The following is a 53,389-nucleotide window of genomic DNA, read 5'->3' on the forward strand; positions in this document are numbered from 1 at the left end:
CCGGTGAACTGGCCCGCCTGGGATCCGGCAAAGGCCGAGGGAATCGGCTTCATCGGCTACCTCAACGCCCTGCTGCCGTTCATGCCCACCGTGCCGTCGGAGCAGGGGATGATGACTCGCTTCGCCCGCATCGGCATCGGCCCGGGGCGGCCCTTTGACCCCAAACAACTGACTCCCGCCACCCGCAGCGCCATCGAGGCCGGGGTGGCCGCCGCCGCCGCCAACCTGCGCAGCAAGGCCCTGGCCCAGAGCAGTTCCAAGGGCTTCTTCGGCACCCGCGAGGAACTCGGGAGCGATTACCTCACCTACCGGGCCATGGGGGCGATGCTGGGGATCTACGGCAACAGCAGTTCCGAGGCCTTCTACGCCACTCAGCAGAAAGGCCCCGACGGCAAGGTGCTCGATGGCCGCCGCCAGTGGGTGCTGCGCTTCCCCGCCGGCCAGCTACCGCCGGTGAGTGAGTTCTGGTCGATCACGATGTATTCACTCCCCCAGCGATTGCTGGTGGCCAATCCGATCAACCGCTATTCGATCGGGGATCGCACCGAGGGCCTGAAGCTGGGGGCAGATGGCTCCCTGGAGATCTATCTCCAGCATGAAAACCCAGGCCCAGCCAAGGTCTCCAACTGGCTGCCGGCTCCTGCTGGGCCCTTCTTCTTCGTGGGCCGTCTCTATGGGCCAGGCCCGTCGGCCCTTTCAGGGCAATGGCAGCTACCTGCCCTGCAGGAACGTCCCTAGGGCCGCCCGATCCGCCACTACCTCCAGCCGGGGGTGGTGCTGCAGCCAGCTGGCTGGCACCTCAGGGCAGGGGGGCTCCTGCAAAGCCCGTTTCAAAATGGCCGCCTTGCTGGCCCCGGTGACCACCAGCAGGATCCGCTCTGCCGCCAGGATCTCCGCCAATCCAAGCGTGATCGCCTGGGCCGGCACCGCCTCGGGATCGCCGCCAAAGGCACCAGCGTTCTGGGTCCGGGTGGCGGCGCTGAGGGTCAGGCAGCGGCAGGGGGCTTGAGCTCCGCAGGGGGGCTCGTTGAAGCCCACATGGCCGTTTAAGCCCAAACCAAGCAGCTGCAGCCCCACACCACCAGCAACCGCGAGGGCGGAACCGTAGCGCCTGGCCTCAGCCTGGGGATCGGCCGCCAGGCCATCGGGCAGCAGCACCTGCTCAGGCTGCAACCCCAAGGTGCGCTGCAGCCGGGCAGCCATGAAGGCCGCAAAGGAACGGGTATCGGTGGCCGCCAAGCCCACATATTCATCCAGGTTGAAGCTCAGCCAGCCCTGGCGGATCGCCTGCTGTTGCGCCCCACTGAGCTGCTCAAGCTGCTGGGCTAAAGCCGCGTAGACAGGCTCCATGGTGCGGCCCGTGGCCAGTCCTAGGGGAAGCCGGGGCCGCTGCAGGCGCTCTTCCAGCAAGCGGGACGCCACCGCAGCAGCCACGGCCGGCCCATCAACGAGGCAGCGCAACTCCAACTTCAGGGACTGACGTAGGAGCGCAACTCCGTTCCGCGGTAGTAGTGATGCAGGATCTGCTCGTAGCTCTGGCCCCGGTTGGCCATGCCGTGGGCGCCCCACTGGCTCATACCCACACCATGGCCGAAGCCCCGGCCGATCGCCAGCAGCGAAGGCGGCGGCAGTTGCACGGGCACCTGATCCGGGGTGATGGCAGGCTCGGCTAGCCCACTCTGGTCGGCATCCCGCGGCATCAGCGGCGGCAAGGCCGGCAGGGCCGCCAGCTGTGGGGCCAGCACCTCAAAGCGCACCATGGTGCTCTTGAGCCCCAGGCGGCTGCGCAGCTGGGCGCCGGTGAGCACCAGGGTGCCGGCAGGGCCAGTCACCCGCGCCTGGCGCACCCGACCAGAGCCGGTGGTGGCGAGCACATCGATGCGCTGGGCACCGCCGATCTCGCCAAACGCCTTCTGCAGCTGCTCGGGCTCCAGGCGCAACTGCCAGGCGTGCACCGGGCTGTGCTGATCAAAATCGGGCACGCTCACCAGGTAGGGAAGCTGCTGGCTCCAGAGATCACCGCTGTTTTCGGTGCTGCCACCGGCGCTGCTGTGAAAAACCGCGTTGGCCAAGCTGGGACCAAACATCAACACCTGGCCGCGGGTGCTAACCACCGCCTGACGGGTTGAAGGGGTTTCCGCCTCAACACCCTTGTAAACCTGGCTCGAAACGGTGGCGCTCACGTCAAAAGCGGCAGCTGGCTTGCGCTGGCGCAGGGCATAGGTGCGGGCGGCCACCGCCTGAGCGCGCAAGGCCGCCTGGGGCCAGCTCGCCGGCATCTCGCTAGCCACCACGCTGGGAAGGTAGGCCTCGAGGGGCAAATGGTTCACGGCCTGTAGGGATGAGCTACCCACAAGCACCTGCAGTCGGCCGCGATAGCCCCGCTGCTGTAGCTGAAAATCGGCGCCTTCCTGGGGGCCAAACTGCAAATCCAACGGGTGGCCAGCGGACTGGGCTGCCGGCTCCAGCCAGAGCTCTCTAACTGCAGGCAGTCGCTCCACGCCGGCGGCTCGTTCCAGCACAAGGCTGCCGGCAGCCAGCTGCAACACCACCGGCTCCAGCGGCGCCAGCGACCAGCGCTGGCTACCGGCCCGCAAAACCAAGGGCTGCTGAGGCGCCGCCAGCGTGAGCTTGACCGTTTCGAGCAACAGCACCCGCACCTGCGGGTTGGCCTGCTGGGCCCGCAGCTGTCCCGGAGCAGCACCGGTCAGCACCAGGGCGCTTGCCAGCAAAGACACCAGGGGAAAGCGCAATACGGGCACGGAGGCTGCTTCTCCCGACTCAGGGGGCCCATTGTGCCCGGCGTGGCAACATGCGCCAGAGGCAGCACGACCGTGCAGGTCACCTTTTTAGGCACCAGCTCCGGTGTGCCCACCCGGGGCCGCAATGTCTCGGCCGTGGCGCTGCGTCTGCCCCAGCGCAGCGAGCTGTGGTTGTTCGACTGCGGCGAGGGCACCCAGCACCAGTTTCTGCGCAGCGATCTGCGGGTGAGCCAGCTGCGGCGGATTTTCGTCACCCACATGCACGGCGACCATGTATTTGGCCTGCCCGGCCTGCTGGCCAGCCTCGGCCTGGCGGGCACCTGCACGGGCATCGACCTCTACGGCCCCGATCCCCTGCGCGACTACCTCGAAGGGGTGCTGCGCACCTCCTCCACCCGGATCAGCTACCCCCTTCGCACCCACCGGGTGCGATCCGCTGCCGAGAGCGGTGCCCTGCTCCTCGATGACGACGACCTCACGGTGCGCTGCACGCCGCTGACCCACCGGGTGCCTGCCTACGCCTACCGGGTCGATCAGAAGCCGCGGGCGGGCCGCTTCGACGTGGAGCGAGCCAAGGCCCTCGGCATCCCGCCAGGGCCGATCTACGCCGAACTCAAGGCTGGGCGCGACATCAGCCTCGAAGACGGCCGGATCATCAATGGCGCCAGCCTTTGCGGCCCCGATCGCCCGGGGGTCAGCGTTGTGTATTGCACCGACACCGTGTTCTGCGAAGCGGCGGTGGAGCTGGCCCGCGGCGCTGACCTACTGATCCACGAATCCACCTTTTCCCACGCCGAAGCGGAGCTTGCCTACCAGCGCCAGCACTCCACCAGCACGATGGCGGCCCAAACCGCCCTGGAGGCCGGCGTCAAGCAACTGGTGCTCACCCACCTGAGCCCTCGCTACATGCCAGGCAATCCGATGACCCCCGACGACTTGGTAGCGGAAGCCCAATCCATCTTTGCCAACACCCTGGTGGCCAAGGATTTCCTCAGCATCGACATCACCCCATCCGAACCAGCCACGGCCTAGCCCTGCAACAGTTCGCGTTAATCGGCTGCGGAGGGCCCTTTTCCCGTGATACAAGGTCTCCGATGCGGTCTTTACCGCCTACCCGCCGGCTTTTTCCAATGGCCTCCTCCTTCCCCTCGGCTGCCCTCCGCAAGGCGGTTCGCGTTCTTGCTCGAACCATGCTGGCCCTCCTGCTGTTCATGGGCTTCGGCAGCCCGGCTCTGGCAGCCGCCTGGACCACAGAGCAGCTCACCGTGCCCGCCACGCCAGACGGCACCCTGGTGACCTTCAGCGAGCAGGAGATCAAGGCCGGTCGCAAGGTGTTCAACAGCAGCTGCGGCGAGTGCCACGCCGGTGGCATCACCAAAACCAATCAGAACGTGGGCCTCGACCCTGAGACTCTGGCCTTGGCGACGCCGTCGCGGGACAGCGTTGAGGCCCTAGTGGACTACATGAAGGACCCCACCTCCTACGACGGGGAATACAGCATTGCTGACGTGCACCCCAGCATGCGCAGCAGCGACATCTTCGTGAAAATGCGCGACCTCGACGACGACGACCTGCGCCTGATGGCTGGCTACATCCTGGTGGCCCCCAAGGTTCAGGGCATCCAGTGGGGCGGCGGCAAGATCTACTTCTAGGCTCAGATCAACTTTTAGCCTCAATCCCCCCGTTCAGCCGGTGCAATAGCACCGGCTTTTTTATTGGCCGTAAAAGGCGGTGGCTTGCAGTTGGCCAGGTCTAGGGAGGTGGGCTGCTTGCTGTACCACCACTCCTGCAACTGGGATTCAAGCCGCATCGGGAACAGGGTGATAACCGTGCGGGTGGGGCGGGCGCCGGGCTGCAGCAGCTCAACGGCATAGGACGGGCAGCGGCGGGAGGCCAGATCTGGCACAAAGCGCCGGCCGATGCGCCGCCAGCTTGGCTCCTTGCTACGCCAGGCCAGCCGACAGCAAGGCCAGGGCAACTCCTCGCGATCAAACAGGCGACAGCAGGGGCCCAGCACCCGATAGCTGTAGTGGCCGCCGGGGCTGGTGTGCTCGCTCCCTGGCTCCAGCAGGGCTGCGACGTTGCCCTTGGAGGGGGGTGCCTGGGCTGACACAGAACTGCGGCTCGGGAATGACAGCAAAAAGCCACCCCTAAGGGTGGCAGATAAGTTCAGATTGCTCAAGCGCAGGTCGGGGATTTGCCGAGCCTGCGCAGGCTGATCTGGGGCTCAATAGAGCTCTTCTTCGGCGTGGGTCTTGATGGTGCAGTCGCTGGTGGGGTAGGCCACGCAGGTGAGCACAAAACCAGCTTCGATCTGGTCGTCGTCGAGGAAGCTCTGGTCGCTTTGATCGACGGTGCCGGAAGTCAGCTTGCCTGCGCAGGTGGAGCAAGCGCCGGCGCGGCAGGAGTAGGGCAGATCAACGCCCTGTTCTTCAGCAGCGTCGAGGATGTACTGGTCATCAGGAACCTCGATGGTCTTGTTGAGGCCTTCGCTCTCGCTGATGAGGGTGACCTTGTAGGAAGCCATGAAAAAGATTGGGGCTCACAGGCACCCGGAAGCCGGGCCTGTAGGACTCGCCCTTCATACATCCGCCGGACGCCCTAACTGTCGATTTGGCGGCCAGAACGCTGGAAGGCCAATCAAATTGAAGGCACAGATCAGCGTGCCTTATGCGACACGCCGGATCGTCATCAGGCCCCATTGGCTTTGTTCAGCCGTGAGTTCGGCCTGCCAGCCCTCGTCCCGCAGGGCCAGTTGTAACGCCGGAGCCTGGTCAACGAGCAGGCCACTCAGCAGACCCACGCCGTTAGCAGCCAACACAGTGTTGAAGGCTGGACAAAGGGCCTGAATCACCGGAGCAAGGATGTTGCAGAGCAAAAGATCGGCCGGCTGGCCCTCAAGCAGCTCAGCCAGGGCCTCAACCGAGCCCAGTTGCCCCCGTACTTGAGGCGTGAGTCCGTTGAGGGCGGCATTGTCGGCAGTGGCTTGCACTGCCAGCGAATCTGTATCGACAGCCGCTACCGAGGCCGCGCCCAGCCGCAGGGCAGCCAGGCCCAGCACGCCGCTACCGCAGCCGAGGTCGGCCACCCGCAGGCCAGCCAGCCCCTCTGGCGTCATGGCGGCCAGCAGCTCCAAGGCCTCCAGGCACAGCCTGGTGGTGGGATGGCTGCCGGTGCCGAAGGCACTGCCCGGATCCATGGCAATTAGCTTCCGCTCGGCATGCTCGGGCGGACAGGGCAGCCACGCAGGCAGGATCAGCAGCCCCTTGCCCACAGGATCGGCCTGCCAGTGCTGCTTCCAGCTGAGGCTCCAGTCTTCATCGGCCTGCTGACTCCACAGCAGCGGGGGCAGGGCCAAGCCGAAGGGCTCGGCCAGTGGCGCCAGAGCCAGAGCCAGCTGCTGCCGCTCCGGCTCAGGCCAATCGATCGCCGGCAACCAGGCAATCAGCTGACGCTGGCTGGGGGTTTCGGGGCGGTGCTGAACCGCAACCCGAGGTATGCCCAGGTCAGCGAGCTTCCAGAGCAGGGATTCCTCCAGCTCCGGCAGGGAGGCCAGCTCCAGTCGCCACCAGCCCGGAGCAGCAGCCATCAAAGGGTTACCGGGTGGGCTTCCTGAATGCCGTTGATGGCGTGCACCGAGACCAGCAGGCTGGGGGGGATGGGGTCATCGAGGCTGAGCACCATCACGGCGTCACCACGCACGATGCGGCGGCCCACCTGCATCGAGGCAATGTTGACGTTGTGCTCGCCCAACAGGGAGCCCAACTGGCCGATGATCCCGGGCATGTCCCGGTGGCGAGTGAACAGCATGTGGCGGCTTGGAGCCACGTTCACCGGAAATTCATCGATGGTGGTGATGCGCAGCTCGCCTTCGGCGAACACCGCTCCGGTAACGCTGTGGCTGGCCTGGGAATTGCGGCAGCTGAGCTGCAGCGAACCACCGGCGAAATCGCGACTGGCGTCATCCTTGACTTCAAGCACGTGGATGCCTCGCTCCTTGGCCTCCAAGCTGGCGTTCACGTAGTTGATGCTGTCGCCCAGGGCGGTGGAAAGCAGACCCTTGAGGGCCGCCACCACCAGGGGCTGGGCCGGGTGGGCGGCGAAGTCGCCCTGGAGTCTCACCTCAAGCTCACTGATCGGGCCACCAGCCAGCTGGCTCAGCAGCTGACCCAGGGTTTCGGCCAATTGCAGGTGGGGCTTGAGCTGCTCCATCACCTCGGCATTGAGGCCAGGGATATTCACGGCGCTGCGGGCAGGCAAGCCCAGCAGTACGTCGCGGATCTGCTCTGCGACATCGATCGCAACGTTTTCCTGGGCCTCTTCGGTGGAGGCACCCAAATGGGGCGTGAGGATTAGGCGCTCCTTCACCTGCCGCAAGGGCGAACCCGCCTCTAGAGGCTCTTTGGCGTACACATCAAGGGCAGCACCGCCGATGGTGCCGTTCTCAACTGCCTCAGCGAGGGCCGCTTCGTCAATGATGCCGCCGCGGGCGCAGTTAACGATCCGCGCCGTCGATTTCATTGTCTTGAGCAGCTCCGCGTTCACCAGGTTCTCGGTGTCTGGGGTGCGGGGCAGGTGCAGGCTGACGAAGTCAGCTTCGGCAAATAGGGCGGGCAGGGGCAGCAGTCGGACCTGCATTTGCTGGGCCCGCTCGGCAGACACGTAGGGGTCGTAGGCCATCACGTCCATGCCCATCGCCTTGGCCACTCGAGCCACGTGGGAGCCGATCTTGCCGAGACCCACCACGCCCAGCTTTTTCTTGTAGAGCTCGTTGCCTACATATTTCTTGCGATCCCAGCCGCCGGCCATGGTGCTGGCATGGGCATGGGGCACGTGGCGCGACAGGGCCAGCATCAGGGCTAAGGCCTGCTCAGCGGCGGCGATGGTGTTGCCCTCCGGCGAGTTCACCACAAGCACACCGCGCTTGGTGGCCGCCGGCACATCGACGTTGTCGACACCGACGCCGGCTCGGCCAATGATCCGCAGCTTGTCGGCCGCTTCGATGATTTCGGCAGTCACCGTGGTGCCTGAGCGAATCATCAGGGCGTCGTAGTCGCCGATGATCGCCTTGAGCTCCTCGGGGGGCAGGCCAGTGCGTACATCAACCTGAGCCACCTGGGACAGGATGTCGATCCCCGCCTGGTCGATGGGATCCGAAACGAGAACCTTTGTCATGCCCGGCGGTGCGAAGCGGAGAGCCGGCCGTGCAGTGTAGTGAGCGGCGAGAATCGCCCCAACAACACTGAGTAGGGCGCAGCGTGGGCACAAGTGTGGTGGTAGTTCTGAACGACCGCAAAAGGTTGCATCAGCTTCGGGATCGACTGGCCGAGCTGCAGCCGCCGCTGCTGCAGTTGGAGGCCATCGGCGAGGGAGAGCAGGCCATGGCCGAGGTGGCCCGACTAAACCCTGCGGTGGCACGGCGGGCCCGCCAGCAGGGCATGGCTCGCTGGCTAATTCCCTTTGGCTTTTTGGCTGGCCTCACCTTCACCTACATCACCGATCTGGACACCTTCGCCTTTGCGGGTGCCTGGAGCCAGCACCTGATCGGCGCCCTGCTCGGCATGGGTTCAGGCTGGATGGGCAGCTTTGCAGCCGCCGCGAGCGTGCGCTCCGAAGAGGACGACCGCATCCGCAGCCTGCGCAACCGGGTGGAAGAAGGCAACTGGCTGCTGCTGGCCGAAACAGCTAACGGCGTCGATATGCCCTGGATTTCCCTGCAGCAGGCCAAACCCCTGGCGGTGGTGCGACTGGGCGATGGCTAGGGACCTTGAAGCCGTGATCGCTGCCGCAGACCAGGCCCTGCGCACCTGGGAGCCGGTGTGGACTCCCTTTCTTGATGGGGCGTTGCTTGAGCAGGCCCAAGAGCACCTGGCAGGGCTGGCCGAGCTGGAGATGGCCAGCCGGGGGGGCTACCCAGGAGCTGAACGCCAGCGTCTGCTTTTGCAGCGCTACGACGCAGCCATTGATGCCGATGAAGTTGCCGCCGGCCTGATGGGCCTGGAGCTGGGCGGCAATTTCCTATTTGACCCGGCTGAGCGACAAGACTTCCGCGCGGGCCTGCTAGCCCTCGGCGCTGCGGAGGGAGAGCTGGGCGATCTCTGGCTGCGAGGCGACCGGGGTGCCCAGGCAATTCTCACGGCTGCTCAAGCTGCTGCCCTTGATGGCCGCACCGCTGTGGTGCGCACGGTGGAGGTGGCCCTGGAAGCCCGCCCCCTGCATGAGTTGCAACTTCCGGCGCCGCGCCTGCCCCGCCGCTTTCAAACCGTGGAAGCCTCCCTGCGCCTCGATGCGGTGGCCTCTGCCGGATTCGGGTTATCTCGCAACCGCATGGCCGAGCTGATCCGCCAAGGCAGGGTGAGACTCAACTGGCAGCCAGTCAGCAGTCCCAGCAGGGCGGTGACGGTGGGAGACCGGGTGCAGCTGGAGGGCCGGGGCGAACTGCAGCTTGAGACGGTCACAGCAACCAAGCGGGAGCGCTGGCGAATCGAGCTGGTGCGCTGCTGAGGGATTACCTGAATCAGGCCTACCTGTAACCTGGCAAAGCTTCTGGGGCGATTAGCTCAGAGGTAGAGCACTACCTTGACACGGTAGGAGTCACTGGTTCGAATCCAGTATCGCCCATTTTAAAAATTCAGTATTAGCCCTAAGTTTCGAGATGGCAGATGCAACAAGGGAATTGACCGTTGTTGTTGGACTTGCTCGCTCAGGGATAGGTGCTGCTCGGCTGCTTAACCATCTCGGCCATGCGGTGCTGGTGATTGAGAGCCAATCCAGCCCAGCACTTGAAACCAAAGCGAGCGAGTTGCGCCAGGCAGGCATTGATGTTCTGCTAGGCGTGCCCCTCCACGGCGACGCCTTTGCCGCCCTTGGCACTACTCCCGCAGCGGTGGTGGTGAGTCCAGGCATCCGCTGGGACCATCCCACCCTGGTGGAGCTGCGCAACTCAGGAGTAAGCACCAAAGGCGAAATGGAGCTGGCTTTCCAAGCCAGTGGCTACGTGCCCTGGATCGGCATCACCGGCACCAATGGCAAAACCACCGTTACCCACCTGGTGAGCCACCTGCTTCAGCACGCTGGGCTCGATGCCCCCATGGGCGGCAACGTGGGCTTCTCTGGGGCAGAGCTGGTGCTGGAGCGACTGGAGCGCGGCGATCCCCAACCCAACTGGCTGGTGATGGAGCTCAGCAGCTATCAGATCGAATCGGCCCCTCAAGTAGCTCCACGGGTGGGAATTTGGACCACCTTGACCCCCGACCATCTCGAGCGCCACGGCACCATTGAGGCCTACCGGGCCATCAAACGCAGCCTGTTGGAGCGTTCCACGTCGCCCATACTCAACGCCGATGACGCCGACCTACGCGCCCATGCCGCCGGCTTGCAGCGGGCCATCTGGGTCACCGCCGGCAGCCGGGAGGACCTCCCACCCACGATCCAGCCCAGTCTCTGGATCGAAGCTGGCCAGGTATGGCAAGCCCCCCAGCCCGGCGAGACCGGCCCCGGCAAACTTTTAATGGCTGCCGATTGCCTAGCCATGCCCGGCGCCCACAACCGCCAAAACATGCTGCTGGCCGCTGCGGCCGGGCTCGAAGCCGGCTTGAGCGGCGCCCAGATGGAGCAAGCCTTCCGCTCCTTTACCGGCGTGCCCCACCGGCTTGAGCGCATCCGCGAGCAGCAAGGCATCAGCTTCTACAACGACAGCAAGGCCACCAACTACGACGCCGCCGAGGTGGCGCTGCACGCCCTGGACGGTCCGCTAGTAGTGCTAGCGGGTGGTGAATCGAAGCAGGGCAATCCCGATAGCTGGCTGGCAGCCTTGCAACAGAAAGCCGCAGCGGTGGTGCTCTACGGAGCTGCCCAGGCTGAGTTTGATCAACTACTTAGCCAGGCAGGCTTTAGCGGAGTCGTGCACTGCTGCGACAACCTGGCTGAAGCCGTACCCCTGGCCGACCAATTAGCCCGCAGCCATCGCTGCCTAGCGGTGCTGCTTTCCCCAGCCTGCGCAAGCTTTGACCAATACAGCGATTTTGAGGCCCGTGGTGATGACTTCCGCCAGCTGGTGATGTCGCTGTAAGGGCGTTCAGCTATCTAGCTCCTAACATTCGCGCACCAGGCGACCGCAACGGGCCATGGCCTATTGGTTGATGAAAAGCGAGCCCGATGTCTACGGGATTGACCATCTGCAGCGGGAGGGCAGCACCTTATGGGACGGCATTCGCAACTACCAGGCCCGCAATTTTATGCGGAGCATGCAAATTGGCGATAGGGCTTTTTTCTACCACTCCAATACCAAACCACCGGGCATTGTGGGCTTGATGGAGGTGGTTGAAACCCAGATTGTCGACCCCAGCCAATTTGATCCCAACTCCAAATATTTCGATCCCGCCGCAAGCTTGCAAAAGCCCCGCTGGGACTGTTGCCGGCTGCGCTACTTACGCCACTTCCAGCAGCTGCTCAGCCTGGATGCCCTACGGGAAAACTTCAGCCCCGAGCAGCTGGGGGTGGTGAAGCGGGGCAACCGTCTTTCGATCCTGCCGGTTGAGCCCAGCAGTGCCAAGCGACTGCTGGACCTGCTTGAGTCGCCATGAGCCAACTGGCCCGGATCAGCCCCAAGCCCCCCCTAGCCATCCGCAGCGCCGTCGAGCGAGGCTGGGCTGCCTTCAGCCACTGCCCCTGGGTGCTGATGGGGTTCACCCTGCTGAGCGGCGGCGCCAATTTGGCTGCCCAGCTTCTTTATCGCTACGAAAGCAGCCTGGTGCTGTCGCTGCAGGGCAAGCCCGACCCCGTCGCTATAACCATGGCGGCGGCTGCCTGGATCATCTACGCCCTTACCGGGCTTTGGCTGGTGGTGGGGTTGATGCGGGGGGCCCAACTAGCTCTCAATCAGAGGCGACCCAGGCTGGGAGCACTGATCCGGGTCGATGGCAGAGCGATGTTGCGCTGCTTTGGAACCGTGGTGCTGATCCTGGTGGTGCTGGCACTGATAGTGCGCCTGGCCCAGGCGAGCTCCTGGCTGCTCACGATGATTCAACCTCTGTTAGCCCCCCTACCGCTGGTGGCGGGTTTGGCTGCCGTTATTTATTTGAGCGCCGATCAAATTCTGAGCCTGCCGCTAGCCCTAATCGGAGGGCTTACCCCCCTGGCAGCCTTTCGCAGCGGCCGGGCCGCCACCGATCCCCACTGGCTCCAAGCCCTTGGCCTAACTCTGGTGCTGCTTGCCATGGTGCTGGCCGGCTTCCTGGTGCTGCTCATCGGGCTGGTGGTGGCGTTGCCAGTGGCGGCCTGCACCCTCACGGCCGCCTACCAGCAACTCTTCGGCCAGGAGGACCGGGGCCAGCTCACTGCTGCCTGAAGCTCGCCTGGGCGGGAAAGAGATTTGCCAGGTAGCAGCGGGTGACTTCCCGGTCGCCAAGGCCGTTCTGCACCAGGAAACCAGCCAGGGCAGCTTGAAACAACCGGTATTGATCCCAATTGGGGTGCTGCTCGATAAAGCCACGCATCGAGGCCAGTAAGGCCTCAGGCACCTCTGCGCGAAAGCTCACCGTTAAGCCTTCCCCCTCCACGGGAGCTTGAGCTCGGACGGGAGTCTGCAGATCCATGAGAGATAACGGCCTTGTGTGGCACCAGTTCTCCACATCAGGCCGGGCCCGTCAAATGGCCTGGCGAAGCTGCCCTGGCCAGCCTCCAAAGCTAAGAACCCAGCTCTGCCAGAGCATTTGCCATGGCCCCCTCGCCTTTGGGCCAAGCGGTGAGGCTGGAGCCAGCGCTGTCAAGGGGAAAGGCTCTGGCAGCGAGCTTCTCCCCAGGCCCTAGTGGGCAAGCCCCATCTGAACAACTGACCTGGGGAAAAACTGAGCAAAACTAAGAGTGATCTGGGGGCTGGGCGGGAATACGGCAATGATCAGCAGTGCTAAACAGCTTCAACTGCCGCTGGGTCTCAGCTGCAACCGTGCTGGCTTGCCCACATGCCCCAGCTAGCCGCCAGCCCCCTGTGCCAGGGCCGCCACCAAAGCCGCGCTAGGCCCGGGTAGCCAGCTGCCCTCAACGGCACGGCAATCAGCCCCAGGCGTGAGCACAAACCGCAGCGACCAGGCGTTGCGGTCGCCTTCCAAGGCAATCCACAAAGGGCCGCGCTCTAGCTCAATGCTGATCGACTCTTCAGCCATCAACTGACTGGCCAGATCATGGTGCTCTTGCACCAACTGCACCAGAGCCTGACCCAGCCCCCGGGCCTCCTCCGCTGTGAGCTCAGAGGCCCAGCCTTGGCCACCAATCAAAAAAGAAAAGGGGTGGCGGGCTGAATCTTCCAGCCACCTCCACCCCTCACCTTCTTGAACACGCATCCGCCGAATCAGCCGGGCAGCAAATCGGGCTGGTCCTGCTCATCGCTCATTTCGATGATGGCCCGCTGCACGGGTTTGATCATCGAATCGTCAAGCAGGCCATCGAAATCATCGAAACGACGCTGCTTAGCCCGAAAAGCAATCTTCACCGTGGTGAGGTAACGGTTGCTGGTGTGGCGGATCAGGCTCTCGGCCCGCTGGGCCAGTTCCTTGTGGTTGACATCAATACCGCTCTGCATGGGCAACCTTGCAATCACCTCAACCTAGGTCAACAACGGCAACTCCCCGTTTAGAAGGGTGTAATGCGGGGCACGCTGGCGATTGATCTAGGCAGCAGCACCACGGTGGTGGCCTACCAGGGGCCAGACACCGCGGCCAAGCTGCTGGCCCTGCCGCCGTACAGCACCAGCGAGCCGGTTGCGGTGCCAACCCTGCTATGGCTCAGCGATCCAGCAATGCCACGGCCCCTGATCGGTCGCCAGGTATTGGAGGCGGGCCTGGCCCACAGCGATTGCCCCCAGTTGCATCGGGACTTCAAACGACAAATCGGCGCGCTCCCCTGCCCGGCGCCCGAACCACCCCCAGCCTTGCCACTGCGGCCAGAACAGGCCGGAGCCTTGCTGCTGAGGCAGCTCTGGGCCGCCCTGCCGCCAGGGCTTGCGCCCGAGCGGCTGGTGCTGACCGCTCCTATTGACAGCTACCCCCGCTACCGCCAATGGCTGCAGGAGGTATGCAGCGAGCTAGAGGTGCCTGAGCTGGCCCTGGTGGACGAACCCACCGCCGCAGCCATCGGTGCGGGGTTGCCTGCTGGCAGCACGGTGCTGGTGGTGGACCTGGGAGGCGGCACCATCGACCTATCCCTGGTGGCCCTAGAGGGTGGCGAAGGACGCCCGGCGCCCATGGCCCAGCTGCTGCGCTTCGCCGGCCGGGATCTGAGTTCAAGTCGCCAGGCCCTGCGCTGTGCCCGGGTGATAGGCAAGGCAGGGGTGGCCCTGGGAGGCCGGGATATAGATCGCTGGATCGCAGCCCACCTTTGTCCCGGAGCCCCCCTTGATGGGGCCCTGCTGGAGGCAGCTGAATCGCTCAAATGCCAGCTCAGCAGCGCCGAAGAGGCCCTGGTGTTCTGGAGTCCTGCAGGCCTGCCTCCCCAACCTCTGCGGCTGAGTCGCAGCGGCCTAAACGCCTTGTTGGTGGAGCGGGGCTTGCTGGCCCAACTCGATGATCTGTTGGAGGTCGTGTTGGCGGGAGCCCGACGCGATGGCCTGGCCCCAAACCAGATCACCGCCCTGCTGCCGGTTGGTGGCAGCAGCCGCATGCCCCTGATCCACCAATGGCTGCAGGAGCGCTGCGGCGGCATTCCCCTGCAGGAAAGCCGGCCGGTGGAAGCCGTAGCCCTGGGGGCCCTGGCCCTCACCCCCGGGGTGCGGGTGCGGGATGTTTTGCGCTACGGAATTTGCCTGCGCTGCTGGGATCAGCGCTCCAGCCGCCATCACTGGCAACCGCTGTTTGTGGCGGGACAAACCTGGCCGAGTGAGCGGCCGCTGGAAATCGTGCTCGCCTGCAGCAGCCCCAACCAGCGAAGCCTGGAGCTGGTGCTGGGAGAACCAGACAACGAAAGACGCAGCGAGGTGGTGTTTGAGGCCGGGCTACCGGTGCTGCGTCCGCGACCAGCGGGGCAAGCCCGAGTGATGCCCTGGAGCGAGCAACCCCCAGACCTTGCCCTGGACGTGCCGGGACAGCCTGGCGAGGACTGTCTGCGGTTGTCTTTTTCTGTCAACGACCAGGGCCAGCTGGTGCTGGAGGTCACGGACCTACGCAGTGGTCGCCTCAGCGCCCCCCAACTTCTGGGCCCGGTGCGCTGAGAGTTAGAGGCAAAGTCAAGTGGACGCCGCAAGCGCTGCCCTCCGCTGACGGCATCTCGGCCGCAGCGTCCATAAAACTAAGTTTCATATTTCCGTATTTGCCTTGGCCCTACGCCGCCACAGGCTGCCCCGTTTCTGGCTGGGTCTCACCCTGGGTCTTGTGGCCTGCGGCATTGGGGCGACCTACTGGTGGGAGCAGCAGCTGCCGCAACGGTTGGAGCAGGCGGCAAGGAGCGGCGACTTAGAAGCCTGCCTGCGCTACAGCGAACAGCTCGAAGCCCTGCGCTGGCTGGGGGGGCAGGCCCCTGCCGAACAAGGCAGCTGCCGGCGCCGCAAAGCGGCCCAGCTCTGGCAGCAGGAGCGCTGGGGCGAGGCTCTGCAGTTGCAATTGCAACTGGTGAACTCCCTTACCGGCAGCGAAGCCGACCGCCAGCGGCTGCTGGTGTGGCAGCAAAACCTGCAGCAGCGCGCCATGACCCGCTTCCAGGAGGGCGACCTACCTGCAGCCCTGAAGATCCTGGCTGTGATGGGCGATGACCACCGGGCCGACGGCGACAGCCTGGGCGACAAACTCAGTGAAAACTGGACTCGCAACCGGCTGCAGCTGGAGCGGGCCAAGGGCCTCACAGAGCAAAAGCGCTGGTGGGAGGCCCTCGAGGCCCTCACCCGCATCGACCATCCCTGGTGGAAAACCCAGAGCCGCGGCCTACAAGCCAAGGTGCAGAAGGGCATCGAAGGCCTGTCAGTGCAGGAGCGCGAACACGACGCCCATGGCCAGCTGCCCCACACCGTGCCCGCCGCCCAACTCGATGCCCAGGTGCGCCAACGGATCTCCCAGGGTATGGACGAGTGGTCCGCGTTCCAGGAGGCCTGTCGGGCCTTAGGTGGACAGGTGGTTGAGGCCGGGCCGGAGACGGCCTGTCAGCGCCGATCCAGCAAGCGGTGATTGGCGCGTGACAAGATTGGCCCCGCGATGAAGCTCTGGAGCCATGCAGGCAGGTGATCAGGTTCAGGTCTCCCAAAGCGTGGTCGTATACCACCACCCCCAGCACCGCGGGGTCGCCTTCGATCTCAAAGGCCAACAGGGTGAGGTGGTCACCGTGCTCAACGAGTGGAAGGGCCGGGTGATCAGCCCAACCTTGCCGGTGGTAGTTGCCTTCGGCAAATTTCGGGCCCATTTCCGCTCAGATGAGCTGGCTCCCGCCTGATCGCTTGCCTGAATCTCGTTAGAGCTCCGGCCGCAGCAGGAACACCCCCTCCTCGCCATCGATCTCCTGTAGGCAGAGCTGGATTGATTCTTGGCGACTGGTGGGCACTAGCTTTCCACAGAAATCAGGCTGGATCGGCAGCTCCCGGTGACCGCGATCCACCATGGCCAGCAAGCTGACCCGCTTGGGCCGCCCCCAGGCTTGCAAGGCTTCAAGTGCCGCCCGCACAGTGCGCCCCGTAAAGATCACGTCATCCACCAACACCACCTGGCGCCCATCCAGAGCCACGGGCAAATCGGTGGGCTGGCCCAAACGGGTGCCGACTCGCTCCAGGTCATCTCGATGAAAGGTGGGATCGACACTGCCTTGGTCGATCGGATGGCCGGCTAAGACTGCCAAGCGGGAGGCCAAAACCTCAGCCAACGCCACTCCACGGGTGGGTATGCCGAGAAGCACCAAGGAGCTGCTATCGGCCACGCCTTCCAACACCTGGGAGGCAAGCCGGTCAAGGGTGCGGCCCAAATCCAGGGCCGAGAGCAGTTCGAGCCGATGCATTAGGGAATCAGGCAAGTCGGCTAGGGCTGGTTGGCTGTGTGACCAAAGGCTGACCCCGAGGGAAGCAGTTGGGATCGCAGCACATTTGCACTGTAAGTTGGTTTTGGAAGGCGTTGGTTCAACGTCGCTAGGCGAGACGGGTGACGACTATTCCCTCCCAGCAGCAATCCACCCTGGTGCCAGGCCCAGCATCGGCCTCTAGGGCTTCATCCTCTGTGGCCCCGGTCGTACTCGCCATTTTGGATGGCTGGGGTTACAGCCACGAAGCCGATCACAACGCCATACGTGCTGCCAGCACCCCGGTGATGGATGCCCTCTGGCACGCCTACCCCCACACCCTGATTGAGGCCAGCGGCGCCGCTGTCGGCCTGCCAGATCATCAGATGGGCAATTCTGAGGTGGGCCATCTCACAATCGGCTCCGGTCGAATCATTCGCCAGGAGCTGGTGCGGATCAGCCAAGCTGTCAAGGACGGCAGCTTGGCCGCCAACCCTGCGCTCAATTCCTTAGCCGACCGCCTACTTCTCAAGGGCGGCTGCCTGCACCTGATCGGCCTGTGCTCCGATGGGGGCGTGCACAGTCACATCACCCACCTAGGGGGTTTGTTGCAATGGGCCGCGAGCCGCGGTCTCAAGGATGTCTGCATCCACGTGATCACCGATGGCCGGGACACGGACCCGAGCAGTGCCCCCCGATTCGTCACCCAGGTTCAAGAGCAGATCAGTCGGGCCGGCGTGGGCCGAATCGCTACCCTCTGCGGCCGCTACTGGGCAATGGATCGCGATAACCGCTGGGAGCGCACTGAGAAGGCCTATCGACTCTTAACCGAACCAAGCGAGATATCCGAGCTCAGCCCGGTCAACGCCATCCACGCCTCCTACGCCCAAGAGATCGGCGACGAATTCCTCGAGCCGTTGCGATTGGCGGAGGGATTGATCAAGAGCGGAGACGCTCTGGTGTGTTTCAACTTCCGGCCCGACCGGGTGCGCCAGTTGATCCGCGCCCTGGTTTTGCCGGAATTTGACGACTTCTCGCGGCAGCGCCAAGCCCAACTGGATGTGGTCACCTTCACCCAATACGAAAGGGGCTTGCCCGTAGCGGTGGCTTTTCCGCCCGAATCTCTCGATGGCTTACTGGGCCAAGTGGTTTCGAACTCGGGGCTGCGCCAGTTCCGCACAGCTGAAACCGAAAAATATCCTCACGTCACCTATTTCATGAATGGGGGAATTGAGCAGGCCTTCCCTGGAGAAGATCGCCACCTAGTCCCCTCCCCCCGGGTGGCTACCTACGACCTATCCCCGGAAATGTCCGCCGGCGAGCTCACTGAAAGCTGTATTGCCGCAATCAAAAAGGGCATTTACTCGTTGGTGGTAATCAATTACGCCAATCCGGACATGGTGGGGCACACCGGCAAAATGAAAGCCACCACTGAAGCAATCACCACTGTCGACACCTGTGTAGGAAAGCTGATGGAGGCCACCAACCGCATGGGAGGCACGCTGCTGATCACCGCAGACCACGGCAATGCCGAAGTGATGGAGGGCCCAGATGGTCGCCCTTGGACTGCTCACACCACAAACCCCGTGCCCGTGATTTTGGTGGAGGGCGAGAAACGCAAGCTGCCCGGCCACGGCACCAACGTGTCGCTGCGTGACCATGGCGGCTTAGCCGACATCGCCCCGACCCTGCTCGAGATCTTGCACCTGCCCAAGCCCGCAACCATGAGCGGTGAATCACTGATCCTGGCAACTGGGACCGCAGCCGCATCCAGTCCCATCCCCCAGACCCTGGGCGTTTAATCTGCCTCTATTCAAAGAGGCCCATGATCACTTCAGTTTTGTCATGGGTGTGGATTGGCAGTGGCGTTCTGCTGATCATCAGCGTGCTACTACATAGCCCCAAGGGCGATGGCATGGGCGGGCTGGCCGCTAGCGGCGGTTCGATGTTCACCAGTGCCCGTAGCGCCGAAGCCACCCTCAACCGCATCAGCTGGACCTTGCTAGCAATTTTTCTTGGCCTGGCCGTTGTGCTCAGCGCCGGCTGGCTCGGTTAGGTCTGTGACGCCAATGCCGCGACGCAATCTGCTGGTAGCCCTGGGATCAAGCCTGGGTGCCTTCTTCACTGGCGTCTCCCGCGCCGAAGCAGCTTCCAAGGCCCAAGATCCCGCCTGGCAGCTCAGCGAAGCCAGCTGGAAGAAACGTCTCAACCCTGCCGCTTATAACGTGCTCCGCCAGGAAGGCACCGAAAGGCCCTTCTCCAGCCCCTTGAATAGCGAAAAACGCCCAGGCACTTTCGTTTGTGCTGGCTGCGCCCTGCCCCTCTTTAGCTCCAAGGCCAAATACGAGAGCGGCACCGGCTGGCCCAGCTTCTGGCAACCGCTGCCCAACGGGATCGCCACCAAGGTGGACTTCAAGTTGATCGTGCCCCGCACCGAATACCACTGCCGGCGCTGCGGCGGCCATCAGGGCCACGTGTTTGACGACGGCCCTAAGCCCAGTGGCAAGCGCTACTGCAACAACGGCGCAGCCCTCAATTTCATCACCGGTTAACCGGTGTATTCGCCGTTGTAGGCCTCTTCGCCGTGAGCATTGATATCGAGGCCCTGCTGTTCCTGAATGTCGTTAACACGCAGGGGCATCACCAGGCGAATCAGTAGAAGAATCACATACGTGCCTACTCCAACAAAAAGAATTGTGAATCCTGCGGCCTTGAGCTGAATCCAGAGCTGACCTGGCTGACCGACTAGCAGTCCATCTGCGCCAGCGGGATTGAGGCTTTTCAACGTGAACACGCCAGTTAGCAGAGTGCCGAGCAACCCGGCCACGCCATGCACCGGCAGCACATCGAGGCTGTCATCGAGCCGCCAGCGATTCTTGAGTTGCATGGCATAGCTGCAAACCAGGGCCGCCGCAAAGCCGATCAACACAGCCGCCAGAGGGCTCACATAGCCAGCCGCTGGGGTGATCGCCACTAGGCCGGCCACGGCGCCGGTAGCCACACCCACGGCAGTGGGCTTGCCGCGCTGCCATGTTTCCAGCAGCATCCAGCCCAGGGCAGCGGCAGCGGCAGCGGTATTGGTGGTGAGGCAGGCAAGGGAGGCCAAATTGCCTGCCACCAGGCCGCTACCACCATTGAAGCCAAACCAGCCGAACCAGAGCAGGCCCGCCCCAAACAGGATGAAGGGCACGTTGTGGGGTGGGGCGGCATAGCCCACGCCCCCACTGCGACGCCGGCCCACCACCAAGGCAGCAACGGCGGCGGCCACGCCCGAGGCCAGTTCCACCACCAGGCCACCGGCGAAGTCGATAGCACCGAGGCCGGAGCTACCCAAGAACCCACCGGGGCCCCACACCATGTGGGCCAGGGGTAGATAGATGAAGGTGCTCCAGAGCAGCAGAAACACCATCCAGGCGCGGAAATGCATCCGCTCCACCACCGCACCGGAAATCAGCGCCGGAGTGATGATCGCAAAGGTGACCTGGAACAGGGCAACGGCACCGTGACTGAGTTGCCCATCCCCATAGGGAGCCGACCAATTGCTGAGCCCCGCCCACTGCAACCCGCCGATGAACGGAGCCAGGGGACCGCTGCCGGGAGAGAAGGCCAGGCTGTAGCCGAACAACACCCAGAGCACACTCACCAGGGCCATGGCGGTGAAGCTCATCACCATGGTGTTAAGCACGTTGCGGCTGCGAACAAAGCCCGCATAAAAGAGGGCCAGAGCTGGCGTCATCATCAGCACCAGGGCGGCACTCACCAACACAAAACCATTGTTGGCACTGCGAAGGGCCAGATCGGTTGCAAACAGAAGCGGCACAGCTGAGCCAAAACCAGGCGCCACCCTGAAGACCAACGGATCAGCAGCCAGTAGCAACCGCTACCAAAAGAGCCTTTAAAGGTGGCAACCGATACAGCTGGGATGGATGGGCCCGCTTGGCTGAACGGAAACGAACAAAAAAAGGGCAGAAGGAAAACCCTTCTGCCCTCGCTGACGATGACGGAGAGGGGCCTCGAAGGCACCCATCTCGCTGTCAATAGTCGAAGTCGCCGCCGCCCATGCCGCCACCGGCGGGAGCAGCATCTTTCTTGTCTGGCATATCAGCCACGATGCACTCGGTGGTCAGCACCATGCCGGCGATGGAGGCGGCATTTTGCAGACCGGAGCGGGTCACCTTGGCGGGGTCGACGATACCGGCAGCCAGCATGTCGACGTACTCGCCGGTGGCGGCGTTGTAGCCCTCGTTGAAGGGCTTGTTGCGCACGTTCTCAGCCACGACAGCGCCATTGACGCCAGCGTTTTGAGCGATGCGCATCAAGGGTGCGGTCAGCGCGGAGGCCACGATGTGGGCGCCGATCAGCTCCTCGCCAGAGAGGTTGGCCGCAGCCCACTCCTCGAGGGCGGGGGCCAGGTGGGCCAAGGTGGTGCCACCACCAGGAACGATGCCTTCTTCAACAGCCGCCTTGGTGGCGTTGATGGCGTCTTCCAGGCGCAGCTTCTTGTCCTTCATCTCAGTCTCGGTGGCGGCACCCACCTTGACCACGGCCACACCGCCGCTCAGCTTGGCAAGACGCTCCTGCAGCTTCTCCTTGTCATAGGAGGAGTCGGTTTCGTCCATCTGCTTGCGGATCTGCTCGCAGCGCGCCTTGACGGCCACTTCGTTGCCTTCGGCCACGATGGTGGTGGTGTCCTTGTTGATGGTGATGCGGCGGGCGGTGCCCAGCATCTCCAATTTGGCGTTCTCAAGCTTGAGACCGGCGTCCTCGGTGATCAGCTGACCGTTGGTGAGAACGGCGATGTCCTCGAGCATGGCCTTGCGGCGATCACCGAAACCAGGGGCCTTGACTGCCGCCACGTTGAGCACGCCGCGCAGGCGGTTCACAACGAGGGTGGCTAGGGCTTCCTTCTCGATGTCCTCGGCAATGATCAGCAGGGGCTTGCCTGTACGGGCGATCTGCTCAAGCACGGGCACCAGGTCCTGCACCAAACCGATCTTCTTATCGGTGAGCAGGATGTAGGGCTCTTCGAGCACCGCTTCCATGCGCTCGGTGTCGGTGGCGAAATAGGGCGAGATGTAGCCCTTGTCGAAGCGCATGCCTTCGGTGACCTCCAGCTCGGTGGTCATCGATTTCCCTTCTTCCAGGGAGATCACACCTTCCTTACCGACCTTGTCCATCGCATCGGCGATCATGCGACCTACCTCTTCGTCGTTGCCGGCGGAGATGGTGCCCACTTGGGCGATGGCGCTGGAGTCGGAGATGGGCTTGGCGTGCTCCTTGATCTTGCCTACGAGGAAATCGGAAGCCTTATCGATGCCCTTTTTGAGGGTGATCGCATTGGCGCCTGCAGCCACGTTGCGCAAGCCTGCCTTGACCATGGCATGGGCCAAAACAGTGGCGGTGGTGGTGCCGTCGCCGGCGGCATCGTTGGTTTTGGAGGCGGCCTGACGGATCAGGGCAACACCGGTGTTCTCGATGTGGTCTTCGAGCTCAATTTCCTTGGCGATGGTGACGCCGTCGTTGATGATCTGGGGAGCACCAAACTTTTTCTCCAGGACCACGTTGCGGCCCTTGGGTCCAAGGGTGACAGCAACGGCCTCAGCCAGAATGTCGATACCTCTTTCGAGAGCTCTGCGAGCGTTCTCGTTGTAAATAATGCGCTTAGCCATGGAAGGCGATGTCCTTATGGGGTTAGGTCGGATTCAGTAATCGGCCAGTCGTCAGTTGACGATGGCGAGGATGTCCTTCTCGGAAAGCAACACAAACTCGTCGCTGCCGAGCTTGATGTCGGTGCCGGCGTACTTGCTGTAGAGCACCTTGTCGCCAACGCTGACCTCAGGAGCCTGGCGGCTGCCGTCGTCGTTGCGCTTGCCGGGGCCGATCTGCACCACCTCGCCCACCTGGGGCTTTTCCTTAGCGGTGTCAGGCAGAAGGATGCCGCCGGCGGTTTTCTCCTCCGATTCGGACACCTTGATAAAAATGCGATCTCCGAGGGGCTTAACCGTGGAGACGCTGAGAGAAACAGCAGCCATGGATGGATTGCGGGAGCAATGACATGACGCCTGAGACGCCACAGAACAGTGAACTTGAGTGGGCCTGAGGGGCGATTTAGCACTCGAGCTCTACGAGTGCCAACTTATGCCCAATCAAGTTCCAGTGCCCAGGCCCAGACCGTGCGGGTGACCGAACCACCAGGGCGAACAGTTGCTGAACAGGGTTTACCGCCTGTCGCGGTGGTAAGGTTGCGCCGCTTCAGGCGGGCTGATTCCCCCTGCGCTTCCCCAAGATTTCCTTACCTATGGCAGCTGCTACCGCCACCGGCACCAAAGGCACCGTCCGGCAGGTGATTGGCCCGGTTTTAGACGTTGAATTCCCGGCCGGCAAGCTGCCCAAGATTTACAACGCGCTTCGGATTGAAGCCAAAAATTCGGCCGGCCAGCTAGTCGCCCTAACTGCTGAAGTCCAACAGTTGCTGGGCGATCACCGAGTCCGTGCTGTGGCCATGAGCACCACCGACGGCTTGGTCCGTGGCATGGAGGCAGTTGATACTGGCGCCCCAATTTGCGTACCCGTGGGCGAAGCCACCCTCGGTCGCATCTTCAACGTGCTCGGCGAGCCCGTGGATGAGCAGGGTCCAGTAACCACCAGCGTGACCGCTTCGATCCACCGCGCCGCCCCCAGCCTCACTGAGCTGGAGACCAAGCCCAAGGTTTTTGAGACCGGCATCAAGGTGATCGACCTGCTGGCTCCTTACCGCCAAGGGGGCAAGGTTGGCCTGTTCGGCGGTGCCGGCGTTGGCAAGACCGTGCTGATCCAAGAGCTAATCAACAACATCGCCAAGGAGCACGGCGGCGTTTCCGTGTTCGCTGGCGTTGGCGAGCGCACCCGCGAAGGCAACGACCTTTACGAGGAATTCAAGGAATCGGGTGTGATCAACCCCGACGACCTTTCCAAGTCGAAGGTGGCGCTCTGCTATGGCCAGATGAACGAGCCCCCTGGTGCCCGCATGCGCGTGGGTCTCTCAGCACTCACCATGGCTGAGCACTTCCGCGATACGAACAAGCAAGACGTCTTGCTGTTCGTCGACAACATCTTCCGTTTCGTGCAGGCCGGTTCAGAGGTATCGGCCCTGCTCGGCCGCATGCCTTCAGCTGTGGGCTATCAGCCCACCCTCGGCACCGACGTGGGCATGCTGCAAGAGCGCATCACCTCCACCCTGGAAGGCTCGATCACTTCGATCCAGGCCGTCTACGTACCTGCAGACGACCTGACCGACCCGGCACCTGCCACCACCTTTGCCCACCTAGACGCCACCACCGTGCTGAGCCGCGGCCTGGCTTCCAAGGGCATCTACCCGGCTGTGGATCCTCTGGATTCCACCAGCACCATGCTTCAGCCAGCGGTGGTAGGTGATGAGCACTACCGCACTGCACGCTCCGTGCAAAGCACCCTGCAGCGCTACAAAGAGCTCCAAGACATCATTGCGATTCTTGGTCTCGACGAACTCTCCGAGGACGACCGCCGCACGGTTGACCGGGCCCGCAAGATCGAGAAGTTTCTCTCCCAGCCATTCTTCGTGGCCGAGATCTTCACCGGTCAAAAGGGTGAGTACGTCAAGCTGGACGACACGATCAAGGGCTTCAACATGATTCTGGCCGGCGAGCTTGACGACCTACCTGAAGCTGCCTTCTACCTAGTGGGCAACATCGACCAGGTGAGGGCCAAGGCCGCCAAGATTCTTGCCGAAGCCAAGGGTTGATTCCTGCTTTTCCCTGAGGACCCCTACCCATGAGTCTCACCCTCCGCGTTCTGGCCCCTGATCAGAGCGTTTTTGATGGAACCGCCGAAGAGGTAATCCTGCCAAGCACTACTGGGCAGGTAGGTATCCTTCCTGGCCACGTCACCATGCTGGCAGCACTGGATACAGGCGTAATGCGTCTGCGCTCCGGCGGCGCTTGGTCAACGATCGCCCTAATGGGTGGTTTCGCTGAAGTGGAGGCCGATGAGGTCACCGTTTTGGTGAATGCCGCTGAGCTCGGCAGCTCAATTAATGCTGCATCCGCAGAGGCTGCCTTTGAGGCTGCCCAATCGGCAGCAGCTGCATTCGAGGGCAAGCCAGCTAGCCCAGACAAGGTCAAAGCCCAGCAAGCACTGGCTGCGTCTCGCGCCCGATTCCAAGCAAGCAAAGCCATCTAGATTTCCAAACATTCTAGATTTTCCAAGAATCTAAGTATTCAAAGATTTTAATTCCGGAAGTCAACCCGTACCCAGGGTTGACTTCCGGAATTTTTATGGTTATGTCGTTAATGAGCAAAAAAGATGCACAAAAAAGCACTCCTCGCGGAGCGCTGGTAGATATAATTTTTATCCGGGCAAAAACTAAGCTTCAGAATTCAGCGCCGATCAGGCGGTACCGCAGAAAGTGACATCAGGAAACTTGAGTTTGGCGTCGTCCAGGCTCTTGCCTTTTCCTTCTTCCTGCCAGTAGTTGATCACCTCGGTAGCCTTGTTAAGCACCTCAACGCGCTCGTTATCGGTGATCCAGCTCTTGCCTTCGAGCTCGGTCTTGAGGGTTTCCCAGGCATCTTCCCGGGGCCAGAAGAAGTAAGAAGTAAGAGGGCTCGGACCACCGCCAACAATCTGATCCACCGCTAGGGCGACGTTGTCAGGCAGCCACAGGATCTTGAGCAGGAAACGACCTTCGTCAGCCTTGGGGGTATAGCCAGAAGGAACGCCATCCTCATCAATGATGGCGGTCGCCAGAGCCGCACTGCCGCCACGCATCACCGGACGCCCCTGGGTGGTGGTGTCTTCGGCAGCCGCGGCCACTTCGGCCAATTCGGTTACTGCTGCGTCAGGAGCGCTCTCGAAGGCTGTCATGGGGTCAGTGCTCAAGGCAACAGAGCAAAGAACTAACCTACCAGCCGCCTGGCCGCCCTCGGCCCCCGCCTGCGGCTATGGCCCTGCGCCTGTTCCTCGATTCTGCAGATCCCAAAGCCTGGCAGCAGTGGCTGGCCAGCGGCCTATTTCACGGCGTAACCACCAACCCCACCCTGCTGCGCCGGGCCGCCCAGCCCTGCACCCTCGACAGCCTGGCAGCCCTCAGCCGCACGGCCCTGGCCCATGGCATCGCCGAACTCCACCTGCAGGCATGGGGCGCCACCACGGCAGACATGCTGCGCTGCGGCCAGAAACTAGCGGCCCTGGCCCCCGGCCGCATCGCTGTGAAGCTGCCGGTGACCAAGCAGGGAGCAGCGGTTGCCCGGGAGCTGGTTGGCGCCGGCGTTGCCGTCACCTTCACCGCCTGCTACGAGCCCCACCAGGTGCTGATCGCCGCGGCCCTGGGAGTCGAATACATCGCCCCCTACCTGGGCCGCATCCAGGATCAGGGGCGCAATGGGGTAGCTGAAGTGGTCACCATGCAGCGATGCCTTGCGGGGCTCGGCTCCAGCGTGCGGCTGCTGGTGGCCAGCTTGCGCCAGCCCAGCGAACTCAGCCACCTGGCCGCTGAAGGGCTGAACACCTTCACGATCAGCCCGGCACTGGCAGCTGAACTATTCGGCAGTGAGGCCACCGCTGCAGCCAGCGTCCAGTTTGAAAGCGATGCCCGTTCCTGAAAGCCAATCTTGATGCCCATGTTCGCCTCTTCGCCCCGGGCCGTAGTGCTGTTCGACATCGATGGCGTAATCCGCGATGTGAGCGCCAGCTACCGCCGGGCAATCGTCGAAACGGTGCACCACTTCCATGGCCAGCGTCCCGAGCCCGCCGCCATCGACCGCCTCAAAAGCGAAGGAAGCTGGAACAACGATTGGCAGGCCTCGATGGAGCTGCTGCGCCGCACCGGCCATAACCCGCTACCGGCGTTTGAGGAGCTGGTGGCGGTGTTCGAAGGCTTCTATTTCGGCGGCGATCCCGCCGGCGATCCGGGCCATTGGCGGGGCTTCATCCGCGACGAGCCTCTACAGGTGCAGCAAGCTTTTTTTGCCGCTCTGGAGGCTGCAGGTCTGGCCTACGGCTTCGTGAGTGGCTCCGAGCCCCCCTCCTGCCGCTACGTGCTGGAAACCCGCCTGGAGCTGGCCAATCCGCCCTTGATTGCCATGGGCGATGCGCCAGATAAGCCCGATCCCACCGGCCTGCTGCAGCTAGCCAGCCGGTTGGCCGGCGAGAGCCTGGGGGCTGGCGCAGCGCCGGTGATTTACCTGGGCGACACGGTGGCCGATGTGCTCACCGTGCAGCGCGCCCGCGCCCAGTGCCCCGGGCAGCGCTTCTTGAGCTTTGCGGTAGCGCCACCCCATCTGCACAGCCAGCCCGAAGCGCGAGCCGCCTACGAGGCGCGCCTGCGGGAGGCCGGCGCCGATGTGGTGATTCCCAGCACGGCGGCACTTTTGAGCAGCGTCAAGGGTCTGGATGCCATAGACCTGCACTAGCTTGCAATCAGCTAGTGATATCAGTGATGCCAGCCATCAGTGTTCGCGGCCTGGATGAGTCCCAGCTGGACCAATTGAAGGAGCAGGCCCGCCAGCAAGGCATCAGCCTGAATCGCCTCGTACTGCGTCGCTTAACAGGAGAGTCATCCGCACCGCACAACCAGCATCACGACCTGGACGACCTGGCTGGCACGTGGTCTGAGGAAGAGAGCAATGCCTTCAGCTCGGCCATCGCCCCCCTCGAACAGATCGACCAGGAACTCTGGGCCTGAGCCATGCGGCCCATTGCCCTGGATACCAATGCCTATGCCGGGTTTAAGAGGGGCCTCCTCCCCTGCATGGAGCTGGTCCAACGTGCCGACAGGCTGCTGATCAGCAGCACCGTGATTGGAGAACTTCTGGCAGGCTTCGCCTGCGGCACACGCGAAGCCCGCAACCGAGAGGAACTCAGCCAGTTTCTGGCCTCACCACGGGTCCAGCACTGCCCCTGCGGCTTGGCCACAGCGGACACCTATGCACTGATTTACCGAGACCTGCGCCGCAAGGGTCGGCCCATTCCCACCAATGACATCTGGATCGCCGCCAGTGCAGTTGAGATGGGATCGGTTCTGTTCAGCTTCGACGAGCATTTCCAGCAGATCGATGGGCTGCGGATCATCCAGAGCTGGGCTGATGCCCTGCCCTAAACCTCAGCGCTCAAGCGCCGCCGGAGACTTCAGGGCGGCGGCGGTGAGATTTTCATGGCCATGGGCCGTTACCGCCACATCGTCTTCGATGCGAATGCCGATGCCCTTCCAGCGAGCTTCGATCTCCGGCTGGCCATCTGGCACCGGCAGCCGATCGCTCACGTAGAGGCCCGGCTCCACGGTGAGCACCATGCCCGGCTCCAGCTCCACGTGGTGCTCACCGAGGCGATAGGCCCCCACATCGTGTACATCAAGGCCAAGCCAGTGGCCGGTGCGGTGCATGTAGAGGTGGCGGTAGGCCCCCTGCTCGATCACCCCGTCAAGGGATCCTGCCAGCAGCCCTAGGTCCAGCAGGCCCGCCACCAGCACCCGCAGGGCGGTCTCGTGCACCCCTTCAGCGCTGAAGCCCGGGGCCACCGAATCCACCGCCGCCTCCTGGGCCGCCAGCACCAGCTCGTAGAGGGCGCGCTGCTCAGCACTGAAGCGACCGTTGATCGGAAAGCTGCGGGTGATATCGCCGTTGTAGTAGTCGGCCAAGGAGCAACCGGCATCGATCAACAGAAGATCGCCGTCGTTTAGCGGGGCGTTGTTGGCGATGTAGTGCAACACGCAGGCGTTATCGCCGCCGGCAACGATCGTGCCGTAGGCCGGGCCACGGGCACCCTGCTCCAGGAAGTGCTGCTCAATCACAGCCTGCACCTGCCGCTCATTGAGGCCAGGCCGCACCACCTGGCGGGCCAGCTCATGGGCCTCGGCCGAGATTCGCGCCGCCTCGCGCATGCGCTCCAGCTCCTCGGGGCCCTTGCGCAGCCGCAGCTCATGCAGGAGCGGACAGGGGGCCACCAGCCCCAGGGCGGCCCGGCCGCTGCGGGGGGCTCGGTCGAGCTGAGCGGCCCAAGCCGCCAGCACCAGCGGCTCCACCTTCGGGTGCTTGCCAACGCGAAAGGCGATGCCCTCAGCGCCCCTGAGGTAGTCGGGCAGGCGCTGCTCTAGCTCGCTGCGCGGGTGGGCCAGGTCAGCGCCAAACTCGGCCACGGCGCCTTCAGTACCCCAACGGAAACCATTCCAAACCTCGGCGCTGGCCTCGCGGGGCTGCACAAACAGCACGTAGCGCTCACCCTCGGGCCGGTGGGGCAAGAACAGGGCCACCGCCTCGGGTTCATCAAAACCGGTGAGGTACCAAAAGTCGCTGTTTTGGCGGAAGGGCCACTCGCAGTCGGCGTGATGGGTCACCAGGGTTGCCGCCGGAATCACGGCAGCAGCTTCCCCGAGCTGAGCGAAGAAACGCTGACGCCGCTGGGCGAAGGTCGACGGATCGATCATGAAAAAGCGGCCGGCGGGCCCTGCAGAAGCCCAGTTTGGAGCAGGCAGCGGGACAGACGCTGGCGGAGCCGATTTAATAGGTAGATGGTGAGCGGCGAAATGGCGGAATGAACGACCTGCTCATCCTGGCGCTGCTGGTGGTGCTGGTGATCGCAGGTTCGGCCCTGTGCTCTGGAGTTGAGGCAGCTCTGCTCACCGTGAACCCGGTGCGGGTGCACGAACTTGCCTCCCGCAGCAAGCCCGTGCGCGGAGCGCGGCGCCTGGAGCAGCTGCGCCAGCGCCTGGGCCGCACCCTGTCGGTACTGGTGATCGCCAATAACGGCTTCAACATTTTTGGCAGCTTGATGCTGGGCGGCTACGCCGCCATCGTTTTCAAACGCCAGGGCATCGAGGGGGTCGCCCTGCCCCTGTTTTCCGTAGGGCTCACCGTGCTGGTGATCCTGCTGGGGGAAATCCTGCCCAAGGCCCTCGGCAGCCGCCTGGCCCTGCCGGTGGCCCTGGCCAGCGCCCCTGCCCTGGCGATCGTGGCCGGCCTGATGTTGCCCCTAGTGCTGCTACTGGAGCGGCTCCTGCCGGCGATCACCGCCGAAAACGAGATCAGTACCGACGAAGAAGAGATTCGTCTGCTGGCTCGGCTGGGCTCCCAGAAGGGCCAAATCGAGGCCGATGAGGCGGCCATGATCGCCAAGGTGTTCCAGCTAAACGATCTCACCGCCCGCGATCTGATGACACCACGGGTGGCGGCTCCCACCCTCGATGGGGCGACCAGCCTGGAGCAGTTGCGCGAAGATCTACTGGCGAACAACGCCGAATGGTGGGTGGTGCTCGGCGAAGAGGTGGATGAGGTGCTGGGCGTGGCCGGCCGGGAGCGACTTTTGGCAGCCCTGCTCCAAGGCGAAGGCAATCGCACTGCCGCCTCCCTAAGCGAGCCGGTCGATTACGTGCCGGAAATGATCCGGGCCGACCGGTTGCTCACGGGCTTCCGCCGCAACAGCAGCGGCGTTCGCGTCGTTGTGGACGAATTCGGCGGCTTCGTGGGCGTGATTGGCGCTGAAGCGGTGCTTGCGGTGCTGGCCGGCTGGTGGCGCCGTCCCCAACCGGCGGGCGAAGGGATGCGGCCATGAGGCCCGAACCGTGCGCCAAACCGTTCCCCGATCAGGCGCCCGCCATCCCGGAGCGCTGCCAATCCCTGCTCGACCAGTGGCGCCGCCAGCTCCAGCTCAGCGGCCGCGAGCAAAGCCAGCTGGCCGGCCAGCTGCTGGCCCTAGATCGCCAGCTAGGGCGCCTGCAGCAGCGCAGTCTGCGGGTGGCCGTGTTCGGCCGTGTGGGGGTGGGCAAGTCGAGCCTGCTCAACGCCTTGCTGGGGGAGGCGGCTTTCGCCACCGACGTGGCCCACGGCTGCACCCGACACCAGCAGGCCCAAGCGTGGGCGCAACCCATGGCGGGGCTAAACCGGGTGGAGCTGGTGGACACCCCTGGCATCGATGAGATCGCGGCCGCCGCCAGGGCCCGACTGGCGGCCCGAGTAGCCCTCGGCTCAGATCTGGTGCTGCTGGTGCTAGACGGCGACCTCACCAGCGTCGAGCACGACGCCCTGGCGCCACTGCTGGCCAGCGGCAAGCCGGTACTGCTGGTGCTAAACCGCTGCGACTGCTGGAGCGAGGCCGAGCAGGCCGAGCTGATCGCCAGCATCAAGCGGCGGCTGCCGGCAGCGGCCCGGCACCTGGAGCTGATCCCGGTGGCCGCCGCGCCACGCCAACCCCAGCTGCTGGCCGATGGCCGGGTGCGCAGCGTTGTTCAAGCTCCGCAGGTGGAGCCGCTGCGGCAGTCGCTGCAGCTGTTGCTGGAGCAGCACGGCTGCCTGTTGCTCGCCCTTAATGCCCTGGGCAGCGCGGAGCGCTTTCACCAGTCCCTGCAACGCTGGCGCCTGGGGACCAGCCGCCAGGCCGCCCAGAGCCTGATCGGCCGCTTCGCCGCCCTCAAGGCCACCGGCGTGGCCGCCAACCCCCTGGTACTGCTGGATCTAGCCGGCGGCCTGGCCTGCGACACCGCCCTGGTGCTGCAGCTCTGCCAGCTCTACGGCCTGCAGATGCATGGCGCCGGCGCCCGCCAGCTGCTGCGGCGGCTCTCCGGCCACAACGCCCTGCTGGGCGGCGCCCAGATCGGCATCCAGCTAGCCCTGGGCGCCCTACGCCAACTGCTGCTGCTGGCGGCACCGCTCACCGGCGGACTCAGCCTCGCTCCAGCCGCCCCGGTAGCCCTGGCCCAGGCAGCCCTGGCCGTGCACACCACCAGGCTCACCGGCCGGCTCGCCGCCGCCGAACTACTGCGGAGCGCCCAGCGGGGCGGCCAACCCGGCGCCCTGCTGCGGCGCCTGTCTATCAGCGATCCCCAGGTGCGCCTCTGGCTGGGCGAGCGAAGCGAGCCGGCCCCCAACCTCCAGGCCCTGCTGCCATGAGCAACGGGGTCGTCAAAGCCGCAGAGGGGCCGGTAGCCCTGTTTGGCACCAGCGCCGACCCGCCGACCCGCGGCCACCAGGCCCTGCTGGAGGGCCTGGTGCAGCTCTATCCCCAGGTCGCCACTTGGGCAAGCGACAACCCCCAAAAACTCCACGGCGCCCCCCTGGAGCAACGATCCACCCTGCTGGGCGAGCTGGTGGCAGCCATCGGCGATCCAAGGCTGAGCCACCGGCAGGAGCTCAGCAGCCCCTGGGCAATCACCACCCTGGAGCAGGCAGCGGCCCAGTGGCCTGGTAGCGAGCTGGTGTTTGTGGTGGGCAGTGATCTGGCTGCCCAGATCCCCAGCTGGAAACAGGCCGAAGCCGTGCTGAAGGCCTGCGTGCTGGCAATCGCCCCCCGGGCCGGCTGGCCCCTGCAGCCCAAACAACTGGAGCAGCTCACCCAGCTGGGGGGCCGGGTGGTGATCCTGCCCCTGCAGGTTCCCGCCACCGCCAGCTCGGCGCTGCGCCAAACCCCCGACCCCGCCCAGCTACCTGCGGCCCTGTTGCCGCTACTGCTCGAGCACAATCTCTACGGATTAGGCGAACCGAACCTCAGCCAGCCCCTCAAACGCCCCTAATGCGCCTCGCCCTGGCCCAACTAAATCCGCTAGTTGGCGACCTGGCGGGCAACGGTGAGCTGATTCTGGCGGCCAGCCGTCAGGCCGCTGCCCAGGGGGCTGATCTGGTGCTCACCCCCGAGCTGTCCCTTTGGGGCTACCCACCGCGCGACCTGCTGCTGCGCCCCAGCCTGATCGCGAAGCAAGGCGCCGTGCTCAACCAGCTGGCCGCGTCCCTAGCCCAAGAGCTGCCCCAGCTGGCCGTGCTGGTGGGCATGGCCGAACCATCAGGCGCCGCGCCGTTGCCCAACCTGTTCAACGCTGTGGCCTTAGTGGAGGCCGGCAGCTGGCGCGTGGTGGCCCGTAAGCGGCTGCTACCCACCTACGACGTCTTCGACGAGCAGCGCTACTTCTGCGCCGCCACAGGGCCGAGTGTGCTGGAGCTTGAGCTGGGCGGCCGGACCTGGCGCCTAGGGCTAACGATCTGCGAAGACCTCTGGGTTGAGGAGGAGCTGCAGGGCCACCGCCTGGCTGGTGCCGATCCCGTCGCCGAGCTGCTCTCAAGCCGCATCGACCTGCTGCTCAACCTCTCGGCATCACCGTTTGGCCAGGCCAAAGTGGCCCTGCGTCAGAGCCTGGCCCGCCGGGCCGCCAGCCGGCTCGCTTGCCCGGTGGTCTACGTCAATCAGGTGGGCGGCAACGACGAGCTGGTATTCGACGGTGCCAGCTTCGTGGTGGATGCCGGCAGCGGAGTAGGTGCCAGCGGCGGAGTAGACGCCAGCAGCGCAGTGGTGAGCCAGCTGGCCAGTTGCAAGGAGCAGGTGAGCTGCTGGGAAGTCAACAGCGCAGCGCCAGCGACATCTTTGCCAGCGGCATCTTTGCCTACTGAAAACGAGCAGTTGTTTCGGGTCCTGGTGCTAGGCGTGGCCGACTACGCCCGCAAATGCGGCTTCAGCAGCGCCGTGCTGGGACTGAGCGGCGGTATCGATTCAGCCCTGGTGGCCGTGATCGCCGCCGCTGCCCTGGGGGGTGAGCGGGTGCAGGCACTGATGATGCCCTCCCCCTGGAGCTCGGATGGCTCCCTACGCGATGCCCAGGCCCTAGCTGGGCGCCTGGGCCTGGGCTGCCGCACCGCTGAGATCGCGGCGCTGATGGCCAGCTTCGACACCGCCCTAACACCGGTGCTGGCTGGCCCACCCAGCGGTCTGAGCGCCGAAAACCTGCAGTCGCGCATCCGCGGCACCATGCTGATGGCTGTGGCCAACCAGCAGGGCCAGCTGCTGCTCTCCACCGGCAACAAAAGCGAGCTGGCCGTCGGTTATTGCACCCTCTACGGCGACATGAACGGCGGCCTGGCCGTGATCGGTGACCTCTACAAAACCAGCGTGTTCGAGCTCTGCGCCTGGCTCGATTCGACCGCCGCCGGCCCCTGCCGGCGTGAGCTGGGGCTGCCAGGCGACGGCGAGCTGGTGGGGCGGACGATCCGCGATAAACCCCCCAGCGCCGAGCTGCGCCCCGACCAGCTCGATAGCGATTCCCTGCCCGACTACGCCGTGCTCGACCCGATCTTGAAGGCCTACATCGAGGAGTTGGCCAGTCCGGAGCAGCTGATCGCCAGCGGCACCCCAGCGGAGCTGGCCGAACGGGTGATGCAGCTGCTGCGCCGGGCCGAGTTCAAGCGTCGCCAGGCACCGCCCCTGCTCAAGATCGGCGACCGGGCCTTCGGCAGCGGCTGGCGCATGCCGATCGCCGCCCGCTAAATCCTGCATGGCGCCGATCGCCAGCCGCAGCCAATCTGGAACCACAAACAGCAGCACATCCATGGCACCCCCCAGCTCCAGCGGCGCCAGCCTGACGGCCCCGATGGCAAGCATCGGCGTGCCCGCAGAGATCAAGCGCGATGAACAGCGCGTGGCCCTCACCCCTGACGGGGTGGCCGATCTGGTGAACCAGGGCATGGAGGTGCGCATCCAGGCGGGAGCAGGTTTAGGGGCTGGCTTCAGCGATGCCGCCTTCGCCGCCGCCGGGGCCCGGCTGGTGAGCGCCGCAGAAGCCTGGGGCGCTCATTTGGTGGTGAAGGTCAAGGAGCCCCAGCCCGAGGAGTTCGGCTTTCTGCGCTCCGATCTGGTGCTGTTCACCTACCTGCACCTGGCCGCCTACCCGGAGGTGGGCCGGGCCCTGCTGGAAGCGGGCACCACTGCCGTGGCCTACGAAACCGTGCAGCTCGAAGACGGCAGCCTGCCCCTGCTGGCGCCGATGAGCGAAATCGCCGGTCGGCTGGCAGCCCAGGTGGGAGCCCATCTGCTGGAGCGCCCCCACGGCGGTCGCGGCATCCTGATGGGTGGTTGCACCGGGGTGCGGCCGGCGCGGGTGGTGGTGCTGGGTGCAGGCAGTGTGGGCTGGAATGCGGCCCGGATCGCCGCCGCCATGGATGCGGAGGTATTCCTGCTGGATCGCTCGCCCGAGCGGCTGCGCAGCCTCGAGGCCCACCGCCGCGGTCGACTGGTGAGCCTGGTGAGCAGCAGCAGCCTGATCGAGCGCCTAGTGCCGGGTGCCGATCTACTGATTGGTGCCGTGCTCACCGCCGGTGGCCGGGCCCCCACCCTGGTGGCGGAGGCGCTGGTGCAGCAAATGCAACCCGGCTCCGTGGTGGTGGATGTGGCGATCGACCAGGGGGGCTGCATTGCCACCAGCCGCGAGACCACGCACACCGATCCGGTGCACACGCTCCACGGCGTGCAGCACTATGCCGTCGGCAACATGCCAGGGGCCGTGCCCTTCACCTCCACCGAAGCGCTGGTGAGTGTCACCCTGCCCTACATCCTCGTAATGGCGGGGCGGGGCCTGGTCGAAGCCGTCACCGACCGGCCCGAACTACTCTCCGGCCTCAACACTGTGCATGGGGCGGTGTGCCATCCCGGCGTTGCCCGGGCCCTGGATGTGACGCCCCGCCACCCGATGGCCTGTCTGCGCTGACACGGTCTTGCACTGACCCGTCTTGCACTGACCCGGCTTGCGCCGATGAACCAGGGTCAGGCCAGTTCCAGCGCCTCCAGGTAGAGCCAGCCGCCGTCGAGGCTGTGGCCCTCGCGGCCGAACAGCGAGCATTCCCGCATCACACCCCGCTGGCCGGCAGCGAAGTAGTGGGCCTCAAAGGTCACCGTGCCGCTGAGGTCGTGCGGGGCTCCGGCCGTCACGGCGAGGATCTGTAGCCGCTGCCAATGGAGCTGACCAAGGCTGGCCAGCAGCTCCCGACGCCGGCGCGCCAGGGGCACCGGGGAGGGCTGGCTGGGTCTGCAGCAGGTACTCCACCTCCCCCAGGGCATAGGCGCTGTAGCGCGAGCGCATCAGCTGCTCGGCCGTGGCCGCCTGGCGTTCGCCGCGGTGCAGCGGCGCGCAGCAGCTGCCATAGCGATCTCCACCACAGGGGCAAGGGTCCTGCATGGCTCAGGCTGACCCAGCCAGCGGGCGGTTCAGAGCCGCCGGATCGATCCCCTCGCGCAGGGCCACCAGCAACCCGGCGGCTTCGGCGTAGGAGCTGGCCGGGATCGCCGCCAGCCCCAGCGCCTCGGCGGTCACCTCCAGCAGGCAGGGATTGGCGACGCTGATCAGGGGGATGCCCCGCTCGGCACAGGCCAGCACCGCCGCTCCGCCCAGGGCACCGGCGGGGGCCACCACCGCACCCAGCTGCGCGACGTGCAGCAGCGGAGCCGTTCCGCGCGTTGCTGAGTCCACCAGGGGCACCAGATCCGGCGCCCGGCTCAATCCCACCAACACGCAAGGCAGAAAGGTGTGGCCCAGCTCTTCAGCCGCGGCGCGGGGATCTAGCGCGGGATCGAGAGGCAGGGGCAGCAGCGCCGGGGCATGGGCACAGGGAATCCCCAGATGGCGCACCAGCAGGTGGCTGATCACCGCTTCGGCGCCCGCCAGGGCATCGACGCCCGATCCAGCCCGGTAGGCCGCTAGGGCTTCGCTTTCGGGATCCTCAGGGAAGCGGGCCACCACGGCGATGGCGGTGGCGCCGGCCGCCACCAGCTGCTCGCCGGCGCGCAGCAGGACATCGGGGCGGGCGATCGTGCCCCAGCTGCTGCCGCTGGCCCCCAACTGCAGGCTCACCCCAAGGGGCACCTCGCTTGTTAGCACCGGCCCGATCGGCAGGCCGAGGCTGGCTTTGCAGGCGTCGATCACCTGGCGGTGGCGCAGCAGCAGCTCCGGTTCGATGCCGGCGTCGAGCAGCACGCCCACCCGCTGGGACGCCCGCGGCGCCAGGGCTAGCTCGCCAGCTGCGAAGCGATCCAGGGCCCAGCCCTCCACGTAGTGGATGCGCCGATCGCTCCAGTACAACGAGGCCCCATTCATCACGTTGGGATGGGTGATCAGGCAGCCACTGGCGGCCGCCAGCAGGCGGGCGGCGGGCAGGCCATCGCCCGCATAACCACCGAGCTCACATCCAATCCCGGTGGGAATCACCAGCAAGGTGGGCAGAGGCAGGCTCGCCGTCATGCCAGCACCACCGCTTCAAGCGTCAGCAATGGGCACGATCCAGCCAGACCAGGCTCCACCGCGGTGATCGCCCAGCGCAGCGGTTGGCCGTGCGGGGCCAACGCGGCCTCGATCTGGGCCAACAACGGCCCTGGAGCACGGCGTAACTGCAGAGTTATGGGCTGCAGGCGCACCGCCGCAGCACTCATTTCTGGTATTTACCGAACTGGGCTTCGTAGAGGGCGTCCTCCATCCCCGCCTGGAGCTTGAGATCAGCCAGGGGGAAGGAAACGCAGAGCAGGGCATAGCCCTTTAGTTGCAGGTCCGCCTTGACCCCCATGGCATCGGGCTGGTGCACGCTGCCCTCACTGATCAGAGCCGCGCAAGTGGTGCAGACCCCCGAACAGCATGAACTGGGCAAGGGGACCCCAGCGGCCTCGGCTGCAGACAGCACGGTTTGGTCGCTGCGGCAGGAAAAAGTGTGTTGGGTGCCTTGAAACTCGGCGGTGATTGTGAAGGTCTGGGTTTCGGTCACAGGAGGGTGCCGGAGTGGGCAGCTAGAGGCCATTGTTCCAGCCCACCCGCAACAGCCGCGGCGATCAAAGCTCCTGCCACTGGCTGGGGTGGGGCGCCAGATATTCCGGTGGCGAGGACCCATCCCTAGCCACGGGTGCTGTTAGGGCGAAATCAATGCTGAGGGAGCACCGCAAATCATCCGGATCCTCGTTGGGAAGCACGGCGTGATCCAGACAACTGGGAAACAGCAGCAGCAGGCCTGCCTGGGGAGCCACATCCAGCCAAGGTGCGCTCCAAGGCGATGCAGCCAACGGACCTTCATGGCCAACTGCCATCCCAGGCACCAGCTCATTCACCTGCCGCTGCGGCCAAAGGCGCAGACAGCCGCTGCGACCGCTGCCATCACCATTGAGGTAATAAATGGCGCTGAGGTGAGCGTTGGGGTGGTGGTGGCGGCCTACCACCTGCCCCTCCTCGCTGAGCACGGGCCAGCAGCGCTGCAGGTGCAAGGCCACTCGGCTGAGATCGAAACCCAATTGCTGCAGAAAAGCTTCTGCATGGCCTGTCAAGCCAGCAATCAGTGGCGCAAAGGCCGGCTGACGCTGCAACTGCCAGACACCATTAAGGTCACCGGTCCAGGCACAACCAGGGTCGGGGTTGGAGCTGGCTTGGCCCCGCAGCTCGTGCAGGGCCTGAAGTTGCAGTGCCGTATCCAGGGGATCAGGCGATAGCTGCACCCTGCCAAGAGCCACCGGAAACAGAGGCTCGATCTGCAAACCAGCCCCCAGACTCAGGACATACCGGCAGAACCGCCAACCACTTCCAGAATTTCCTGGGTAATGGCGGCCTGGCGGGCCTTGTTGTAGTCGAGCGTGAGGCTCTTAGCGAGAGCCTTGGCGTTATCGCTGGCGTTGTTCATTGCCGTCATCCGACTGGCCAACTCCGAAGCTGCTGACTCCTGCAGAGAACGCAGAAGCTGGTTTTCCAGGTAAAGGGGCAGCAGGGCATTGAGCAGCTGATCTGGGCTCTGATCAAACACGATGTCGGAGGGCAGCTTGGGCTGCAAGTTGGAAGTCGTACCCACTTCAACTCCCAGCCGTCCGTCCCGGGTAGTGAGGCGGAAGATCTCGTCTTCAGGGATAGCAATGCCCTGGGGATCAAGGGGCAGCAGGGTCTGAATCACGGGCTTGGAGCTCACCAGGTTGATGAACTTGGTGAAGATGATCTCGACACGATCGGTGCTGCCGGAGAGAAATTCCGCAAGCACTTCGTTGGCGATACCCATCGCTTCACTGGCCTTGGGCACCTGGTCAAGACCGGTAAAGGTGGCGCGAATCGTGTACTGATTAGCGCGATTCTGGAAGTAGGTGATCGCCTTACGACCGATCAATACCAGATCCACCTTGTAGCCCTGGCCAACCAATTCAGCGGTGCGCAGTTCGGTGCGCTTGATGATGTTGGCGTTGTAGCCACCGCACAATCCCCGATCACCGGTAATGGCAAGCAGAGTGATGGTGCCAACCTCGCGCTGCGCGAGCAGGGGAGCGTCGGCATCTTCAAAGCGCATGCGTGACTGAAGATTTTCCAGCACGCGGGCGAGCCGGTCAGCAAAAGGACGGCTGCGCAGCACCTGCTCCTGGGCGCGGCGCACCTTGGCGGCTGCCACCAGGCGCATGGCCTCAGTGATCTTGCGAGTGTTCTTGACCGAACCAATCCGGTCGCGGATATCTTTGAGGTTTGCCATTAGTTATGCCCCTCCTCAAACGGAGGCGAGCATGGTCGACTTCACCTCGTTGATGGCATCCTTGAGCATGGCTTCAGCTTCGTCGCTGAGCTGCTTCTCGGTCTGCACCTTGGAGATGAACTCGGCCTTGTTGCTCTTGAGGTATTCGCGCAGCTCGCGGCAGAACTGCACCACAGACTCGACAGGAACCTCGTCGATCAGGCCCTTGACGCCGGCATAAACCACAGCCACCTGCTCAGCCAGGATTAGGGGGCTGAACTGGGGCTGCTTGAGAATCTCGCGCAGGCGCTTACCCCTGCCGAGCTGCTGCTGGGTTGCAGCATCGAGGTCGGAGGCGAACTGGGAGAAGGCAGCCAGTTCATCGAACTGGGCCAGCTCGAGCTTCAAGGTGCCGGCAATCTTCTTGATCGCCTTGGTCTGGGCGGCACCGCCCACCCGACTCACGGAAATACCAACGTTGATGGCGGGGCGTAGACCGGAGTTGAACAAGTCGGAGCTCAGGAACACCTGGCCATCGGTGATCGAGATCACGTTGGTAGGAATGTAAGCGGATACGTCACCGGCCTGAGTTTCGATAATCGGCAGCGCGGTCATCGAGCCCTTGCCCATGGCATCGCTGAGTTTGGCGGCACGCTCAAGCAAACGGCTGTGGCAATAGAAGACGTCGCCGGGATAGGCCTCACGACCGGGGGGGCGACGCAGCAGCAGGGACATCTGGCGGTAGGCCTGGGCCTGCTTGGTGAGGTCGTCGTAAATCACCAAGGTGGCCTTGCCCTTGTACATGAAAGATTCGGCAAGCGCCGCGCCGGTGTAGGGAGCCAGGTATTGAAGAGCTGCAGCCTCGGAAGCACTCGCAGCAACCACGATGGTGTAATCGAGGGCTCCCTTCTCCCGCAGCACTTCAACCACGTTGGCTACGGATGCGGCCTTCTGACCAATGGCCACATAAACGCAGACGACGTCTTCGCCCTTCTGGTTAATAATCGTGTCGATGGCAATAGCGGTTTTGCCCGTCTGACGGTCGCCAATAATCAGCTCGCGCTGGCCCCGACCGATCGGAATCATGGCGTCGATAGCGGTGATGCCCGTTTGCATGGGCTCGTGCACCGACTTGCGCTGGATGATCCCAGGCGCCATCGATTCGATCAGGCGGGTTTCGGTAGTGGCGATGTCACCCTTACCGTCAATGGGCTGGCCCAGCGAATTAACAACCCGGCCAAGCATGGCGTCGCCAACGGGCACGGCGGCGATCTTGCCGGTTGCCTTGACGGTGCTGCCCTCCTGGATGCCGCGACCTTCGCCCATCAACACCACGCCGACGTTGTCGTCTTCGAGATTGAGGGCGATGCCTTCGGTGCCGTCCTCGAACTGCACCAGTTCACCGGCCATCACCTGCTGCAGGCCATACACGCGGGCGATGCCATCGCCGATCTGCAGAACGGTGCCAACGTTGCTAACCGAAACCGACTTGTCGTAGTCCTCAATCTGCTGCTTGAGGATGGCGCTGATCTCGTCGGGGCGGATGGAAACCATGGGAGGAAGTCCCCACAGGGGGGCTGATGGAGGGGAAGACGGGGAAGCGGGGAGAGGGCTACCGGAGCAAGAAGGTTCCGGAAGTTTGGGCGGACAGAGGAGCTAGCTCACCTGGGCCAGCGCCAGTCCGAGACGGCGCACCTGACCAGAAAGGCTGGCGTCAATGACTTGGGAGCCCATGCTGACGATGAAGCCTCCTATCAAGGAGGGGTCAACCACGAGGTCGAACTCCACCGATTTAGAGCCTGCAATCTCTTGAACCTTGCGGTTGAGCTCAGCCTGCTGCTCCTCGCTGAGGGCAGCAGCAGATGTCACCTTGGCCAAAGTGATGTTGCGCAGCTCCCGATAAAGCTCCAGGAAACGCATCAAAACAGCCTCCATCATGGGCAGGCGCTGGCGGTCGGCCAAGAGCTTGAGCAGGTTTTGCACCGAAGGGGTGACCTGATCGTCGAAAAGCTTTGCCAAAGCAGCCTTCTTGGCTTCCGGCTCAAGGACGGGCGACGCAAGAGCAGCTTTTAGCTCGGGGCTCGAACTCAATACGGCCAGAAGGGATTTTGCCTGTTCGGCAACAGCATCAGTCTCCTTACGAGATTCAGCTACCTGCAGCAACGCATCGGCGTATGGAGTTGCAATCGAGTTGAGGAGTGGCATCAGGCTTTACCCAGGGTTGAAATGGACTGATCGATCAGTCGTGCCTGGGCATCTGCATTGAGCTTGCCGGGGAGGGTGGCAAGTGCTTGGGCAATAGCCCGATTGGCGGCTTCGCGGCGCAACTGGTCGGTGACTCGAGCTGCCTCGGCATTCAAGTCGGCCATGGCTCCCTGCTTAAGCCGAGCCATTTCATCGATCGTGCGCTTTTCGCTTTCCAGCCGCAAAGTTTGGGCACGGGCCAAACCATCAGCGCGAATCTGCTCAGCCTTTTGTTGTGCTGCCGACAAATCCTGCTGGGCTTGAGCTAACGAAGATGTTGCTGCGAGAAGACGCTGCTCAGCATCTTGCAGATCGTTGAGGATGGCTGCACGACGGCGCTCCAGGATGCTGCCGAGGAAACCTGGCAAAAACTTCCAAAGGCCGGCGATCACAATCGCCAAGTTGATGATGTTGGTCTCAAACGGATTGAGGTTGAAACCAAATCCGCCGTGACTTGCTAGCAAAGAGGGGAGCAGGAAAGTCATGAGGCAGCCAGCAAGCGGGTCACGATCAGATCACCGAGCTTGTCGGCGTCCTTATTAAGCCGGTCCATCGCTTGGTCTCGCTGAGAATCAATCTCACGGCGGGCCTGCTCCCGGGAAGCATTGGCATCGGCCGTAGCCGCGGCAAGGGCATCGCGGTAGAGACGATCCATGTCCTGCTCGGCCTCGAGGATCAGCTTTTGGGACTGCTGACGCGCGTCCTTGAGCTGTTCCTTGAGATCGGCTTCCAGCCGCTCGGCTTGAGCCAGCTTCTGCTTGGCGTCGGCGCGGCTAGTGGAGATAAAGCTCTCACGCTCCTCCACGGCCCGTCCTACGGGGCGGAAGAACAGCGAATTCAGAATGAAAGTGAGGAGAACAACCTGAACCGCCATCAGCGGCAGGGTGGCATCGAGGTCAAAAAGACCTCCCTCAGGGACACCTGCTTCGGCGAGCAGAAGCCAGCTGGTCATTTGGGCGAGGGCGCTGGAACGATCGGTCGGGATTGAGGTTTGTGAGCCTGGGAGGGCAGGAGCAACAAGCCCCAGCCCTCCTTCCACTCACAACAACGCTCAACCAGCGAAGGGGTTGGCAAACAACAGCACTAGGGCGACCACAAGGCCGTAGATGGTGAGCGCTTCCATGAAGGCCAGGGAGAGCAGCAAGGTGCCGCGAATCTTGCCTTCGGCTTCAGGCTGACGTGCAATGCCTTCAACGGCGCCGCCAGCTGCGGTGCCCTGACCGATGCCGGGGCCGATGGCACCGAGGCCTACAGCCAGACCAGCGGCCAGAACAGACGCAGCGGAGGTGATGGAATCCATGGTGGAGTGGGGGATTGGGGTCGCGGTTGTGGCGCGTTATGGACCGGGAATAAAACCCTGCGCTGAGGACATCCTTTCAAGGATGGGCCCGGGATGCTACCGGACCTGCGCGAGGGAGATTTAGCAGACCGCCGGAGCGGAGCTGCTGGTGAAGAGCTATTAGTGGTGCTCTTCGTGCACCGCCTCGCCGATGTAGTAGGCAGCGAGGGTGGCAAAAATCAGAGCCTGAATAGCACTGGTGAAAAGACCAAGGAACATTGCAGGCAGGGGCACAATCAATGGCACCAAAAATGCCAGAACTGCGACCACCAGTTCATCCGCCAAGATGTTGCCAAAAAGACGGAAGGAAAGGGAAAGGGGCTTTGTGAAATCTTCAACGATCTTGAATGGAAGCATGATCGGTGTCGGCTCCACGTAGTACTCGAAGTACCTCAGTCCCTTACGGCTCAAGCCGGCATAGAAGTAGGCAAGAGATACCAACAAAGCCAAAGCAATGGTTGTGTTGATATCTGCCGTTGGTGCACCAAGCTCGCCACTGGGCAGGTGGATCAGCTTCCAGGGCACCAGAGCTCCGCCCCAGTTGCTCACAAAAATGAACAGGAACAGGGTGCCGATGAAGGGCATCCAATCGCGGTAAGCCTTCTCACCAATCTGTTCACGGGAGAGATCGCGTATGTAATCCCACAGGAACTCCAGCAGGTTCTGGGTGCCTCGGGGATCACGCTCCAGCTTGCGGGTGCCAACCACTACAAGGGCAAGCAAGGCACCGATAACCACCCAGGAGCTCAGGAAGACCTGGCCGTGAATCTTGAGGTTGCCAAGTTGCCAGTAGAGGTGTTTACCAACCTCCAGTTCAGCAAAGGGGAGAAGGAGAGGCATCGGAGCCAGCGAAGGGGAGTTCGGGGTCGCCAGGGCGACGGAACGGAAACGGGGTCAGGTGTCGAAGACTGCCTGGAGGATCACGGCCGGCTTATAGAGCAAAAAGCCCAGAAGAGCCGGCAGGATCGAAAGTTGGGGGATCCGGGCTGCGATAAGCACCAGGACGACCGGCACCAGCAGCTGAACCTTGCTAACCCGCCGGGCATTTTCTCCCAGCTTGGTGACACTGCGGCTGAGCAGCCACAGGTAAAGAAGGCCAGCTAGAGCACCCACCAACAGGCTGGAAGCCGTGGAGATGGAGCCCAAAACGGCTGTTACTGCCACCGCCACTGCCGAAAGCAGCAAGGTTGCTAGCAAAAGCCGGCGTTGGAGCCGGAAATAACCATCCATGCCATTGCTGACATCGACGGTTAGCGCTGGCAGGGTTGATGCACCGGTGGCATCATCCAGCTGCACGACCGCTCCACCAGCCTGAACTGCCGTTGAAACGGTGGGTTCAGGGTCGGGAAGTAGGGGGCAGGGGAGGGATACCGACAAGCGCGCTCAAATCCCTGAAAAGGCGCGCGGAATCTATCACGGTGCTGATCCCCGCCCCCTCAGAGCACCGGCAGCAAAACCCTCTGGTTCAGCAGTTGGCGGGCCACGGCAAGCCGTTGCGCTGCAGGCCAATCCAAAGGCAGCTGGCCGATCGCCACACCCGGTGCGCTCTCAAGGGCAGCCATCAAATTGAGCCCCGCCTCGCTGACGTCAAGGGGCGTTAGGTCTGGCCCCATCAAGCGGGTGGCTGGCCAACCCCAAAGGCAGCGGTTTATTTCACCCCGCGCTGCCAGCAAAACTTCGTCGTCGCTCCAATCGGGTGCCCTCACCGCACCATGGCTGAGAAAAAATTCGAAATGGCTGATATCGGGATCAAGCTCCTCCACCAGGCTCCACTGCTCAAGCTGACTAAGGCCCTGGGCCCGCTCCAGCAGCTCACCACTAAGCAAGCGCGCGGGCGACCACACCTCCGGATTGGAAAACCCGGCAAACTCCAAACCGGCTGAGGCGACAAAAGCCAGCAGACGTTCGAGGTTGTAGCTGGTCTCTTGGGGGTGCAGATACATATCCGCAAAATTGGCATCGGCTGCCGTGTCGACGATCCAGCGCCGCTCGTGATGCTGGCGCAGTCGGTTTCCCTCAGGCAACTCAGCCAGCAGCTGGCGACCCAGCCTTAGCCCCTCCGCTCCTGAACCGACGGCCAGCCGCGTCAAGGCGCGCTGGGTGCGGTGAATTTCCCAGCGGCCGCCATCCGCATACAGAAAGAGATGCAGTAGCCCGCCTGGCCGCAGCAAGCCAGCCAATGACTGCAAACCAGCCTCTGGCTCGCGCAGGTGGTGCAGAACGCCAACGGAATTGATGTAGTCGAAGGGTCCCTCCCCCGCCAGATCCAGCAGGCTGCGCTGTTCGATACGCAACTCCCGCACTGCTTTTGCAGCCCCTGAACGTCGGGTGCGCTCCCGTGCCACCTCAAGCGCTCCGCCGCTGATATCTACCGCCAGCACCGAGGAACCGGGGTTGAGGTGGCAGAGGTAATCGGTGCTGACGCCGGTGCCGCAGCCGGCGTCGAGAATCCGCCAAGGCCGTTCACCTTGGTCGGAGCGCAGCGGTAGGGCTCCAGTAGCAGCAGCCCAGGCGCTATCGACGCACCAGCGCCAGTTGTATCCAGGGGGTGGGCCGTCTTGGAGGGGGTCTCCCGGGTAGGGGAAACGGTCGTAAAAGGCGCTCACCATCGGCGTGGCGGCATCACTGGCAGGCAAGGACGGATCAGCGGCAACCGGCTGAGCTTTTCACGTCCAGCGGCCACTGGAACGAGTCAAAACGGGTCAATTGGCATCAGCAAGCCAGCGAAGCTGCAAACATTTGTTCATGGCTGGGCAAAGGCCCCGAGGGCCCGCCGTAACGTGGCCCAGCCCGGTTCGCTCTCGTCAATGACCGTGACCGCCAGCAGCGGCAGCACCAGGGTTTCACCCCAGCGCTACGACACCCTGCCGCTCTCCAGCGTCCGTCAGGCGGAGCAACAGGATCGCTTCCCCGACGGCGGCGAGCTTGAAACCCTGGTGGCGTTTTTCCAGAGTGGCCAGCAGCGCTTAGAAGCTGCACGCCGCATCTCAGAAAACGCTGATTTCATCGTGGCCAAGGCGGCCAACCGGATCTTCTCCGGCGGCACGCCCCTCTCCTACCTAGATGCTCCTTTGAGCGTCGTCAGCGGTAGGTCCAGCGACGCCACCCCCTTGGCCGCTGACCAGGCCGCCTTCCAGCGTTCGGTGCAGACCTTCGCCCAGGGCACCGGCAACTCCAGCGGCAACCTGATCACTCGCTTGCTCGAAAGCACAGGTGGCGACGCCGATGTAAGGGTTGTGCTGCCCACCGGCTTCAGCCCGATTGCCGTGGGCCGTTACGGCACCGATCGGATGCGCAAGTCGCTGCGCGACATGGGCTGGTTCCTCCGCTATGTGGGCTACGCCCTGGTGGCAGGAGACCCCAGCATCCTGGCCGTGAACACCCGCGGCCTGCGCGACATATTGGAGAAGGCCTGCTCCCTGGCGGCTACCAATGTGGCCCTGCAGGAAATGCGCGCCGCAGCCGCCGGCCTCTGCAAAGACAATCCCCAGGCCCGCGAGCTGGTGATCCAGTACTTCAACGTGCTGCTCGCCGAACTGCAGGTGGCCACACCAAGCACCCGGCAGCGCCTCGGCAGCCCTGAAAGTCAGGGCCTCCAACTGCCTGCCACCTATGCCCTAGCCGCAGACGGCAAGCAGCGCTTCATCATGAGGCCGCGCCTAAGTGGTGCCCAAAAGGCCGAAGTGATTCGGGCCGCCTACCGCCAGGTTTTTGAACGGGACATCGCCAAGGCATACAGCCAGACGCCCTGCCCGGCTGAAGCCAGCCAGGTGCGCCAGGGCCAGCTTTCCATGCGGGAATTCATCCGCTCCCTCGGCCACAGCAAGGAATATCGCCAACAGTTTTTCGGCCGCTTCTCCAATAGCCGGGCGGTTGAGCTGGCCTTCCGCCACTTCCTCGGTCGCGGCATCAGCTCCCGTGAGGAATTCACCCGCTACTTCGACATCGTCAGCGTCCAAGGCCTGAATGGCCTAGTGGATTCCCTGATCAATACCCTTGAATACGCGCGGGTGTTCGGCGAGGAAACCGTGCCCTACCTGCGGGATCTCGGTGAAGAAGCCCAGGAGAGTGCCGGCTGGGGATCAAACCGCAAGCTATTCCGCTTCAGCGCTCCTTTTGAAGGCGCACCCCAATACGTCACCCTCTACGCCTCCTATCGCCAACCCTTCGCCGATCAGCACGTCTACGGCGGCGGCAACGATCCACTGGCCCTCAACTTCGGCGCGATTTTCCCTTCCGGCACCGCCTCAGTGGCCACCCGGCCAGCGCCCTACGGCTACGACAGCCGCCGCATCCTGATCGGCAATGGCATGGCCCAGCCTGGCCAGATGGACAGCGCCCAGTTCCGTAAGGCCAAGCCCCGCCGGGTGGGGCCCAAGGTTGTACGCCTCCAGCAGATTGCTACCGGCGGCAGCTCCGTGCCACGCCGCGGCGGCCAACCCAGCATCCGTGGCACTGAAGCCAGCACCCAGGCCGTTATTAATGCGGTCTATGTGCAAGTTTTAGGCACTTCTGGCTATGCCGGAGAGCGCAATAAGGTTGAAGAAATCAAGCTCGAGAACGGCGATATCAGCCTGCGGGAATTCATCCGCCAGGTCGCCCGCTCCAAGGCCTTCCGCCGCCGTTATTGGAGCGGCCTTTACATCACCAAGGCCATCGAGGTGATCCATCGCCGGCTGCTAGGTCGCCCAACCTTCGGGAGATGGGAAATTGACGCCTACTTCGATACTGCTGCCCGCACCGGCTTCTACGGCGTCGTCGACAGGATCCTGAACAGCGTCGAATACAACGAAACCTACGGCGAAGACACAGTCCCCTACGAGCGTTTTGTCACCGCTACTGATCGCAATGCGCGTAAGGTGCCCGGCCTGAACCGCCCCTTCGATGCATCTGCCTATGCCAATGAATTTACCCAGGACAAACGTCCAAACGTGCCCGTTGATCAGACCGTACGCACTACCGGGGATATAACCAATCGAAATCTGTCGGGGCGCCGGCAGATTGTCGTGGGGAGCTGGACAGCTCAGACCGTAGGGGGAGAAACCATGACGGCATCTCAGCCCGAAGACAACTTCATCGCAGGGCCGGGCAGCATCCGCCAAGCACCTGCCCCAACTCGCCGCTGGAAGTAGGCCCCTACGTCCAGCAACGCCTCAACCGCATGCCACCCCTGCGCGCCGCTTCAGCGACTTCGAGCCTCCCGGAGACACATCGGGGGCTTTTTTATGATCAAGATAATAATTGTCGCAAAAGTTGAGCCGCAAGCCGAAACAAGTGGAGCGATTAGCGAAGCAAAATGATGAATAATTGCTGCGCCAAGCCGCTATTAATAATATCGCTCAAAGCCATTGCGCCGCAAGGGGTTTTTCAGCCACAAACGCCATGAAGAACTGTTACCACCAGGGGAGCAGCGAGGGGCTTTGCCGCAGAATGATTTGGCGATCGGCGCAAGTCGATCCTTTCCCTTACCCACCGGATATCGGTCTCCGTCAAGGCGGCCGCTTGTTTCGAGGCAGAACTGCATGAGCATCGTCTCCAACTCGATCATCAACGCGGACGCGGAAGCCCGCTATCTCAGCCCTGGCGAACTCGACCAGATCAAGTCCTTCGTGGGCGCTGGTCAACGTCGTATCCGCGTCGCCCAGGTTCTCGGAGAAAGCCGCGAGCGCATCGTCAAGACCGCTGGTGGCGCCCTGTTCCAGCGGCGTCCCGACGTGATTTCCCCCGGCGGCAACGCCTACGGCGAGGAGATGACCGCTTCGTGTCTCCGCGACATGGACTACTACCTGCGTTTGGTGACCTACGGGATCATCGCTGGCGATGTGACCCCCATCGAAGAGGTTGGCATCATCGGAGCAAAGGAGATGTATCGCTCCCTCGGCACTCCCCTCGATGCCATGGCTGAGTCCGTGCGGGAAATGAAGAACGCCGCCATGGGCCTACTCACCGGCTCTGACGCTGAAGAAGCCGGCTTCTACTTCGACTACGTCATTGGCGCCCTCTCCTGAGGCAGCGTTCTTTTACTACTCCCCGCCACCACAGCTGGATTCATGCAAGACGCGATCACAAACGTCATTAACCAAGCCGACGTTCAGGGCCTATACCTGGACGACTCCGCCATGGGCCGCCTGGAGCAGTACTTCACCAGTGGTGAACTGCGCGTCCGCGCCGCTGCCACCATCAGCGCCAATGGTTCGGCGATCATCAGAGAGGCCGTAGCTAAGTCGCTGCTGTATTCGGATGTCACCCGTCCGGGCGGCAACATGTACACCACCCGTCGCTATGCAGCCTGCATCCGCGATCTGGACTACTACCTACGTTACGCCACCTACGCCATGCTAGCTGGGGACACCTCCATCCTCGATGAGCGGGTGCTGAATGGTCTCAAGGAGACCTATAACTCCCTGGGTGTACCCATTGGTGCCACCGTGCAATCCATCCAGGCCATGAAGGAAACCACCGCTGCACTGGTGGGTCCTGATGCTGGTCGTGAAATGGCCGTCTACTTCGACTACATCTGCTCCGGCTTGGGCAACTGATCCCTGCCATCGGCACACCCGAGGATCATCTCCATGCGTCTGTTCAAGATCACGGCTTGCATTCCTTGCCCGGAAAAGAGCCGCTCCCAGCGTGAGCTTCAAAACACCTATTTCACCAAATGGGTGCCCTACGACAGCTGGTTCGCTGAGCAGCAGCGGATCATGAAACAGGGCGGCAAGATCCTCAAAGTAGAACTAGCCGCTGGGCGTCGCCAACAGAACGTCGGCAACTGAATAGTCAGTACCTTTCGTTTCTCCCCAAGCTCGGCAGATGCCGGGCTTTTTTATTGTTTGACTCTGGTTGCCAGGGGTCGACACCCCCCCCCCGAGCACGGCTCAATGGGTTGACGATGGCCCCACCTCTGCACTCCCAAATTCCAGCCTTGGCCCGCACCGCAACTCACACCCCCCACCGCGACGCAGTCAGCGGATCTCAGAAGGCTGGGGCGCTGCTGCCGTTGCCCTGGTCCCAATGGCCAGCAGAGGCCAGATTGCTTCTGGGCATGGTGGCGCTCTGGAGCGTGATCGGACTACTGGTGCTCACCTCCGCCAGTTGGTGGGTAGCTGAAAGGGAGATGGGTGACGGCGCCTTCTATCTCAAGCGCCAGTTGATTTGGATGGCTGCTAGCTGGGGGCTGCTCTGGCTCGGCCTGCGCACCAGCCTGCGACGCTGGCTGCACCTGGCTCCGCTGGGGTTGTGGGTTGGGATCGTTCTGGTCGCAGCCACCCTGGTAATGGGCAGCACTGTCAACGGCGCCAGTCGCTGGCTGGTGCTTGGACCGGTACAGCTGCAGCCATCGGAATTGGTCAAGCCTTTTGTGGTGTTGCAGGGCGCTGCCCTGTTTGCCCACTGGAAGCGAATCGGCAACGACCAGAAACTGCTCTGGCTAGGGGCATTTGGGGCCCTGATCCTGCTGATCCTCAAGCAACCAAACCTCAGCACCGCCGCCCTATCCGGGCTGCTGCTCTGGCTGATGGCCCTGGCTGGGGGCCTTTCCCTGCCCATGCTGCTCGGGGCAGCCGGAGCGGGAGGGCTGCTTGGCAGCGCCAGCATCATGATCAACGAATACCAGCGTTTGCGGGTGGTGTCCTTCCTGGATCCCTGGCGGGATGCCCAGGGGGATGGTTACCAACTGGTGCAGAGCTTGATGGCGATCGGCTCAGGAGGCTTCCTAGGCGAAGGGTTTGGCCTTTCCACCCAGAAACTGCAATACCTGCCGATCCAAAGCACAGATTTCATTTTTGCTGTGTTTGCTGAGGAATTTGGCTTCGTGGGCTCGCTGGTGCTGTTGCTGTTTTTGCTGCTGTTTGGCTTTGTGGGCCTGAGGGTTGCCCTCAGCTGCCGCAGCAACCAGCAGCGCCTAATCGCCATCGGCTGCACCACCTTGCTGGTGGGCCAATCCATCCTCAATATCGCCGTAGCCAGCGGTGCCATGCCCACCACCGGCCTGCCTTTGCCACTGATCAGCTACGGCGGCAACTCCTTGATGGCCAGCCTGCTTATTTGCGGCCTGCTGATCCGCTGCTCGCTGGAGGCAGGCGGTCTTGCCCCTACCCCTAGGCGCCGGCGCACCGCAGCTGCCCGATAGGCTGATTGAATGATCAGTTTTGGGCCCCAACTGGCCGATTGGGCCCGCAGCAGCGAGACGCTGCTGCAGCACTCCCTGGCCAGCCCCACCCCCACCACCGTTGGGGTTGTATTTGCTGGCGGCCTGCTAACGAGCCTGGGGCCCTGCTCCCTGTCGCTTTTGCCGGTCACCCTTGCCTATCTGGCCGGCTTTGGCGGCACGCCCGGCGTTAAACCCAGCCAGGCTCCCTGGCAGCGCAGCCTCAGCTTTGCGGCCGGCATCGTGGCCTCCCTGGTGCTGCTGGGCCTGGTTAGCGGCCTACTGGGCCGGATCTACGGCCAAATCCCCGGGCTGATTCCCACGGTGGTGGCTGTGCTTGCCCTGCTGATGGGCCTAAACCTGCTGGGCCTGCTGAAGCTGCCCCTGCCCGCCGGACCCGATCCTGAAGTCTGGCGTCGCCGGGTGCCAGCCCCCCTAGCTCCTTTGGCAGCAGGGTTGGCTTTCGGATTAGCCGCAACCCCATGCACAACGCCAGTGCTGGCTGTGCTGCTGGCCTGGATGGCCCAGAACGGCAAACCACTGGTCGGCATGTTGCTGCTCACCAGCTTCGGGGCCGGTCAGGTGGTGCCGCTGCTGCTGGCAGGCACGGCGGCCGCCAGCCTGCCGGGCTTGCTGAGCCTGAGGCGGCTGGGCCAATGGGTTCCCCCGATCAGCGGCGTGGTGCTGGTGACCACCGGCGCCCTCACCCTGGTGGCCAACTGGCGATGAAAGCCTTGCTGCGGGTGGTGGGCTGGATTTCCGATCTGCGGGTAGCGATCGTGCTGCTTTTAGTGATTGCCATCACCAGTGGCGTCGGCACGGCCATCCCCCAGCGGGAACCAGCCGACCTTTACCACCGGCTCTACGACCCCCAGCCCTGGCTTGGACTGCTGAACGGTGATGGGGTGCTGGCCCTCCAGCTCGACCACGTGTATTCCAGCGGCTGGTTCCTGGGGCTGCTGGCCTGGCTGGCCCTAGCCCTGCTGCTCTGCAGCTGGCGCCGCCAGTGGCCCGCCCTGCAAGCCGCCCTGCGCTGGATCGACTACAGCACCCCCCGCCAGCTCAGCAAGCTGAGCGTGGCCGAAACCTTCACTACCGACACCCCCAAGGCGAGCCTCGAACAGCTGGCCGGACTGCTGCAGCGCCAGGGCTGGCAAATTCAGCGCCACGACGACCGCCTAGCCGCCCGCAAGGGGCTGCTGGGCCGGGTTGGGCCCCTGCTGGTGCACGCTGGGATGGTGGTGCTGATGCTCGGAGCCGCTTGGGGGGCACTTGGGGGGCAACGGGCTGAGCAATACCTCGCCCCCGGCCGCAGCCTCGAGCTGATGGACAGCCGGGGCAGCAGCCAACTCACCCTCGCCCTCGACCACTTTTCAATCCAGCGCGATCCCGCCGGACGACCTGAGCAATTCACCTCCCAGTTGCGCATCTTGGAGGGCGATGGCAGCGGCGGCAGCCTGCTGAAGCAGGCTGAGATCAGCGTCAACCATCCGCTGCGCTTCCAGGGAGTCACCCTTTATCAAGCCGACTGGGCCCTGGCCACTATCAGCCTGCAACTGGGCAAAAGCCCCCTACTGGAGCTACCGCTGCAGAGCTTTCCTCAACTAGGCGAACAGATTTGGGGAATCGTGCTGCCCACCCGTCCCGATGGCAGCGAGCCGGTGCTGCTCAGCCTGGGCAGCGAACAAGGGCCTGTGGAGATCTATGGCGCCGACGGAATCTCCTTAGCCCGCCTAGCCCCAGGCGGCGCAGCTGTGGAAGTGAAAGGGCTACCGATACGGGTTGAAAGCGTGCTCCCCGCCAGTGGCATCCTGCTGAAGCGTGATCCGGGGGTTCCACTGGTTTATGCAGGATTTGCGATCGCCCTAGCCGGCGGTGGTCTCAGCTTGCTTGCTACGCGTCAGCTTTGGGCCATAGCTGAGCAGCCGGCCGGCCAAGCGGGTCAGCTGCACGTTGCGGGCCTCTGCAACCGCAATCTCACCGGCTTCGCTGCCGAGCTGCCCCAGATACTCGCCCAGCTCTAACAAGCCAGCCGCGTGCCGTGGCTGACGCGCACCACGGTGTGAACGTTGCCGCGGGGGTGAAAATCAGCCTCCAGCTGCATCCACTGGGGATCGGTGGCAGCAACCAGATCATCCAAGATGCGATTGGTCACCTCTTCATGGGAAATGGAGCGGTCGCGGTAGCTATTCACGTAGAGCTTGATCGCCTTCAGCTCCACCACCCGGGGGCCGGGCTGGTAGATCAGGCGCAACACCGCAAAATCGGGGTAGCCGGAAAATGGGCACTTACAGGTGAACTCCGGTAGCTCGATCGAAATCTCGTAGGCGCGGCCAGGCCTGGGATTGTCAAAACAGATCAGCTCCGCTTCAGCGATGGCGCGCTCGCCATACATGGGCGTCTGGGTGAGGGAGGACGCGCTGGCAGAAGCGGGGCTGGAAGACATCGGAGCAAGGAAAGGGAAAGGGCCAGTGCCACTAGGTGATCTTAAGGAAAGTGGCCGCAGCCAACGGCTGCCCGAGCCGGTAGCAATCGCTACGACGACCCCCGCAAAGCTCGGGCGTAATGGCTTTACTCCCTACCATCGGCAGGGATTTCCTGAGAGACTTCCTACCAAGCCCGAGCTGTTCCTATGAAAAAAATTGAGGCCATCATTCGTCCCTTCAAGCTCGAGGACGTCAAGGTCGCCCTGGTCAATGCGGGGATCGTGGGCATGACCGTG

62 protein-coding genes, 1 tRNA gene and 2 pseudogenes (2 of these 65 cut by a window edge) are annotated in these 53,389 nt (G+C 63.6%); 34 read left to right on the plus strand and 31 right to left on the minus strand.

Annotated features, from left to right (window positions below; all coding sequences use genetic code 11):
• Positions 1-738, plus strand: the 3' portion of a protein-coding gene (locus KBZ22_RS08160; RefSeq protein WP_255021669.1) for a DUF1254 domain-containing protein. Its footprint begins 678 nt before the window's first position; 738 of the gene's 1,416 nt are visible here — the last part of the coding sequence; the start codon falls outside the window, past its left edge; its stop codon occupies positions 736-738.
• Here KBZ22_RS08160 and KBZ22_RS08165 read toward each other — a convergent pair.
• On the minus strand, positions 712-1,467 hold the full coding sequence (locus tag KBZ22_RS08165; protein WP_255021670.1) for a glucosamine-6-phosphate deaminase: 756 nt from the start codon (positions 1,465-1,467) through the stop codon (positions 712-714). The genes KBZ22_RS08160 and KBZ22_RS08165 overlap by 27 nt on opposite strands.
• Before the next feature lie 2 nt (positions 1,468-1,469).
• Positions 1,470-2,762 (minus strand): SpoIID/LytB domain-containing protein, encoded by a 1,293-nt coding sequence (locus KBZ22_RS08170; protein ID WP_255021671.1) that lies wholly within the window; start codon positions 2,760-2,762, stop codon positions 1,470-1,472.
• 72 nt (positions 2,763-2,834) lie between these two features.
• Between KBZ22_RS08170 and rnz the strand changes: the two genes are divergently transcribed.
• Positions 2,835-3,794, plus strand: a complete 960-nt coding sequence (gene rnz / locus KBZ22_RS08175) for a ribonuclease Z (RefSeq protein WP_254959892.1) — start codon at positions 2,835-2,837, stop codon at positions 3,792-3,794.
• 98 nt (positions 3,795-3,892) lie between these two features.
• Positions 3,893-4,414 (plus strand): photosystem II cytochrome c-550, encoded by a 522-nt coding sequence (gene psbV / locus KBZ22_RS08180; RefSeq protein WP_106502299.1) that lies wholly within the window; start codon positions 3,893-3,895, stop codon positions 4,412-4,414.
• A gap of 20 nt (positions 4,415-4,434) precedes the next feature.
• On the opposite strand, the gene KBZ22_RS08185 is transcribed toward psbV, so the two are convergent.
• The 4 genes from KBZ22_RS08185 to serA form a co-directional block, all read right to left on the minus strand.
• Complete coding sequence (locus tag KBZ22_RS08185; RefSeq protein WP_255021705.1) at positions 4,435-4,875, minus strand: hypothetical protein; 441 nt, start codon at positions 4,873-4,875, stop codon at positions 4,435-4,437.
• Positions 4,876-4,989: 114 nt separating this feature from the next.
• Positions 4,990-5,289 carry a ferredoxin gene (locus KBZ22_RS08190; protein ID WP_106502300.1) on the minus strand — a complete coding sequence of 100 codons (300 nt, stop codon included), beginning with the start codon at positions 5,287-5,289 and terminating at the stop codon, positions 4,990-4,992.
• Positions 5,290-5,430: 141 nt separating this feature from the next.
• A complete protein-coding gene (prmA, locus tag KBZ22_RS08195) occupies positions 5,431-6,351 on the minus strand; it encodes a 50S ribosomal protein L11 methyltransferase (protein WP_255021672.1) in 921 nt (306 codons plus the stop codon).
• A complete protein-coding gene (gene serA, locus KBZ22_RS08200) occupies positions 6,351-7,937 on the minus strand; it encodes a phosphoglycerate dehydrogenase (RefSeq protein WP_106502302.1) in 1,587 nt (528 codons plus the stop codon). The genes prmA and serA overlap by 1 nt, the downstream gene beginning before the upstream one ends.
• A 95-nt stretch (positions 7,938-8,032) precedes the next feature.
• Between serA and KBZ22_RS08205 the strand changes: the two genes are divergently transcribed.
• From KBZ22_RS08205 to KBZ22_RS08230, 6 genes are all read left to right on the plus strand, one after another.
• A complete protein-coding gene (locus tag KBZ22_RS08205; RefSeq protein WP_255021673.1) occupies positions 8,033-8,524 on the plus strand; it encodes a hypothetical protein in 492 nt (163 codons plus the stop codon).
• On the plus strand, positions 8,517-9,266 hold the full coding sequence (locus KBZ22_RS08210; protein WP_261353991.1) for a photosystem II S4 domain protein: 750 nt from the start codon (positions 8,517-8,519) through the stop codon (positions 9,264-9,266). The genes KBZ22_RS08205 and KBZ22_RS08210 overlap by 8 nt, the downstream gene beginning before the upstream one ends.
• 45 nt (positions 9,267-9,311) lie before the next feature.
• Positions 9,312-9,383: transfer RNA gene (locus KBZ22_RS08215), tRNA-Val, on the plus strand.
• Positions 9,384-9,417: 34 nt separating this feature from the next.
• Positions 9,418-10,833, plus strand: a complete 1,416-nt coding sequence (murD, locus tag KBZ22_RS08220) for a UDP-N-acetylmuramoyl-L-alanine--D-glutamate ligase (RefSeq protein WP_255021675.1) — start codon at positions 9,418-9,420, stop codon at positions 10,831-10,833.
• Between the two features lie 55 nt (positions 10,834-10,888).
• Positions 10,889-11,347 carry an EVE domain-containing protein gene (locus KBZ22_RS08225; RefSeq protein WP_254959823.1) on the plus strand — a complete coding sequence of 153 codons (459 nt, stop codon included), beginning with the start codon at positions 10,889-10,891 and terminating at the stop codon, positions 11,345-11,347.
• Positions 11,344-12,111 carry a hypothetical protein gene (locus KBZ22_RS08230; RefSeq protein ID WP_255021676.1) on the plus strand — a complete coding sequence of 256 codons (768 nt, stop codon included), beginning with the start codon at positions 11,344-11,346 and terminating at the stop codon, positions 12,109-12,111. Before KBZ22_RS08225 ends, KBZ22_RS08230 begins: the two co-directional genes overlap by 4 nt.
• Here the strand turns inward: KBZ22_RS08230 and KBZ22_RS08235 are convergent.
• From KBZ22_RS08235 to KBZ22_RS08245, 3 genes are all read right to left on the minus strand, one after another.
• On the minus strand, positions 12,098-12,358 hold the full coding sequence (locus KBZ22_RS08235) for a DUF2811 domain-containing protein (RefSeq protein ID WP_106502308.1): 261 nt from the start codon (positions 12,356-12,358) through the stop codon (positions 12,098-12,100). The two genes, KBZ22_RS08230 and KBZ22_RS08235, sit on opposite strands and share 14 nt — an antisense overlap.
• 375 nt (positions 12,359-12,733) lie before the next feature.
• Positions 12,734-13,102 carry a DUF1818 family protein gene (locus tag KBZ22_RS08240; RefSeq protein ID WP_106502310.1) on the minus strand — a complete coding sequence of 123 codons (369 nt, stop codon included), beginning with the start codon at positions 13,100-13,102 and terminating at the stop codon, positions 12,734-12,736.
• Between the two features lie 8 nt (positions 13,103-13,110).
• On the minus strand, positions 13,111-13,341 hold the full coding sequence (locus tag KBZ22_RS08245; protein WP_106502311.1) for a DNA-directed RNA polymerase subunit omega: 231 nt from the start codon (positions 13,339-13,341) through the stop codon (positions 13,111-13,113).
• A 63-nt stretch (positions 13,342-13,404) separates the two neighbouring features.
• Here KBZ22_RS08245 and KBZ22_RS08250 point away from each other — a divergent pair, with 63 nt between their 5' ends.
• The 3 genes from KBZ22_RS08250 (at position 13,405) to KBZ22_RS08260 (ending at position 16,172) form a co-directional block, all read left to right on the plus strand.
• A complete protein-coding gene (locus KBZ22_RS08250) occupies positions 13,405-14,964 on the plus strand; it encodes an Hsp70 family protein (RefSeq protein WP_254940994.1) in 1,560 nt (519 codons plus the stop codon).
• A 103-nt stretch (positions 14,965-15,067) separates the two neighbouring features.
• Entirely contained in the window at positions 15,068-15,910 is an 843-nt protein-coding gene (locus KBZ22_RS08255) for a hypothetical protein (RefSeq protein ID WP_255021677.1), read from the plus strand.
• Between the two features lie 43 nt (positions 15,911-15,953).
• Positions 15,954-16,172, plus strand: coding sequence for a ferredoxin-thioredoxin reductase variable chain (locus KBZ22_RS08260; RefSeq protein ID WP_255021678.1), 219 nt, complete (start codon positions 15,954-15,956; stop codon positions 16,170-16,172).
• A gap of 18 nt (positions 16,173-16,190) precedes the next feature.
• Here the strand turns inward: KBZ22_RS08260 and pyrR are convergent, their stop codons facing one another.
• The gene (pyrR, locus tag KBZ22_RS08265; protein ID WP_255019000.1) at positions 16,191-16,727 is read right to left on the minus strand and encodes a bifunctional pyr operon transcriptional regulator/uracil phosphoribosyltransferase PyrR; all 537 of its coding nucleotides are present in this window, start codon (positions 16,725-16,727) and stop codon (positions 16,191-16,193) included.
• Positions 16,728-16,942: 215 nt separating this feature from the next.
• Here pyrR and gpmI point away from each other — a divergent pair, with 215 nt between their 5' ends.
• Genes gpmI through msrB form a run of 3 tightly spaced genes read left to right on the plus strand, consistent with a single transcriptional unit; the run spans position 16,943 to position 19,276 of the window.
• Positions 16,943-18,526 (plus strand): 2,3-bisphosphoglycerate-independent phosphoglycerate mutase, encoded by a 1,584-nt coding sequence (gpmI, locus tag KBZ22_RS08270; protein ID WP_255021679.1) that lies wholly within the window; start codon positions 16,943-16,945, stop codon positions 18,524-18,526.
• Between the two features lie 23 nt (positions 18,527-18,549).
• Positions 18,550-18,780, plus strand: coding sequence for a preprotein translocase subunit SecG (gene secG, locus KBZ22_RS08275; protein ID WP_254937435.1), 231 nt, complete (start codon positions 18,550-18,552; stop codon positions 18,778-18,780).
• A 13-nt stretch (positions 18,781-18,793) separates the two neighbouring features.
• Positions 18,794-19,276: a peptide-methionine (R)-S-oxide reductase MsrB gene (msrB, locus tag KBZ22_RS08280; RefSeq protein ID WP_254940990.1), complete on the plus strand. Its 483-nt coding sequence runs from the start codon at positions 18,794-18,796 to the stop codon at positions 19,274-19,276.
• On the opposite strand, the gene KBZ22_RS08285 is transcribed toward msrB, so the two are convergent.
• The 3 genes from KBZ22_RS08285 to groES form a co-directional block, all read right to left on the minus strand.
• Positions 19,273-20,544, minus strand: coding sequence for an ammonium transporter (locus tag KBZ22_RS08285; RefSeq protein WP_254940989.1), 1,272 nt, complete (start codon positions 20,542-20,544; stop codon positions 19,273-19,275). The genes msrB and KBZ22_RS08285 overlap by 4 nt on opposite strands.
• 214 nt (positions 20,545-20,758) lie before the next feature.
• Positions 20,759-22,393, minus strand: a complete 1,635-nt coding sequence (gene groL / locus KBZ22_RS08290; protein WP_106502318.1) for a chaperonin GroEL — start codon at positions 22,391-22,393, stop codon at positions 20,759-20,761.
• 51 nt (positions 22,394-22,444) lie between these two features.
• The gene (groES, locus tag KBZ22_RS08295; RefSeq protein WP_094561335.1) at positions 22,445-22,756 is read right to left on the minus strand and encodes a co-chaperone GroES; all 312 of its coding nucleotides are present in this window, start codon (positions 22,754-22,756) and stop codon (positions 22,445-22,447) included.
• 266 nt (positions 22,757-23,022) lie between these two features.
• Here groES and atpD point away from each other — a divergent pair, with 266 nt between their 5' ends.
• On the plus strand, positions 23,023-24,483 hold the full coding sequence (gene atpD / locus KBZ22_RS08300; protein WP_254940988.1) for a F0F1 ATP synthase subunit beta: 1,461 nt from the start codon (positions 23,023-23,025) through the stop codon (positions 24,481-24,483).
• Between the two features lie 29 nt (positions 24,484-24,512).
• On the plus strand, positions 24,513-24,920 hold the full coding sequence (gene atpC, locus KBZ22_RS08305; RefSeq protein WP_254940987.1) for an ATP synthase F1 subunit epsilon: 408 nt from the start codon (positions 24,513-24,515) through the stop codon (positions 24,918-24,920).
• Positions 24,921-25,127: 207 nt separating this feature from the next.
• Here the strand turns inward: atpC and KBZ22_RS08310 are convergent, their stop codons facing one another.
• The gene (locus tag KBZ22_RS08310) at positions 25,128-25,604 is read right to left on the minus strand and encodes a 30S ribosomal protein PSRP-3 (RefSeq protein ID WP_396094819.1); all 477 of its coding nucleotides are present in this window, start codon (positions 25,602-25,604) and stop codon (positions 25,128-25,130) included.
• 77 nt (positions 25,605-25,681) lie between these two features.
• On the opposite strand from KBZ22_RS08310, the gene KBZ22_RS08315 reads away from it, so the two are divergent.
• From KBZ22_RS08315 to KBZ22_RS08330, 4 genes are read left to right on the plus strand one after another with little or no spacing between them, the layout of a single operon-like run.
• Positions 25,682-26,341, plus strand: a complete 660-nt coding sequence (locus KBZ22_RS08315) for a transaldolase family protein (protein WP_254940986.1) — start codon at positions 25,682-25,684, stop codon at positions 26,339-26,341.
• A gap of 18 nt (positions 26,342-26,359) precedes the next feature.
• On the plus strand, positions 26,360-27,151 hold the full coding sequence (locus tag KBZ22_RS08320) for a TIGR01548 family HAD-type hydrolase (RefSeq protein ID WP_254940985.1): 792 nt from the start codon (positions 26,360-26,362) through the stop codon (positions 27,149-27,151).
• A gap of 26 nt (positions 27,152-27,177) precedes the next feature.
• Positions 27,178-27,423, plus strand: a complete 246-nt coding sequence (locus tag KBZ22_RS08325) for a hypothetical protein (protein ID WP_254940984.1) — start codon at positions 27,178-27,180, stop codon at positions 27,421-27,423.
• A gap of 3 nt (positions 27,424-27,426) precedes the next feature.
• Positions 27,427-27,837: a type II toxin-antitoxin system VapC family toxin gene (locus KBZ22_RS08330; RefSeq protein WP_254940983.1), complete on the plus strand. Its 411-nt coding sequence runs from the start codon at positions 27,427-27,429 to the stop codon at positions 27,835-27,837.
• A gap of 3 nt (positions 27,838-27,840) precedes the next feature.
• Here the strand turns inward: KBZ22_RS08330 and KBZ22_RS08335 are convergent, their stop codons facing one another.
• On the minus strand, positions 27,841-29,160 hold the full coding sequence (locus tag KBZ22_RS08335) for an aminopeptidase P N-terminal domain-containing protein (protein ID WP_254940982.1): 1,320 nt from the start codon (positions 29,158-29,160) through the stop codon (positions 27,841-27,843).
• Positions 29,161-29,267: 107 nt separating this feature from the next.
• On the opposite strand from KBZ22_RS08335, the gene KBZ22_RS08340 reads away from it, so the two are divergent.
• From KBZ22_RS08340 to ald, 5 genes are all read left to right on the plus strand, one after another.
• Complete coding sequence (locus KBZ22_RS08340) at positions 29,268-30,284, plus strand: CNNM domain-containing protein (RefSeq protein WP_254940981.1); 1,017 nt, start codon at positions 29,268-29,270, stop codon at positions 30,282-30,284.
• Positions 30,281-31,618, plus strand: a complete 1,338-nt coding sequence (locus KBZ22_RS08345) for a DUF697 domain-containing protein (RefSeq protein ID WP_255021680.1) — start codon at positions 30,281-30,283, stop codon at positions 31,616-31,618. The genes KBZ22_RS08340 and KBZ22_RS08345 overlap by 4 nt, the downstream gene beginning before the upstream one ends.
• The gene (locus KBZ22_RS08350) at positions 31,615-32,238 is read left to right on the plus strand and encodes a nicotinate-nucleotide adenylyltransferase (RefSeq protein ID WP_255021681.1); all 624 of its coding nucleotides are present in this window, start codon (positions 31,615-31,617) and stop codon (positions 32,236-32,238) included. Before KBZ22_RS08345 ends, KBZ22_RS08350 begins: the two co-directional genes overlap by 4 nt.
• Positions 32,238-33,977 (plus strand): NAD+ synthase, encoded by a 1,740-nt coding sequence (locus tag KBZ22_RS08355; protein ID WP_255021682.1) that lies wholly within the window; start codon positions 32,238-32,240, stop codon positions 33,975-33,977. The genes KBZ22_RS08350 and KBZ22_RS08355 overlap by 1 nt, the downstream gene beginning before the upstream one ends.
• Positions 33,978-34,080: 103 nt before the next feature.
• Positions 34,081-35,193: an alanine dehydrogenase gene (ald, locus tag KBZ22_RS08360; RefSeq protein WP_255021706.1), complete on the plus strand. Its 1,113-nt coding sequence runs from the start codon at positions 34,081-34,083 to the stop codon at positions 35,191-35,193.
• Positions 35,194-35,249: 56 nt separating this feature from the next.
• Here the strand turns inward: ald and KBZ22_RS14400 are convergent, their stop codons facing one another.
• The 15 genes and pseudogenes from KBZ22_RS14400 to KBZ22_RS08430 form a co-directional block, all read right to left on the minus strand.
• Positions 35,250-35,492 (minus strand): YchJ family metal-binding protein, encoded by a 243-nt coding sequence (locus KBZ22_RS14400; RefSeq protein ID WP_396111850.1) that lies wholly within the window; start codon positions 35,490-35,492, stop codon positions 35,250-35,252.
• Positions 35,493-35,538: 46 nt separating this feature from the next.
• A pseudogene (locus KBZ22_RS14405) lies at positions 35,539-35,661 on the minus strand (hypothetical protein); the annotation flags it as partial.
• 3 nt (positions 35,662-35,664) lie between these two features.
• Positions 35,665-36,720 carry a DUF3326 domain-containing protein gene (locus tag KBZ22_RS08370; RefSeq protein ID WP_255021683.1) on the minus strand — a complete coding sequence of 352 codons (1,056 nt, stop codon included), beginning with the start codon at positions 36,718-36,720 and terminating at the stop codon, positions 35,665-35,667.
• Positions 36,717-36,908 (minus strand): hypothetical protein, encoded by a 192-nt coding sequence (locus tag KBZ22_RS08375; protein ID WP_254940975.1) that lies wholly within the window; start codon positions 36,906-36,908, stop codon positions 36,717-36,719. Before KBZ22_RS08375 ends, KBZ22_RS08370 begins: the two co-directional genes overlap by 4 nt.
• Positions 36,905-37,267 carry a 2Fe-2S iron-sulfur cluster-binding protein gene (locus KBZ22_RS08380; protein ID WP_261353992.1) on the minus strand — a complete coding sequence of 121 codons (363 nt, stop codon included), beginning with the start codon at positions 37,265-37,267 and terminating at the stop codon, positions 36,905-36,907. Before KBZ22_RS08380 ends, KBZ22_RS08375 begins: the two co-directional genes overlap by 4 nt.
• Before the next feature lie 31 nt (positions 37,268-37,298).
• Complete coding sequence (locus tag KBZ22_RS08385) at positions 37,299-37,991, minus strand: TIGR02466 family protein (RefSeq protein ID WP_254940973.1); 693 nt, start codon at positions 37,989-37,991, stop codon at positions 37,299-37,301.
• Between the two features lie 14 nt (positions 37,992-38,005).
• The gene (locus KBZ22_RS08390; protein ID WP_255021684.1) at positions 38,006-38,959 is read right to left on the minus strand and encodes a F0F1 ATP synthase subunit gamma; all 954 of its coding nucleotides are present in this window, start codon (positions 38,957-38,959) and stop codon (positions 38,006-38,008) included.
• Positions 38,960-38,974: 15 nt separating this feature from the next.
• Complete coding sequence (gene atpA, locus KBZ22_RS08395) at positions 38,975-40,492, minus strand: F0F1 ATP synthase subunit alpha (protein WP_254937417.1); 1,518 nt, start codon at positions 40,490-40,492, stop codon at positions 38,975-38,977.
• A gap of 102 nt (positions 40,493-40,594) precedes the next feature.
• Entirely contained in the window at positions 40,595-41,143 is a 549-nt protein-coding gene (gene atpH / locus KBZ22_RS08400) for an ATP synthase F1 subunit delta (protein ID WP_254940971.1), read from the minus strand.
• Complete coding sequence (locus KBZ22_RS08405; protein ID WP_254940970.1) at positions 41,143-41,667, minus strand: F0F1 ATP synthase subunit B; 525 nt, start codon at positions 41,665-41,667, stop codon at positions 41,143-41,145. Before KBZ22_RS08405 ends, atpH begins: the two co-directional genes overlap by 1 nt.
• Complete coding sequence (locus tag KBZ22_RS08410; RefSeq protein ID WP_254940969.1) at positions 41,664-42,134, minus strand: F0F1 ATP synthase subunit B'; 471 nt, start codon at positions 42,132-42,134, stop codon at positions 41,664-41,666. Before KBZ22_RS08410 ends, KBZ22_RS08405 begins: the two co-directional genes overlap by 4 nt.
• Positions 42,135-42,233: 99 nt before the next feature.
• Complete coding sequence (gene atpE, locus KBZ22_RS08415; RefSeq protein WP_106502337.1) at positions 42,234-42,482, minus strand: ATP synthase F0 subunit C; 249 nt, start codon at positions 42,480-42,482, stop codon at positions 42,234-42,236.
• 159 nt (positions 42,483-42,641) lie between these two features.
• Positions 42,642-43,361: a F0F1 ATP synthase subunit A gene (gene atpB, locus KBZ22_RS08420; RefSeq protein ID WP_396093617.1), complete on the minus strand. Its 720-nt coding sequence runs from the start codon at positions 43,359-43,361 to the stop codon at positions 42,642-42,644.
• 54 nt (positions 43,362-43,415) lie between these two features.
• Entirely contained in the window at positions 43,416-43,898 is a 483-nt protein-coding gene (locus KBZ22_RS08425; protein ID WP_255021685.1) for an ATP synthase subunit I, read from the minus strand.
• A gap of 59 nt (positions 43,899-43,957) precedes the next feature.
• The gene (locus KBZ22_RS08430) at positions 43,958-45,130 is read right to left on the minus strand and encodes a methyltransferase (protein ID WP_255021707.1); all 1,173 of its coding nucleotides are present in this window, start codon (positions 45,128-45,130) and stop codon (positions 43,958-43,960) included.
• A 198-nt stretch (positions 45,131-45,328) separates the two neighbouring features.
• On the opposite strand from KBZ22_RS08430, the pseudogene KBZ22_RS08435 reads away from it, so the two are divergent.
• The 7 genes and pseudogenes from KBZ22_RS08435 to KBZ22_RS08465 form a co-directional block, all read left to right on the plus strand.
• A pseudogene (locus tag KBZ22_RS08435) lies at positions 45,329-47,650 on the plus strand (phycobilisome rod-core linker polypeptide); the annotation flags it as partial.
• A gap of 393 nt (positions 47,651-48,043) precedes the next feature.
• Positions 48,044-48,529 (plus strand): allophycocyanin, encoded by a 486-nt coding sequence (locus KBZ22_RS08440; RefSeq protein WP_106502340.1) that lies wholly within the window; start codon positions 48,044-48,046, stop codon positions 48,527-48,529.
• Between the two features lie 42 nt (positions 48,530-48,571).
• Positions 48,572-49,060, plus strand: coding sequence for an allophycocyanin subunit beta (gene apcB, locus KBZ22_RS08445; RefSeq protein ID WP_106502341.1), 489 nt, complete (start codon positions 48,572-48,574; stop codon positions 49,058-49,060).
• A gap of 33 nt (positions 49,061-49,093) precedes the next feature.
• Positions 49,094-49,294, plus strand: a complete 201-nt coding sequence (locus KBZ22_RS08450) for a phycobilisome linker polypeptide (RefSeq protein WP_106502342.1) — start codon at positions 49,094-49,096, stop codon at positions 49,292-49,294.
• 149 nt (positions 49,295-49,443) lie between these two features.
• The gene (locus tag KBZ22_RS08455) at positions 49,444-50,649 is read left to right on the plus strand and encodes an FtsW/RodA/SpoVE family cell cycle protein (RefSeq protein WP_396111854.1); all 1,206 of its coding nucleotides are present in this window, start codon (positions 49,444-49,446) and stop codon (positions 50,647-50,649) included.
• A 9-nt stretch (positions 50,650-50,658) separates the two neighbouring features.
• A complete protein-coding gene (locus tag KBZ22_RS08460; RefSeq protein ID WP_254940966.1) occupies positions 50,659-51,396 on the plus strand; it encodes a cytochrome c biogenesis protein CcdA in 738 nt (245 codons plus the stop codon).
• Positions 51,393-52,691, plus strand: a complete 1,299-nt coding sequence (locus KBZ22_RS08465; RefSeq protein WP_255021708.1) for a cytochrome c biogenesis protein ResB — start codon at positions 51,393-51,395, stop codon at positions 52,689-52,691. Before KBZ22_RS08460 ends, KBZ22_RS08465 begins: the two co-directional genes overlap by 4 nt.
• Here the strand turns inward: KBZ22_RS08465 and queF are convergent.
• Complete coding sequence (gene queF / locus KBZ22_RS08470) at positions 52,688-53,113, minus strand: preQ(1) synthase (RefSeq protein ID WP_254940965.1); 426 nt, start codon at positions 53,111-53,113, stop codon at positions 52,688-52,690. The two genes, KBZ22_RS08465 and queF, sit on opposite strands and share 4 nt — an antisense overlap.
• Positions 53,114-53,299: 186 nt before the next feature.
• Between queF and KBZ22_RS08475 the strand changes: the two genes are divergently transcribed.
• Positions 53,300-53,389: the 5' portion of a P-II family nitrogen regulator gene (locus KBZ22_RS08475; RefSeq protein ID WP_254937407.1), read on the plus strand. Its footprint extends 249 nt past the window's final position; 90 of the gene's 339 nt are visible here — the first part of the coding sequence; its start codon is at positions 53,300-53,302; its stop codon lies beyond the right edge, outside the window.

The organism is Cyanobium sp. L1E-Cus (assembly GCF_024345755.1).
Classification (GTDB): Bacteria; Cyanobacteriota; Cyanobacteriia; order PCC-6307; family Cyanobiaceae; genus Cyanobium_A; species Cyanobium_A usitatum.

Coding starts and splice junctions, on each gene's coding strand:
- psbV (WP_106502299.1), top strand. CDS start 3,893: ATGGCCTCCTCCTTCCCCTCGGCTGCCCTCCGCAAGGCGGTTCGCGTT.
- KBZ22_RS08190 (WP_106502300.1), bottom strand. CDS start 5,289: ATGGCTTCCTACAAGGTCACCCTCATCAGCGAGAGCGAAGGCCTCAAC.
- prmA (WP_255021672.1), bottom strand. CDS start 6,351: ATGGCTGCTGCTCCGGGCTGGTGGCGACTGGAGCTGGCCTCCCTGCCG.
- serA (WP_106502302.1), bottom strand. CDS start 7,937: ATGACAAAGGTTCTCGTTTCGGATCCCATCGACCAGGCGGGGATCGAC.
- KBZ22_RS08210 (WP_261353991.1), top strand. CDS start 8,517: ATGGCTAGGGACCTTGAAGCCGTGATCGCTGCCGCAGACCAGGCCCTG.
- murD (WP_255021675.1), top strand. CDS start 9,418: ATGGCAGATGCAACAAGGGAATTGACCGTTGTTGTTGGACTTGCTCGC.
- KBZ22_RS08225 (WP_254959823.1), top strand. CDS start 10,889: ATGGCCTATTGGTTGATGAAAAGCGAGCCCGATGTCTACGGGATTGAC.
- KBZ22_RS08230 (WP_255021676.1), top strand. CDS start 11,344: ATGAGCCAACTGGCCCGGATCAGCCCCAAGCCCCCCCTAGCCATCCGC.
- KBZ22_RS08235 (WP_106502308.1), bottom strand. CDS start 12,358: ATGGATCTGCAGACTCCCGTCCGAGCTCAAGCTCCCGTGGAGGGGGAA.
- KBZ22_RS08240 (WP_106502310.1), bottom strand. CDS start 13,102: ATGCGTGTTCAAGAAGGTGAGGGGTGGAGGTGGCTGGAAGATTCAGCC.
- KBZ22_RS08245 (WP_106502311.1), bottom strand. CDS start 13,341: ATGCAGAGCGGTATTGATGTCAACCACAAGGAACTGGCCCAGCGGGCC.
- KBZ22_RS08250 (WP_254940994.1), top strand. CDS start 13,405: ATGCGGGGCACGCTGGCGATTGATCTAGGCAGCAGCACCACGGTGGTG.
- KBZ22_RS08260 (WP_255021678.1), top strand. CDS start 15,954: ATGCAGGCAGGTGATCAGGTTCAGGTCTCCCAAAGCGTGGTCGTATAC.
- pyrR (WP_255019000.1), bottom strand. CDS start 16,727: ATGCATCGGCTCGAACTGCTCTCGGCCCTGGATTTGGGCCGCACCCTT.
- secG (WP_254937435.1), top strand. CDS start 18,550: ATGATCACTTCAGTTTTGTCATGGGTGTGGATTGGCAGTGGCGTTCTG.
- msrB (WP_254940990.1), top strand. CDS start 18,794: ATGCCGCGACGCAATCTGCTGGTAGCCCTGGGATCAAGCCTGGGTGCC.
- groL (WP_106502318.1), bottom strand. CDS start 22,393: ATGGCTAAGCGCATTATTTACAACGAGAACGCTCGCAGAGCTCTCGAA.
- groES (WP_094561335.1), bottom strand. CDS start 22,756: ATGGCTGCTGTTTCTCTCAGCGTCTCCACGGTTAAGCCCCTCGGAGAT.
- atpD (WP_254940988.1), top strand. CDS start 23,023: ATGGCAGCTGCTACCGCCACCGGCACCAAAGGCACCGTCCGGCAGGTG.
- atpC (WP_254940987.1), top strand. CDS start 24,513: ATGAGTCTCACCCTCCGCGTTCTGGCCCCTGATCAGAGCGTTTTTGAT.
- KBZ22_RS08310 (WP_396094819.1), bottom strand. CDS start 25,604: ATGACAGCCTTCGAGAGCGCTCCTGACGCAGCAGTAACCGAATTGGCC.
- KBZ22_RS08315 (WP_254940986.1), top strand. CDS start 25,682: ATGGCCCTGCGCCTGTTCCTCGATTCTGCAGATCCCAAAGCCTGGCAG.
- KBZ22_RS08320 (WP_254940985.1), top strand. CDS start 26,360: ATGTTCGCCTCTTCGCCCCGGGCCGTAGTGCTGTTCGACATCGATGGC.
- KBZ22_RS08325 (WP_254940984.1), top strand. CDS start 27,178: ATGCCAGCCATCAGTGTTCGCGGCCTGGATGAGTCCCAGCTGGACCAA.
- KBZ22_RS08330 (WP_254940983.1), top strand. CDS start 27,427: ATGCGGCCCATTGCCCTGGATACCAATGCCTATGCCGGGTTTAAGAGG.
- KBZ22_RS08335 (WP_254940982.1), bottom strand. CDS start 29,160: ATGATCGATCCGTCGACCTTCGCCCAGCGGCGTCAGCGTTTCTTCGCT.
- KBZ22_RS08340 (WP_254940981.1), top strand. CDS start 29,268: ATGAACGACCTGCTCATCCTGGCGCTGCTGGTGGTGCTGGTGATCGCA.
- KBZ22_RS08345 (WP_255021680.1), top strand. CDS start 30,281: ATGAGGCCCGAACCGTGCGCCAAACCGTTCCCCGATCAGGCGCCCGCC.
- KBZ22_RS08350 (WP_255021681.1), top strand. CDS start 31,615: ATGAGCAACGGGGTCGTCAAAGCCGCAGAGGGGCCGGTAGCCCTGTTT.
- KBZ22_RS08355 (WP_255021682.1), top strand. CDS start 32,238: ATGCGCCTCGCCCTGGCCCAACTAAATCCGCTAGTTGGCGACCTGGCG.
- ald (WP_255021706.1), top strand. CDS start 34,081: ATGGCAAGCATCGGCGTGCCCGCAGAGATCAAGCGCGATGAACAGCGC.
- KBZ22_RS08370 (WP_255021683.1), bottom strand. CDS start 36,720: ATGACGGCGAGCCTGCCTCTGCCCACCTTGCTGGTGATTCCCACCGGG.
- KBZ22_RS08375 (WP_254940975.1), bottom strand. CDS start 36,908: ATGAGTGCTGCGGCGGTGCGCCTGCAGCCCATAACTCTGCAGTTACGC.
- KBZ22_RS08380 (WP_261353992.1), bottom strand. CDS start 37,267: ATGGCCTCTAGCTGCCCACTCCGGCACCCTCCTGTGACCGAAACCCAG.
- KBZ22_RS08390 (WP_255021684.1), bottom strand. CDS start 38,959: ATGGCAAACCTCAAAGATATCCGCGACCGGATTGGTTCGGTCAAGAAC.
- atpA (WP_254937417.1), bottom strand. CDS start 40,492: ATGGTTTCCATCCGCCCCGACGAGATCAGCGCCATCCTCAAGCAGCAG.
- atpH (WP_254940971.1), bottom strand. CDS start 41,143: ATGCCACTCCTCAACTCGATTGCAACTCCATACGCCGATGCGTTGCTG.
- KBZ22_RS08405 (WP_254940970.1), bottom strand. CDS start 41,667: ATGACTTTCCTGCTCCCCTCTTTGCTAGCAAGTCACGGCGGATTTGGT.
- KBZ22_RS08410 (WP_254940969.1), bottom strand. CDS start 42,134: ATGACCAGCTGGCTTCTGCTCGCCGAAGCAGGTGTCCCTGAGGGAGGT.
- atpE (WP_106502337.1), bottom strand. CDS start 42,482: ATGGATTCCATCACCTCCGCTGCGTCTGTTCTGGCCGCTGGTCTGGCT.
- atpB (WP_396093617.1), bottom strand. CDS start 43,361: ATGCCTCTCCTTCTCCCCTTTGCTGAACTGGAGGTTGGTAAACACCTC.
- KBZ22_RS08430 (WP_255021707.1), bottom strand. CDS start 45,130: ATGGTGAGCGCCTTTTACGACCGTTTCCCCTACCCGGGAGACCCCCTC.
- KBZ22_RS08440 (WP_106502340.1), top strand. CDS start 48,044: ATGAGCATCGTCTCCAACTCGATCATCAACGCGGACGCGGAAGCCCGC.
- apcB (WP_106502341.1), top strand. CDS start 48,572: ATGCAAGACGCGATCACAAACGTCATTAACCAAGCCGACGTTCAGGGC.
- KBZ22_RS08450 (WP_106502342.1), top strand. CDS start 49,094: ATGCGTCTGTTCAAGATCACGGCTTGCATTCCTTGCCCGGAAAAGAGC.
- KBZ22_RS08460 (WP_254940966.1), top strand. CDS start 50,659: ATGATCAGTTTTGGGCCCCAACTGGCCGATTGGGCCCGCAGCAGCGAG.
- KBZ22_RS08465 (WP_255021708.1), top strand. CDS start 51,393: ATGAAAGCCTTGCTGCGGGTGGTGGGCTGGATTTCCGATCTGCGGGTA.
- queF (WP_254940965.1), bottom strand. CDS start 53,113: ATGTCTTCCAGCCCCGCTTCTGCCAGCGCGTCCTCCCTCACCCAGACG.